Below are 57,671 nucleotides of genomic sequence, written 5' to 3'. Positions count from 1 at the left end.
TTGCCGCCGGCATTGATCGTCGCGCCCGAGGCCACGTTGGTCGTGGCCGTGCCGTCGATCTTGCCGACGACGACACCGGCCGCGACCGGCGTGAGGCTGCCGAGCAAGGTGGACGCGACGGCCGGATCCGACGCGGTCTCCGATGCATGCGCGGAAATGGTGACATCGCCGCGGCCGTTGATGTCGGCATGGCCGTTGATGGTGATGGTCGCCGTAGCGCTGGCCGCGACATAGCCGCCATTGAGGCCCAGCAGCGAGCCGGCCAGCGTCGAGCCGACGAGTGCCAAGGCCCCAACTGGCGAACCGTCGAGGAAACTGGATACAGCGGTCGAGGTCGCGGTGATCGAGACGGTGCCGCCGGTGATCTTGCCGTCGACGGTGATGGCCGTCGCCGCGGTGGCCTGGCCGGACAGCTTGATGTCGCTCGCCGTGGCCCGCAGCGTCACATTGCCGTCGGCATAGGTGGTCCCGCCGAAATTGACCGACTGGGCGAGAATCTGCGCGCCATTCGTGATCTCGATGTTCGGCGCGTCGATGATGACGTTGTTGGCGTTGCCGGTCGAATGGCCGGAGCCATCGAGACGGCGGGCATCGATCAGCGCATGCGCGGCGAGCGTGATGGAATGATCCGCCTGGATGAGATAGTCGGCGCCGGCGCTGAGCCCGGCGAGCGCAGCCGCGACAGAGCTGTTCGACAGCGTCACGCCGCTATCGCCCTGGGCTGCATCACCGACCACGAGGTCGGTCGGGTCGATCAGCAGCGTGCCCGCCCTGCCGTGGTCCGCACTGAGATTGACCTTGATGCCTTGGCCGATGTCGATGACGCCATTGGCGCTGAAATCGACGAGGCCCGCATTGCCGGTCTTCGCGCTGGCGTTGAACTTGGCTCCGCCCGCCACGGTGAGGTTCTGCGCCGCCTTCAGGCGGATCTCGCCGGCATCGCCGGTCCTGCTCGCGATATTGAGTCTGGCGTTCTTGCCGATCTCGATATTGTTGCCGACCTGCACGGTGATGTTGCTCGGCGTCGAGGTCGTGCTGCGCGCCGTCAGGCGTCCGTTGACCCTGGCATTGTTGACCGCGCCGATATGGATCGAGCCGTTGCGCACGGTGATGGCGCTGGCGCTGCGCAGGCCCTTGGAGTTGACGGACGCCGCGAACTTCGCGGCGTGGTCGAGATTGGCGATGTCGCGCTGGCTGGCGCCGCCGACATAGACGTTCTGCCCGGTCAGGCGCACGCCGTCCTGGGCGTTGACGCGGCCATAGATGCGGATGTTGCCATCAGGTGAGACCGGGAACGAGCCCGCCATCAGATTGCCGACGGCCGTGCCGTTGATCTGCCCCTGCGGGCCGATCAGGCTGTCGGTGAACTCGCGCGTCGGCGTCGAGACGTTGAGGCTGCCGACATTGACCACGCCGCTGCGGCCGACCACGAAGCCCTTGGGATCGGCGAAATAGACGTTACCGCCGATCGCGCCGTTCATGTAGGAGTTCAGCGTGCCGTTGACGTAGACCGGGGCGTCGCGAACGATGTTGACGAGGTTTTGCGTGCCGGTCGGCAGTTGCAGGTTGACGGTGTTGCCCTGCCCGACGCTGAACTGCGAGAACGAGTTGAAGGCATTGTTGCCCGAGACCGTCGACGTCGTGACGTTGGTGACGCTGCCGGAGGTCTGCAAGGAGGTCCCGGTGCGTCCATCGGGCACGATGACGTTCGCCGTCTGCGCCTGGACGCGGACGCTGTACACCGGCAGGAAGACCATCTGCATCGCGCAGAGCAGCGATATCGAACGGAAGCGTGCAAGCCCCCGCAGCGTCGTCAGCTCGCCATTGTCTCGCTTCGCAGATGGTCCGCGCATTTCAGATCCTCGTCATCGGCATTGGCGCCGATCCACAACCGGGTGGGAGAATGTCGTGCGATCCGGGCATCAGAACTGGCCGGGCGGCAGCTTGAAGATGTCGGGGCTCTTGGCGTCGGCGACGTAGAACAGCAGCAGGCTGGTGGGCGTCAGCACACGCTGGTTGTTCTCCTTGTTCTCGAATGTGCCCTGCAGCAGCAGGATCACCGAGCGATCCCTCGCGTCGCTGCCGCGGAACATGACGATGCCGCCGGCGACGGGCATGTTGACCGCGATGGAGTCGGGCTTGAAGCCTTCGCCCATGAAATGGGCGCGCAGGATGTTGGCGTTGGAGAACAGCTTCTCCGGCGTCATCGCAGTGTCGGTCCCCTTCGACCAGACCGCGCCGACCTGGATCAGCGACTTCGACTTGTAGCCGAACACGTAGGAGAGCTCGGCGGCGCCGCCGTTCGGCAGCAGCTCCGGCACCGAGAGGAGAATGCTGTGCGTCAGCTCCGACGCATTGTCCTGCGCCTTGATGGCATCGGGCTTGGCGTTGAAATCCTTGGCCATCGCCGCGCGCACGTCGGCCTCGTTCATGCCGAACTTGGCGGAGCGGAAGCCATCGATCGTCTTGATCTTGTCGTCGGCGGCTGGTGTCTCGGCTGCAGCCGCCGATGTCGCACCGGCAGCAACCGGCGTCCCGGCGGCACTGGCCTTGGGCGCCGGCGCAGCCTTCTGCTTCGGCACGGCGCCCTGGGCCGCGAGCGGCCCGACTGCAAGGGAGGTGAGCAGGCCGACGAGGGCCGGGACGAGATAGATTCTGCGCATCGAAAACCTTCGAAACAAACTTGAAACAACGCTTCAAAAATCAGCAGTACCGAAATCGGCTTCCCCGAACCGTCAGCTCAGCCGGACGGCAATTGTTGCGACGCCGCAAGGCGTTACAAAGCGTCGCGGAGAAGACAACGCTCGAGACAGCGACTCCCTGGCCGCAAAGGCATACGGTATCGGGCTGCCAAACGCTGCGAATGAACATTCACAAGCGTATTTTTTCATCAATTGTGGTCATCGGCCTTTCGCGTTATGCAGCGGCTCGGGGAAGTCTTGCGAAGCAATTCATGATCGAGCGGCGCGCTCCTGCCCACACTGTGCCGGCGGTTGCCCGCCGCGATGTCCTTCGCCTTGCAGGTGCATCGGCCGCGGGCTGGATCGCGCTCGGCGCAACGCCGGATCGCATGCGGATCGTCGCTTCGCTGACCGCGTTGCCGCTCGACGACGAGCTGACCAGACGGAGCATGACAGACAGCCCGACCTCCCGCCTGGGCGGCCTCATCGTCGGCTTGCGGCAACGCGGCTGGGTCGAAGGCGTCAACTTCCGCCTCGAGCTCCGTTCGACCTTCGGCGCACCGGACAGACTGACGACGGCCGTTCAGGAATTGCTCGATCTCAAGCCGGACGTGATCCTGACCGGATCGACCGTCGAGACCGCGGCTGTCCTCGCCGCTACCAAGACCGTTCCGGTCGTGTTTGCGACCGCGAACGATCCGGTCGGCAATGGCTTCGTCGAAAGCCTCGCGCATCCCGGCGGCAACGTGACCGGCTTCACCAACAGCACCGCCGAGATGGGCGGCAAATGGCTTCAGCTGATCCGCGAGGCGGTGCCTGATGTCGCGCGTGTCGGCGTCCTGTTCAACCCGGCGACCACTCCCCGCGGCGGACGCTTCTTCCTCGAATCGATCGAGCAGGAGGCCGCAGCGTGCGGCGTGTCCGCGGTCCCCGCGCCCGTCAACGTGCCGACGGAGATCGACGAAGCCATCAGGCGCTTCTCCGAACCGCCCAAGGCGGCGATGCTTGCGCTGGTCGACAGCTTTCTGGTGGTCAACCGGCAGGCGGTCGTCGCGGCAGCCGCCAAATACCGCGTGCCGACGATCTATCCGTTCCATTACTTCATGGATGTCGGCGGGCTGATGAGCTACGGGCCGACGCTCGAGGTGCGCTCGGCCGATTATGTCGATCTCATCCTGCGTGGCACCAAAGCTGGCGATCTGCCGGTGCAATCGCCGCGCAAATACGAGCTGCTGATCAACCGCACGGTCGCGCGCACGCTCGGCTTGACGATCCCGTTCACGCTGCTCGCGCGCGCCGACGAGATCCGCGAGTGAACGAGCCGGCCGACCAGGAACCTTTGCGGACGCCTCCCGGCCGGCTGTTCCGAAAATATCTCTACGCGATCGTCGCTCTCGTCTTCGCCGCCCTTGCGATCAGCACCGGCTTCGACGTCTGGTTCTCCTATCGCGAGCAGAAACAGCTGCTGGCGGCAACCCAGCGCGAGCAGGCCGCCTCCGCAGCCATCCAGATCGGCCAGTTCATCGGCCAGATCGAGAACCAGATCAGATGGCTCGCGCGGCTGCCGCCGGAGCTGTCGAGCAACGAGGACGAGCGGCTGAACGCCATCCGCCTCCTGCGCCTCTCGCCTGCGATCGCGGAGATCGCCCGGCTCGACGCGCAGGGCCGCGAGCAGGTGCGCGTGTCGCGCCGGGTCGCCGACAAGGTCGGCAGCAACGCCGACCTCTCCACCTCGCCCGCCTTCCGCGGCGCCAATGACAGCCGGGCCTATTACGGACCCGTCTACTTCTTCGGCGACACCGAGCCGTTCATGACGCTCGCCACGCGCGGCACCGGCCGCGCTCCCGATGTGATCGTCGCCGAGGTCAATCTGCGCTTCATCTGGGACCTGGTCGCCGGGATCAGGGTCGGCAACACCGGCAAGGCCTATGTGGTCAACCGCATGGGCGTGCTGATCGCCCATCCCGACCTGTGGCGGGCGTTACAGCGCAGCGATCTCTCCGGCCATGCCGATGTCCGCGCCGCGCTCGACGGCGTCGGGCCGCCTTCGGGTGGCCTCGTCAAGGAGGATCTGTCCGGCCAGCGCGTGCTGTCGACCTATGCGACGGTGCCTTCGCTCGGCTGGCTGGTGTTCGTCGAGTTGCCGCTCACCGAAGCCTACGCGCCGATCTATGCCTCGATCGGCCGCTCGACGTTTCTCCTCGTCATCCTGCTGGTCGGTGCGGTTCTGGTGTCGCTCGTTCTCAGCCGGCGCATGACCGTGCCGATCCAAGTGCTGACGCAAGGAGCCAAGCGGATCGGCAGCGGCGATCTCGGCCAGCGGCTCGCGATCAAGACCGGTGACGAGCTGGAGGCGCTCGGCGACCAGTTCAACCGCATGGCGGCGCATCTTCGCGAGTCCTATGCCACGCTCGAGCGCAAGGTGGTCGAGCGCACCTCGGAGCTCGAGAAGGCGCGCGACCAGGCGCTTGCCGAGCACGACGCCGCCGAGCGCGCGCGCAGCGCGGCGGTCGCGGCCAACGAGACCAAGTCGCGCTTTCTCGCCGTCGTCAGCCACGAGCTGCGCACGCCACTGAACGGCGTCATGGGCGTGCTGCAATTATTGGACGACGGCAGCCTCAGCGAGGCCCAGCGCCGCCATCTCGCCACCGCGGCGGCGTCGGGGGAAACGCTGATTGCGCTGGTCGATGCCGTGCTGGAATATGCGCGCCTCGAGGCCAGCACCGAAATGCTGGAGACGCGCGACTTCCGTCTCGACCAGCTCATCGAAGCGGCTGCCGACCTGATGCGCCCGCAGGCTCTGGACAAGGGCTTGACCTTCGGCCTCGCCGGCGATGCGACGGTCAACACCGCCGCGCATGGCGATCCCGTCCGGCTCAATCGCATCCTGCTCAATCTGATCGGCAACGCGATCAAGTTCACCCCGAACGGCGGGAGCGGCGTGAACGCGGCGGCCGAGCGGCGCGACGATCACGTCCTGCTGCGCATCACCGTTCGCGACACCGGCATCGGCATCGCGCCCGACCTGCACGAGCGGATCTTCGAGGATTTCGTCCAGGCCGACGACAGCATCGCGCGGCGCTTTGGCGGCACCGGCCTCGGCCTTGCGATCGCACGCCGCCTCACCCGCCTGATGCACGGCGAGCTGGCGGTTGAGAGCACTCCGGGCGCAGGCAGCACCTTCACGCTCGAAGTGCCGCTTGGCCTTGCCGGAAACGGCATCGCGCAAGGCGCGCTTGCGCCGCCGTCGCGACAGCTGCGTGTGCTGCTGGTCGACGACGATCCCGTCAATTGCGAAGTCGGCGAAGCGATCCTGAAGAGGCTCGGCCACCGCGCCACGGTCGCCAGGAACGGCACATCGGCCGTCGAGCTCGCCCGCGACCAGGCGTTCGACGTCATCCTGATGGATCTGCACATGCCCGACATGGACGGCGTGGAGGCGGCGTCGCGGATCGCCAAGCTCGGTCTGCCGAAGATGCCGCGCATCATCGCCGTGACCGCGGACGTGTCGCGCAGCGCCCGAGAACGGCTCGCAGGCGCCGGCATTGCCAAGGTCGTCAGCAAGCCGATCCTGATCAACGCGCTGCGCGAAGCGATCGAGGACGATCCCGCGCAGGAGACGACCGCAACACAGCTTGCGGCCGGCGCATTGATCGACCGCCACTTTCTCGAAGACCAGCGGGAGCTGCTCGGCGCCGCGCAGATCGACAAGCTCCACCATCTGCTGGACGAGACCGGCGAGAAGCTGATCGAGGACATCACCAAGGCTGCGGCGACTGGCGATCACGCGCGGCTGGCGCGATCCGCGCATCAGCTCGGCAGCGCGGCGAGTGCGCTCGGTCTCGTCCGCCTGTTCGAACGCTGCCGCGAGATCGAGCTGGCGGCGGCCGCGATGCCCCTGCTGGAATGCCCGAGTGCCGCCCGCGAACTCGCAGCGCTGCGGGTAGCGTCGATGAGCGCGCTCGACAATCTGCTCCGCCCCTCCGGGCAGCGCTCGCTCGACTAAATTCGCAGCGCAGCGTCTGACCCTACCTCAGTATGGTCATGTCATACCCCCGCACAATGGCGACGACCAGGTGCTCTTGCTATCTACGAGCGCAGAGTGAAACGCAACGGAACCGGCCCCGCGAGCCGGCAGTTGCAGGACAAGTCCGGCGGCGTAACGCCCGCCGGCCTTTCCCCTGAACGAGCGGCACGATGCCGCTTCAAGACCTGGTGTCGACCGCCACATTTGGCTGCTGAGAGTACGCCATGAGAAGCTTCGCCGATCTCCTCGTGCGGTTTTGGCAAGGGAACCCGCCCGCATCCGAAACTCAGGTTGCGACTGTCGCCGAACACGGAGATCGATCCAGCATGGCTGATTTTGTCCGCATCCTGCAGGCCTACGATCAAGACCAGTGGGGCGACCGCGTCCGTCCGTGAACGGTCGCCGCAGCTAATCAGCGCTCAGTCCGGGCTGCGGACCGTCTCCAGTCAGCTGGTCAACAGGATCAATCTTCCGACTCCAATCGTTCTTCAGCGGGTCGCCCGGCCGGCAATGTGCCGCCAGCCGGGCCAACACCCACACGAGGGATCAATCTCCTTCGTGCCGGAAACCTGTGACCATTGCGCGGTCATGAGCCGGGCGTTTTAACGACGAGCTTTATATTCAGCAGGTTGACGCCTTTGAACGGGTTCGGCGCGCTTTCGATTGTTCCCGTACCCGTGGCGTTCGCATAAGCACCTGTGCCCGATAGGATCGTGTATTGGCCCGTTGATTTGCCATCTTTGGCCGAACCAGCGTAGCGCGCCGTGATCGAGCCCTCCTCGAACGTGTAAGTGCTATAGCCGAAGAAGGGGCCAGATCCTTTAAGCAGGTCCGAAGTATTCACGAACTCTTTCACTCCGATACGGCCATCGCTGAAGACGGCGACCCCAAAGAATTTACCAGACACAACCGTCTGTCCTTCGACGTTTGCGGCCTCGATGACCTTGAGGTCGATCGGCTTCGTGATCAGCTTGAACTCGAGCACCCGCTCGCCGGCTCCGGCGGCTGACGCCGCGACGGCCAGGGTTAGGCCGGAAAGGAAAAGGGTGAGAGACTTCCGCATAGGCTCCTCCTGCGCTTGTTGAAATCAAGTCGAGAAGTGCCGGCGAGCTACACATCGTGCCGCCGCTTTTCGCTGCGGCATGGAAGAGAGCCCTCGGCGACGCCCCGGCAGCGGCTGAAGCTCTCTGGTTCTAAGGCGCGAAGCCGGGACGCAAGTATGAGTCCCGAGCGATCGGAAGAAAGTTCAGGTTTCCGTTGCGGTATAATAGTGTCCAGCCATCTGCCGATCTGATCGAGCTGACCAAAACCTGTTTCGAAGGCGCTCTTCCGCATCTGGCCCAAGGTCGACCTGTCTCGCGATCTCCGACAAGATCGCTGACCTCTTTCCTCTAGCGGGTCGTCGCCCTGCGCCCGCCGGCTTCGTCCACATCGCGGCCAAACCGCTCGACCAGAAAATCGATGAACAGCCGCACCTTCACCGACAGATGCCGCGTCGGCGGATAGACCGCATAGAGCGCGAGCGGCGGCGCAAAATAGCTATCCAGCACCGTGCGCAGCTCGCCTTTCCGCAAGGCATCGGCGGCGATGAACTCCGGCAGCAACGCCAGCCCCCTGCCCTTGATCGCGACGTCGCGCAGCACCTCGGCATTGTTGACGCAGAGCGACCAGGCCGGCTGGATCCAATGGTCGCCATCCGCGCCGGTGAGCTTCCACTGATTGCCCGTCAGCAGGAAGCCGTAGGTCAGCGCGGCATGCTCGCGCAGATCCTGCGGATGTTTTGGCGTGCCGTGGCGCGCCAGATAATCCGGCGAGGCGCAGATCATGCGCGCCACCGGCATGATTTTTCGCGCGATCAGGCTGGAGGATTCCAGCTCCGCGATCCGCAACGTCACGTCAAAACCGTCCTGGACCGGATCGAGCAGATCGTCGCTGAGCACGATCTGGAGCTGAAGCTCACTATAACGCGCCATGAAATCGGCCAGCACCGGCCCGAGCCGCATCGTGCCGAACGACATCGGCGCGTTGACGCGAAGCAGCCCGCGCGGCGCCGATTGGGCCTGCGTCACAGCCTGGTCGGCGGCCTCGATCTCCGAGAGGATCACGACCGCGCGCTCGAAATAGCGCTGGCCGTTCTCGGTCGGGCTGGCGTGCCGGGTGGTGCGGTTCAGGAGCTGGACGCCGAGGCTCTCCTCGAGGTCGGCGATGTACTTGCTGATCGCCGAGCGCGACAGCCGCAGCTGCCGGCCTGCCTCGGCAAAGCTGCCGCTTTCGACCACCTTCACGAAGGCCCGAAGGCTGCTGAGCTTATCCAACGGCCGGGCCCCGCCAATTGTTTCCAAATCGTAGACATAGCCGTCATATTTGCATGGATTGTCTCCAATCCAAAGCGGAACGATATTTCCGGCCAGAGCAAGACCGCTCCCCGAATCTGGAGGACGACGATGTCTGGACTGCACCATGTCACCGCGATTGCCGGCGACCCCATCCGCAATTTCGGCTTCTACACCCGGGATCTCGGCCTGCGCTTCGTCAAGAAGACCGTCAATTTCGATGATCCCGGCACCTATCACTTCTATTACGGCGACGAGACCGGCCGCCCCGGCACCATCCTGACTTTCTTCCCCTGGGCCGGCGTCGCGGCCGGGCGCCGCGGCGTCGGCGAGACCCATCAGACCGCCTTCCGCGTGCCGCAACGCTCGCTCGGTTACTGGACGCAGCGCTTCACCGAGAAGGGCATCGCTTACGAGGCGCTGGAGAAGCGCTTTGGCGAGTCCGTGCTGCCGTTCACCGATCCCGACGGTATGGCACTCGCCTTGATCGGCATTCCCGGTGCCGAGAACGAGCCGGGCTGGAGCAATGGCGACGTGCCGGCCGAGCATGCGATCCGCGGCTTCCACGGCGTGACCCTGCTGCTCGACAGCGCGGCGAAGACGGCTGCCATTCTCACCGATGTGTTCGGCTTCGAGGAGACGGGACGCGAGGGTTCGGTGATCCGCTTCAAGGCCGCGGGCGATGTCGAAGGCAGCGTCGTCGACATCTACGAGGCCAAGGGTTTCCTGCGGGGACATCAGGGCGGCGGCTCGGTGCATCACATCGCCTTCCGTGCGGCTGACGATGCCGAGCAGGGCAAGATGGCGCAAAAGCTCGTGAGCAATCACGGCCTGCACCCGACCGAGCAGCGCGACCGCAACTACTTCCGCTCGATCTACTTCCGCGAGCCCGGCGGCGTGCTGTTCGAGATCGCAACCGATATCCCCGGCTTCGCGGTCGACGAGCCCGTTGCGACGCTGGGACGCGACCTGAAGCTACCGAGCTTCCTCGAGCCGCATCGCAAGCAGATCGAGGGGGTCTTGCCGAGCCTGGAAGAGACCGTGTCATGACCGAAACCGCATTCATCCATCGCTTCGAGCCCGCGACCAGCGCGGGCTCCCCTCCTCTGCTTCTGCTGCACGGCACCGGCGGCGACGAGAACGACCTGCTCGGACTCGGCAAGTTGATCTCGCCGGGATCCGCCCTGCTCGCGCCGCGCGGCCGCGTGCTCGAGCACGGCATGCCGCGCTTCTTCCGCCGCCTCGCCGAGGGCGTGTTCGACGAGGACGACGTACGCCGCCGCGCGCGCGAGCTCGGTGACTTCGTCGCGGAGGCGCGGCAGCGCTACGGCCTCGCCGCGCCGATCGCGGTCGGTTTCTCCAACGGCGCCAACATCGCGGCGGCGCTGTTGCTGCAGAGGCCGGAGGCGTTGTCCGGTGCGATCCTGCTGCGCGCCATGGTGCCGCTGTCGGATCCACCGAACGCCGATATTGCAGGCAAGCCCGTTCTGCTCCTCTCAGGTCAGGGCGACCCGATCGTGCCGGCAAGCAATTCGGCACGGCTAGCGGCTCTGCTCTCGCAAGCAGGAGCGAGCGTGACCCACAGGGTCCTGCCGGCAGGCCACCAATTGTCGCAAGCCGACGTGACGCTGGCCCGCGACTGGATCGGCAACGTCGACGCCAAGGCCGCATGATCAGACAGCGGCGCATCGTTGTCGAACGGTGCGCCGCGATGCAACGATTCAAATCAGCAAGTCATGAGACGCAGGTACAATGCCGTGATGCGGAGCATTATTGCCGTGGTTGGCCGCGTGGTCGTCCAGTGCATGAGGGACCATTTTGACGATCATCTCGAGGTCCTCTTCGTGACCCAGCGGAATGTGCGGATCGAGAGGATCACTAAGTTCTTTGAGATCGACGACCGTCACGAGCGCGGACGGAGCTGTCTCGGTATCGAAGCGGAACACCGGTTCTTGATCGGCACCGCCGATCTCGGATGGAGCTTTGGTCGGATGTGCGGCTTCTGATGCTGTTGCAGCAGATTGCGCAGCCCGCTGCGGGTTTCCGCCTCCAGCGTCACCGCCGGCTGCAACGCTCGGTTCGACAATCTCGCCTCCTTCCGGCGTGTTTGCGGAAGTTGAGTGCCCGGAGTCGCCGTGTTCCGCGACGGCCGGTTCTGCCGTACTCTCCGGCGCCCCCGCCCCGTCCGAAGCCGCGGCGTGATGCGCGGCGCCATTGCCGACGCCGTTGCCTGGGACGACGTCAGCTTCAGTTATCTCCGTGGCTACCGCCTTTGCAGATCCAGGCTCCCAAGCGTGCTCCGAGTTTCCGCGGCCAGCGCTATCAGTCGTTGCGACGCTCTCGGCTGCTTCCGGTGAGTTTGCAGGGGTTGAGTGTAAACCGTGCTGCGAGTTACCGTGCTCCACAACGGTCGCTTCTGCCGTCTTCTCTGCCGCTGACGCCCTCGCCCCGTCCGAAGCCGGCGCGTGATGCTCGGCGCCATTGCCGATGCCGTTGCCCGGTATGAAGTCGGCTTCAGTCACCTCCGTAGCTGTCACCTTTGCAGACCCTAGCTCCAAAGCGTGCTGCGAGTTACTGCGGCCGGCGCCGTCGGCGATTGCGACGCTCGGGTCGACGATCTCGGCTGCTGCCGGTGCGTTTGCAGAGCTTGGGTGGAGATCGTGGCCCGAGCTGCCATGTTCGACGCCGTCGCCTGGTTCTGCCTTCTTCGCTGCCCCTCGCGAACCGTCCGAAGCCGAGGAGTGATGCTCGTTGTCATTGCCGACGCCGTTGTCCGGTGTGGACCTCGCTTCGGCCATCTCTATGGCCGCCGCCTTCGCAGAGCTCGGCTCCGCAGCGTGCTGCGAGTTGCCGCGGTCCGCGCTGTCGGCCGTTGCGACGCTAGGTTCGACGATCTCGGCTGCTGCCGGTGCGTTTGCAGCGGTTGAGTGTGAATCGTGCTCCGATTTACCGTGTTCCGCGCCGCCTGGTTCTGCCTTCTTCGCCGACCCCGGCGTAGCCTTCGAAGCCGGAGCGTGATGCTCGGCGTCATTGCCGACGTCGTTGCCCGGTTTGGAGCCGGCGTTAGCCGAGTCCGTGGCTGCTGGCTTTGCAGGCTCTGGCTCCGAGGCGGGCTGCGAGTTGCCGCGGTCCGCGCTATCGGCCGCTGCCACGCTCGGTCCGACCATCTCGTACGGCCCAGTCGACAACATGCCGGTGTCCGTCTTGATCGGCTCACTCTTGAAGGTGAGGTTTGCAAATGTCGCAGCCGTCGCGCCATGAGCAGGCTCGATTGATGATGCGCGGACCGACACGCGAGAGGCACCATCGCTCTCTTCCGTTGCATCCGCCGAATCGCTCGCGAAGGTTCCGAACCTCGTCGATGCCCCTGAGCCGGCCCGAGTCTGCCCGAATTGAAAGCTCAAGCCGTCGTCGGCCAGTCTGGTCCAGCCTCCCTCCGTCCCGATCGTGTTCTCGCTCGCCCCGACATGGACATTGTCCGCACTCAGAACAGTCTCATCGGTTGCGGCCACCGATATCAGCGCTCCTTCCAGCTCTTCCAAGGTGATCGCGACAGCCGCGCCTTCTGGCGGGCCGACGAAATCCGACTCCGCAATGGATACGATCCCCTGCAGATGGATTTCCACGAGGCCGCGATCCCCGATATCGAGACTACGATCGGTCGGATTCACATAGACGATCGTTTCATTGCTTGCGGAGTTGTAGATCCAGGCAAGTGTATGTGGCGGTATGGACTTGCTTGCTGCGGTCATGTGCAGCCACGCAAGCGCTCCGAAAGCCGCAAGATTGATCCTGCTCGATCCGGATCCGAAATCAAAGGCCGCGCTGGAAGAGGTAGAACTGGAATCGATCGGGGAGCGATGAACAACGTTTTCAACGTTGCCGCCCATCAGTTGATCGCGGCTGTATCCGCCAATGCCGGCATCGTGACCAAAGTCCAACAAGCCAATAGGCTTTTGGAGGTCGCCACCCACGGCGTCGCTCACAGCGCCATGGCTGACTTGGCCCTGAGCATCAGCAACGCCGTCGTTTGCGGTGATCACAAACGCGGAAGGCGGCTGGTACCCGTGCGAAGGGAAAGCCGGGGCTGAGTTGTCTCCATGATGAGCGCCAGCATCGGTGATCGCGGCCACTTTTGTGGGCGCATTCTCTCCGGTGACGGCCACGAAGCTGTCGATCGACCCTTTACCCGAGTCATGCGACTGTACGCCGAGATGCGGTTCGTGCAGTGCATAGATCAACGCACCGGCGAGAGTGGCGAAGGTGCCATACCCTCCCTGAAGCGACATCGGATTGGAAGCAAGCCGCGGGAATAGATGCTCCAGGGTCGGGTCACCTCCAATCTGTGTGTCGTTCATTCCTCGCAGCAAAGGCGTAGCAGGATTGGGCGTGCTCGACCCAACGGAACCGTGGTCTTTCCACGGTCTCGAGCCTGCAGATTGCTCGGCCGCGTGCAGCGCCTCCATTGCCGCCGCCGGGCTCGTGATTTGGCTCGGCTTGGCAAAAAGGTCTCTCTGGGTGAGCGGAGGCGTCTCGGCGGTTTCCCAGACGACGAGGTGCCGGAGAATGGCTTTTTTCCAAGGCTCAAATTCGGCGTGCTCTCCCGCGTGGCCAATGCTGTCGTCATTCGGAAGCAAGTCGTTCGCTTCCGACGCCTTGAGTTCGTCCGCAATGGCGATCGCCAGAAACGCCAGCGCGAGCGTGCCGAAGCCGGAGGGGCGCTGCAGCAACGCGAGGGTAGCGAGCACAGTTCTGTTGGTGATCTCAAGCTTCTGAAAAATATTGTACAGGTGTACTTTGACTGTCCCTGGGGACAGGTTCAGCTGGCGCGCGATCTCCTTGTTCGACATTCCTTCTGATACTAGTCGGACAATTTGACGTTCCCGATGCGTCAATAGTCTCAGCATCTTTTCAATTTTGCCGCCGCCGTCAGTGTCCGTGCCGGTTGACGGGAGATCGAACTGCTCGGGCGACATACTGCACTTCGTCGTCAGTCGCAGTGATCGCAGCATGATGTCGGGAGGGGCGGACTTCGAAATTGCGCTGCAGGCGCCGGCAGCAATCGCTGCGGTTAGATCGTAGTTGGATTCGGAGTCGGTAAAGAACACCAGGCGCGTGGGGAGATTCTCGGCTTTCGCAATCGCGAGGATCTCGGTTACCGTCAGATCTGGCAGCGTGTCAGCAAGAAGCGCGACGTCGGGTGTCAAATTCCGGATTGCCTCGAGGCAGTTCGTCCCATCGCTGGACGATGCGACAACGTCGAAGTCATCCTGTGCCCCGAGTACCGATTTCAGCCCCTGTAGCACGATCGGCTGTCGATCTCCGATCACGAGCCGGATGCGCGCGGATATCCCCTGCTTGGCAGTCACATCTAACATGGACTCTGCCTCGGCCCGGCAACTATGTGCTTCGGCATATGGCCGGGGCCGGGTGAGGGTATTAAAAAACAATTAATCGATTGGATAAAGAGGCTTAGCGGGATTAACCCTACCTAAAATAGTAAATTTTGACGGCTTATAGGTGAGAAATATGTCATTTGACCCGATGGCCGTTGCGATTGACTGGCTGGATGCCTACCGCGCGGGCGATATCGAGGCGATCTTGGAAATGTATGCCGAAGATGCCGTGGTGCACTGCGGCTGCAGCGGCGTCAAAACCATTACCGGCCGCGAGGCACTTCGTGCCTATTGGTTCGATCGTCTCCGAGACTATCCGGCAGGCCAGTTGGACGATCTCAATCCCTCGCACGACGGGATCATTATCACGTACAGCACCAGTACTGGTGTCATGACTGCGCATTTTGCGTTTGACGGCGCCGGGAGGATCAAAGATCTGAACTGCGGTCCCTCACACTAGACCGGCGGCGAAATCCAGGCCCGCGGTGGCTCACATGCTCGCCTTGCGGTGCAGGGCTGCCAACGTCCGCAATGGGTCCTGAGCTGCCGATCGCAGCCGCTTTTCGCAACGTCCTCTCCACACTCCTGACGCGCGACGTCTCGGGCTTGTTGGTACCGTGAAAGCTCCACCCTATAAGCAGGGGCGTTTCGGGCCGCAACTTTGAATGGTTGCGATTGACAGCAATAGTTGTTTTATCTCAAGATTACTATCTGCTGACCTCGAGGGCGATCATGACGAGCACGCTCTTACGCACACCATCTTGCTGTATCTTTGACCGGTGCGAGCAAGCTCTCGCCGCCACGATCAAAGCGGGCGTGTGAAGACCCCCGGTGCGAAATAGGAGCCTCGATGAGCTCGCCAGCGCCGGTCGAATCGTCCTTCGCCCATGACATGTTCATCAGCTACTCGCGGAAGGATCTGCAATTTGCGCAGCTGCTCGAGCGCGCGTTGGCAGCTTACGCGCCACCGAAGGGTCTGGGCGTGCCCGCTCGCCGACTGCGGGTCTTTCGCGATCAAAGTGACCTGACCGGCGTCGAATATCATCAATCGATCGCGCGTCACCTGCGCGATTCGCGCAAACTCATCCTGCTCTGCTCACCGCACGCGCGCGCGAGCGCGTTCGTCAACGACGAGGTCAAACAGTTCGCCGCGGCGCGCGGCGCGGAGAACATCATTCCGCTTCTCATCGGTGGGCTTCCCAACAACGAGGCCTCGCCTGATCAGGAGGCACTGAAAGCCTTCCCAGACGCGCTCTGCGAAGCGATGCAAATGCCGCTGGCCGGCGACTATCGCAATTTCGACGCGCGCAGGGACAAGCCCGACAAGGGCACGTTCCATGGCTCCTGGTACACGCTGCTCGCAAACCTGCTTGAACTGAGCCGCAGCGAAATCGAACAACGGGACCGCAAGCGCGCGACAAGGCGGCGGGCCGTCGCGATCGGGACCGTCTCCGGCGTCATCGCGCTGCTGTCGATTGCTTTCGTCGTCACACTTTTCTCACAACGTGAAGCCGTGAGACAGCGTGACCAGGCCGAGCACAGACGTATCGTCGCGCTGGTCAAGCTGGCGGCAGGCCACGCAATCGAGCAGGCGGAGCGCGGCACCGCAAAATGGGGCAAGCTGCTCGCCCGACAGGCATTCCTCTTCAACGAGCGCGTCAACGGCGAAGCGCTCGCGGAAGTGGACGCGGCTCTCCGCATCAACACCAAGACCCCGGCAACGACGACGGTGGAGATGCGCGCCGACAGGCCAACCCACGTTACCGCAGTGAACCGGCAGGGAACGCTTCTCGCATCGGGCACAGATGACGTGATCAACCTCTGGAGTCTTACGGAGGCAGATGCGCCCCCGCGCCTTCTGAAGGGTCACATGACCAATGTCGTCGCTCTCGCGTTCAGTCCGGACGGCACAACACTGGCCTCCGGGAGTTGGGACCATACCGTGCGAGTCTGGAACCTGTCGCAAGGCGAGCCCACGTCGCGGGTGCTCCGCAGCCATATCCAATACGTTCGTGCCGTTGCCTTCAGCCCTGACGGAAAGTCCCTGGCCTCGGGCGGCGACGATGCCACGGTGCGCATCTGGAATCTGTCTGACGCCGCCGCGGAACCGCAGCTCATGCGTGCCCCGAGCGGATCGATACTTTCGCTGGCTTTCAGCCCGGACGGGAAGACAGTCGCAGCCGGAACGTCGACCGGCAGAGTTCTGCTTTGGGATCGCACCGCGCCGATCGACGCAGCGCCGAAAATGCTCGTAGGTCCCGAGAATGTGGTCAAGTCGTCGCTTGCGTTCACGCGCGACGGTCAAGAGCTCGCTGCGGGCATCGGTCGAACCGTCGCGATCTGGCGGCTGAGCGGCCAAGTCATGGAGCCCAGAACCGTCGCCCACGCCGAGCCAGCGTCGGGCGTAGCGTTCAGCCCGGACGGAAGCATGCTCGCCATCGGCACAGTCACCCCGGACGTTCAACTGCGCCAGCTCGCCAATCTCGATGCGCCGCCGATCGTTCTTACGCGGGCCGCCACCACGGAGTCCATCGCATACAGCGACGATGGCTCGCGTCTCGTCGCGACCGGCACCGCCGGCGAGAGCGGCGACCATCGCGTCAGCCTACAGACATGGCGCGTTCCGACGGGCTTGCTGGCCGACGACATATGCAAGGATGTTCCCGACAATCTACCCGCGCGGGCGTGGGAGCAATTCGTCGGCGCAGACATTCCATACGAACGCACGTGCCCCCGGCACTCGGTGCACCCCGACTATTATCTCATGGTGGAACAGCTCGCGCGTGCCGGCAAAATCGATCGCGCCAGTGTTTTGTACCGGCGGGCGGACGAACTAACCTATCCCGGCGAGAAACCGCGCGATCGTCGGGCGGAACTGAATCGCTTCGCTGCGGATGGTCTCGTCTACCGCGGCACGGCGGCGGCAGAGGACGGCGATATCGACGGCGGAGTAGCCTTGCTTCGCAAAGCGATCGTGCTCGATCCATCGCGGAAACTCGATGCTGATGCCCTCGCGAGAAAAGCCAGTGCTGCGCATTTTCGTCGTGAAGGCGAACGACGAGCCTTGGAAGGCGATTTCGAAGCAGCGCTGCCGCTCTACACAAAAGCCAAAGAGCTTGACGCGACTCTCGACTTCGATCCGCGACAGGTCGCGCAGCGCGCGGCGGGTGGCCTCATCAATAGAGGGATGACCCTGTCCTATCGCGGTGACATCAAGCAGGCTCTCGCGACGCTGGAGCGCGCATTGGAGCTCGATCCGAAGCGAGAGATGACGAGCGAGCAGTGGAACCAGCTTTGCTGGAACGGCAGCGTATGGGGGCACGCAGCCGATGTGTTGTTCGCTTGCGGGCGTGCCGTCGAGATGACCGAAGGTTTCAATCGTATGGGTAGCGTCGATAGCCGCGGTCTCGCGCGGGCGGCGGTTGGCAACCTCCGGGGGGCGCTGGCAGATTTTCGCGATTTTCTCGATCTTTCGTCGCTAGCAGATGGGATCGACGACGTCATCGCGCAAAGAAAATCGTGGATTGCGCAGCTGGAGCGCGGCGAGAACCCCGTGACACCTGAAGTGCTCGCGGAGCTCCAGCGCAAGCTATAGAGCCGCCCTTCAGGGCAACGGACGAAGAGGTTGCATCATCGGCAGCCTCTTCGCAGGACAGCGATTTCGTCGTGGACAAGCAGCAGCTGTATCCTTGAGGAAGGCCTACGGGCTGCCAACCGCTGGTCAGTGTGGGGTCTCGACGAACACTCTAAGCTCGCCGTGACGCCCTGCTTCGTCCGTTCGCAAGCTAAGAAGAGTCTGCGTGCCTCCAATCAATCCCGAGTAGTACTCGATCTGCTCGTTCGGCTTTCGCGGCAGGTTCCGATAGCGGGCGTCCGCGTGGACAAGCGCAAAGCTGCGGATCAATCGCTCCATCGGCACAGCCGCACGAAGGTCGAAGTGAAGCGCGCATGATTTGAATCCGTTCAAGCGTATCAGTTCGAGAGCGTACGGCCCCATCTCGTCAAATGGGTCCCACAAGCTCCATTCGTTGTGATATGGCTGCGTCTGCAGTGCTGACTGTGACTTCCAGCCCAAGTCGTGCACTGCATATTCCCCGATGCTTTCGATGTCGGGGAAGCGCGCCAGACACGCGGTGACGAAGAGCCGGTAGCTGCGTTCCTGAGTAGCAAAGGATCTCGGGACGGTGGTGTTGGACGGACGTAGAGGCCCGAAAGCTGTCAGGAAAATGTGCGGCTTGTCTTGATCGTTCTTACGTCCATCGAAATAGCCATAAAGAACTTTTTCATCGATGAAGGTATAGGCTGTTGAGCCCGGACCCGCCCCCGGTTGCAACTGCTGCGCGTTGGGATGACGCTTCATCTCCTCCAGAAAGAATGCCTCTACTTGTTTCCTGCTGTCGCGCTGTTCGCTAAAATACACTGAGCAGTGCAGATGTCCCGGACTGTTGATGTAAGCCTGCAGCAACACCGTCGCATCACCTGACCTAGCGACTTCCCATGTGAGCTGTTTCCCTCCGGCGCGCTCCGGCCCTTGCCCCTGGACGATCTTCAGGTCCTTGTCTGCCGCCCACTGGTAAATCGTTTCCGAGCGCACGTCCGGCCTCAGGCAGGTATCGCGGAAGGCTTCGATTCCACGCGCGGTGATGTCGTCCTGTGCCAACGTGATCGTTCCGGCGCACAGGAGGCCGACGAACAAGACGAGCAGGGAATTTCTGACGATAGGTTGCATCATTCCATTAGGTGTATCAGAAGGCGTGGCGCGCGTCTCGAACCGGCCCGGTCGATGCCTCGAAAGTTGAAAATCTCCCTAACGGGCCAATAACCTTCAAGGTGGGAAAGGACGGGTTGGCTGGCCCGCGTCGGCTCACAAGGCGACCTCCCGCGGGCAGGACCGTGTGTCCGCTTTAGCCGTGAAAGCAGACATCCGATTTGCCAGTGTATGCCATCCGCACAGACAAGCATGCGAGCTGTGAAGCCTAAAGCCCGGGCCACCCCGGCGGCGGCTTGCGCATGTCGGAGGCCTGCTCATAGGCGTAGGCGAGACGCAGCAGCATGTGCTCGCTCCAGGCGCGGCCTGCGAAGGTGACGCCGAGCGGATAGTCGGGCGTGTCCTTGCCGTCGGTCGTCCCCGCGATGAGACCCCCGGGCACCATGACGCTGGGATAGCCCGCCTTGGCGGCGATCGAGGCGCCCATGGCGCCGGCGAACAGCACCGCATCAAGCTTGTGCTGGTTCATGTAGGCGTCCATGCCGCGCGTCTTGGCGGAGAGCAGATCCATCGCACGCGCCGACTTGTATTCGCGCTCGCTCAAATCGCCTCTGGTCATGCTCGCGGCGAGGAAGTGATCCTGGCCGAAACGCAGCGCCCTGTCCGCATGCGCCTCGTTGAAAGCCACGATATCGGCGATGCTTCTGATCTCGGTGTCGGTTGCCCAGTCCCTCAGGTAGAGGTCGAGATCGCGCTTCAGCTCGTAGATGAAGACGACCGGCGGTCTTGCGACAGTGCCTTTGTGCTCGCTCAGCGGATTGCGGTTCAGCACGGCCATGGTCGTGCCTGGCCCGCCGATCCAGCCAAGCGTCGGCATGCTGGCGCGCACGATGACTGCGCCCAAATCTTCCAGCACCTCGATCGCCTCAGTCATCAGCTTGATCCAGTCGGGTCGCAGCTTGCCGTAATAGCAATCGTTCAGCGGGTCGGCCGGGTCGCTCGGAACGCCGATGCGCACGCCCTTCATGGCATCGCGCGTGAGGCCGGCGGTGAAATCGACCGGCCGTCGCTGCCGCTCCGTCACTGGGTCGAGCGGGTCCTTCGCCGCCAGCACATTCAGCAGCATGGCCGCGTCGCGCACGGTGCGCGTCATCGGTCCTGCAGTGTCCTGGCTGTGCGCGATCGGCACGATGCCGGCACGGCTGATCAGCCCGACCGTCGGCTTCACGGTGACGAGGCCATTCTGGCTGGCGGGGAACAGCAGCGAGCCCGAGGTCTCCGTGCCGATCGAGGCCGCACACAGGCCGGCCGCCACCGCGACCGCCGAACCCGCGCTCGAGCCCCCGGAGGTTACGAGCGGGAAGCCGTGATCGTCGACCAGCGCCGGCGCGTAGGGGTTCTTCACCTGCCCGCCCAGCGACGAGTAGCCGTGGGGCATGTCGATCGCGAGCATGTTGGAAAACTCGGTCAGGTTGGCCTTGCCGAGGATCACCGCGCCGGCGTGCCGCAACAGCTTGACGATTGTGGCGTCGGCCCGCGCGTGCGCGCCTTCCAGCGCAAGCGAGCCCGCCGTGGTCGGCTGCTCGTCGCCCGTCGCGATGTTGTCCTTCACCAGGATCGGGATGCCCGCCAGCGGCCGCTCGGCCGAGGGCTTGGTGCTGTCGAGCTTGCCCGCGATCGCAAGCGCATCGGGATTGAGCGCGCGCACCGCGTTGAGCTTGGGCCCATCGCGGTCGTAGTCCTCAATGCGCGCGAGATAGGCTTTGACCAGCGCTGTGGCAGTAACGCGCCCACCGGCCAAGGCATGAGCGATATCGCTCATCGACGCATGATCGAGCTCTAGAGAGATCGGCGCCTCGGCGCTGACGGCCGCCGCCGCGGTGCCGGCATCGCGGCGGGATGGCTTCTGCACGGCTGCCTCGCCTGACGGCGCGTCTCTGACCATGAGACCGCGACGATGGCATCATGCCAGTGTTTTGCCCGACGGGTCAACGTCTCGGCGCATCGCCCCGACCATCAATCGCGCGACGCGCAAGCCATTGAAATGACTACGCCCGGCTACTGTGCATGGGGTTGTTTTTCCATTTTTTGTTTGCAGCGGCCCTCTCCCGCAAGGGGAGAGGGCACAGCAACGGACGCCGCCCCTACTCCCAATGCCACGTCGAGAAATCGTTCTCGTATTGCGGAACGTCCTTCCAGACGCCCTTCAGCTTCTTGCTGGTGATGGTGATGAGTTGCGGCTGGTACAGGTAGGCGGAGACGGCATCGGTCGCGAGCATGCGCTGGGCGTCGCCGAGCAGCTTGGCGCGGGCGGCCTCGTCCGGCGTCGAGACGATCTGCTTGTAGAGCGCATTGAACTTCTCGTTGTTGTAACCGAGGTAGTAGTCCGGCTCGGTGATCTTGACGAGGTCGAACGGCTCGACATGGCTGACGATGGTCAGATCGAAATTGTGTGGACCATTGCCGGCGAACACCTGCGACAGCCATTGCGCCCATTCGACGTTCTCGATTTTGGCGACGATGCCGACCTTGGCGAGCTGGGCTGCGGCGATCTCGCCGCCCTGCCGCGCATAGGATGGCGGCGGCAGCTTCAGCGACAATTCGAGCGGCGTGGTGATGCCGGCTTCAGTGAGCAGCTTCTTGGCCTTCTCGGGGTCGTAGGGGTTGATGCCGGTGGTCTCGACATAGCCGAGTGCGCCCGGCACGTAGAAGCTGCCGATCGGCGTGCCGAAGCCGTCGACGGCGCCGTCGATCATGGCCTTGCGGTCGATCGCGGCAAGGATGGCGCGGCGGACGCGGACGTCGTCCAGCGGCTTCTTGCGGTGGTTGATCGCGACGATGGTCTTGGCCCGGGAGCCGCCGACCAGCACCGTGAAGCGCGGATCGGCCTTGAACTGCGCGATGGTGCGCTGCGCCGAGACGCGCGGGAACGCATCGACGTCGCCCGAGAGCAGCGCGGCGGTCTGCGCCGCCGGATCCGAGATGAAGCGGATGGTCACCTTCGACAGCTTGACCGCGGAAGCGTTGCGGTAGTCGGCCCATTTGGTCAGCGTGATCGAGGAGCCCTTGGCCCAGGCGCCAAGCTGATAAGGCCCGGTGCCGACCGGCTGCGTGACATTGGTGGCCGCGCTCTTCGGCTCGACGATCGAGCCGCCTGCCTGCCCGAGCAGGAACGGCAGGTTCGGCTCGCCATATTTCACGGTGATCACGACGGTGTCGGCGTCGGGCGCCTCGACCTTCTCGAACGCCTGGTACAGGCTCTTGTCCTTGTTCGTGCTGGTCGGCGCGGCGTTGCGCTCGAACGAGAACTTCACCGCGGCGGAATTGAACGGCTCGCCATTGTGGAATTTGACGCCCTTGCGCAGCTTGAACGTATAGGTCTTCAGATCGGGCGAAGCGGTCCAGCTCTCGGCCAGCAGCGGCGAGACCGAGCCGTCCTCGTTGATCTTGGTCAGCGTCTCATAGATGTTGTAGAGCGTGACCTCGGCGATCGCGGCCGCGGCGGCATTGGTGGGATCGAGCCCCGGCGGCTCCAGCGCCATCGCCATGACGACGCTGTCCTTCTTGCCCTGCGCCAGCACCGGCAAAGGCGCCGCGACGAGCGCAGCAACAAATGCGACGATCGATAGTTTCCTGAACATGCGTAACTCCCCGGCCTGCTGTTGTCTTCAGCCTACGCCAATCCTGGTCCGGACACTAACCTTCCATCACCGTCTGCGGCAATGCCATCACGGCCTCGGCCTTGTGGCAGGCGGCAAGGTGCCCCTCACCCATCCTGCGTAACTCAGGCAACGCGTCGCGGCAATGCTGGTCGGCAAGCGGGCAGCGCGCGGCATAGGGGCATCCGGTCGCCGCGGCCGATTGCGAGGCGATGGCCTGGGCCCCGCGCCGCCGCCGGCCGCCGCCTGCGCGCGTCCGCGGCACGGCATCCAGGAGCGCCCGCGTATAGGGATGGGCGTAGCGCTCGAACAGATCCTCCGGCCGGGCCTGCTCGACGATGCGGCCGAGGTACATCACGGCGACCTCGTCGCAGAGATAGTCGACGACGGCGAGGTCGTGGCTGATCAGGATGTAGCTGAGGCCGAACTGCTCCTGGAGGTCCTGCATCAGGTTCAGCACCTGCCCCTGCACGGAGACGTCGAGCGCGGAGACCGGCTCGTCGGCGACGATCAGCTTCGGCTGCGTGATCAGCGCGCGCGCAATGGCGATGCGCTGGCGCTGGCCGCCGGAGAATTCGTGCGGATACTTGTCCATGTCCGCATCGCGCAAGCCCACCTGCCGCAGCACGGCGGCGACTCGGTCGCGGAAGGTGGTGCGGTCGGCGCCTTCCAGGACGGTCAGCGGCTCCGCCACGATGCGGGCGATGGTCTGGCGCGGGTCGAGCGAGCCGTAGGGGTCCTGGAACACCATCTGGAAATCGCGCCGGGCGCGGCGCAACTCGTCAGGCGGGAGGCGATTGAGATCGCGGCCGAGCAGCGCGACCTGCCCCGAGGTCGGCCGCTCCAGCGCCATCACCACGCGCGCGAAGGTGGACTTGCCGGAGCCGGATTCGCCGACGATGCCGAGGCTCTCGCCGGCCTGCACTTGCACGCTGACGCCGTTGAGCGCGCGCACCTGCCCGGGCGGACGAAACAGGCTCTCGCGCGGCAGCGTGTAGCGCTGCTCGAGATCCCTGACGTCGAGAAGCGGCGCGGTGCTCATGCGCTCAGCGCTCCGACGCGTTCGGCCATCGAGACATCCGTTCGGATGCATCGCACGAAATGGCCGGGACCGACATTCACCATCGGCGGCAGCGCGGCGCGACATTGATCGATCACGAGCGGACAGCGATCGGAGAAGGTGCAACCGGAAGGCAGATCGGCGAGCTCAGGCACCGTGCCCGAGATCGTCTTCAGCCGCGTTCCCTTGCGCGCGCCGAGCTTCGGCCGGGCGCGGAACAGGCCCTGCGTGTAGGGATGGCCCATGCGACGGAACACCTCGTCGGTCGGCCCGCTCTCGACGACGGTGCCGCCATACATCACCATCATGCGCTGCACGTTCTCGGCGATGACGCCGAGATCGTGCGAGATCAGGATCATCGACATGCCGCGCTCCTCGACGAGATCGGCGATGAGGTCGAGGATCTGGCCCTGGATGGTGACGTCGAGCGCGGTGGTCGGCTCGTCCGCGATCAAGAGGTCCGGCTCGCAGGCGAGCGCCATCGCGATGGTGATGCGCTGGCGCTGGCCGCCGGAGAACTGGTGCGGATAGGCGTCGACGCGACGCGCGGGGTCGGGCAGTCCGACGCGGTCGAGCAAGGCGATCGCCTCTTTGCGCGCCTGCGCCGCCGAGTATTTCTTGTGACGGCGCAGCGGCTCGGCGACCTGATTGCCGATCGTGTGCATCGGGTTGAGTGCGGTCATCGGCTCCTGGAAGATCATGCTGATGCGGTTGCCACGCAGGCGGCAGTATTCGGCATCCGAGAGCCCGACGAGCTCGTTGCCATCGAGCTTGATGCTGCCGGTCACGCCCGCGCTGTCCGGCAACAAGCCCATCAGCGACAACGCCGTGACCGACTTGCCGCAGCCGGATTCGCCGACGAGCCCGAGCGTCTCGCCCCGCTTGAGGGCGAAGCTGACGCCGCGCACCGCCTGGGCCGGCCCGCGGCTGGTGTTGAGGCGGACGCCGAGATTGGCGACCTCGATCAGCGGCATGGTTGCGGGATCAGCCATCGTCACCGCTCCCGCGCCAGTCTGGGATCGAGCAAGTCGCGCAATCCGTCACCAAGAAGATTGAGACCGAGCACCGCGATGGCGATCGCAGCGCCCGGATAGACCGCGAGCATCGGCGACTGGAACAGCAGCGTCTGCGCATCGTTCAGCATGCGGCCCCAGGACGGCTGCGGCGGCTGCGTGCCGAGGCCGAGATAGGACAGGGCGGCCTCGGCGAGGATGGCGAGCGCGAACTGGATGGTGACCTGCACGATCAGGATCGACAGGATATTCGGCAGCACGTGCTCGATGGTGATGCGGAAGCGCCCCTTGCCCGCCGCGCGCGCGGCCAGCACGAATTCGCGCGCCCAGATCGCATTGGCGGAGCCGCGCGTCAGCCGCGTCAGCGTCGGGATCTGGAAGATGCCGATTGCGACGATCGAGGTCACCATGCCCGGCCCCACCGCCGCCGCGAGCATGATCGCGGACAGCACCGCCGGAAAGGCGAAAGTGAAGTCGGAAAAGCGCATGATGATCTCCTCCGTCCAGCCGCGCCGCGCCGAGGCGATCAGGCCCAGCGTGACGCCGAAGGTGAGACCGATGCTGACGGCGATGACACCGACCATGATGGTCGAGCGGGCGCCGGCGAGCAGCAGCGAGACGATGTCGCGGCCGAAGGAATCCGTGCCGAGCCAATGCGCCGCCGAGGGCGGCCGGAGCTTCGATGCGATGTCGATCTCGTACGGCGACCACGGCGTCCACACCAGCGACAGCAGCGCGGAGGCGAGCACAAGGAGACTGAGAACACCGCCCAGGACGAAACTGCGGTGGCGCAGCGCGCGGCGCCAGAAGGTGCGGGCCGGCAGCGGGCGTGTTGCGAGCGGCGCATCGATGGTGAGGGGCTCGCTCACAGGTCGTGAACCTTGATACGGGGATCGATGAAGGCGTAGAGCACATCGACCACGAAGTTGACGATGACGACCATGGCAGCGAGCAGCATCACGCAGTTGCGCACCACGATGAGGTCGCGGTTGGCGATCGACTGGAAGATCAGCCGGCCGAGGCCGGGCAGGTAGAACACGTTCTCGATCACGATGGTGCCGGCGAGCAGATTGGCGAATTGCAGCCCCATCACCGTCATCACGGGGATCATGGCGTTGCGCAGCACGTGGCTCCACAGTACCTCGCGCTTGCCGAGGCCCTTTGCGCGGGCGGTGCGGACGAAGTCCTCGCGCAGCACTTCGAGCACGGCCGATCGCGTGACGCGCGCGAGGATCGCGGCCTGCACCACCGCGAGCGAGATCGCCGGCAGCAGCAGCGACTTGACGCCGAGCCAGATGCCATCCTCCCAGCCGGCGAAGCCGCCGGCCGAGAGCCATTGCAGCCGCACCGCGAACAGCAGCACCAGGAGGATCGCGAACCAGAAATTTGGCAGCGCGATGCCGACCTGGGTCAGCGACATCACGCCGACGTCGCCAAGCTTGTTGTGGTTGGCGGCGGTGTAGATGCCGGCGGAGAGCGCCAGCGTCACCGTGATCGTCATCGCCATGATCGCGAGCGGAATGGTCAGCACCAGCCGCTCCGCGATCAGGCTGGCGACCGGGGTGCCGTAGACATAGGAGTTGCCGAGATCGCCGACGACGAGCCCCTTGATCCATTGCAGATAGCGAACCGCCAGCGGCTGGTCGAGCCCGAGCTTGACGGTGAGCGCGCGGACAGCGTCCGGCGAGGCGTCGGCTCCCATCAGCATCTGCGCGGCATTGCCGGGAAGAGCATCGAGCACCAGGAAGATGATCAGCGATGCGCCGACCAGCGTCGCCAGCAAGGTCAACAGACGTCGGAGGACAAAGACGCTCATGCGTGCTCGGCTTCAGGGCTCACCCGTGGCACGATCAACATGTCTGGACGCCGGAGGCAAGTCCTTTGCACACACGCCCCTTGCGGCATGCCCATCTCCTCAAGCCGGCCAGCGGGACAGAAGATCGCTTGAAGCCTCGAACAATGCGCTCACGCGCAGCAATTCCGCGTCGCTGCGGAAGCGGCCGACGAGCTGAAGCCCGATCGGCAGGCCGTCGCGGGCAAAGCCGGAGGGAAGGCTGATCGCGGGATGGCCGGTCATGTTGGAGGGCATGGTCCAGGGGAACCAGTGCGGCCGGACGCTGTCGTAATGCCCACCGTCGATCTCGATGCTGCCGAACAGGTCTTGGCTGATCGGCAGCGCGGTGCGCGTCAGGGTCGGCATCGCCAAAAAGTGCCCACGCGCAAGCAGCAATTGCACGCGACGGAACAGCGCGGTGCGCGCGAACATCGCCTCCTGATAATCGACGCCGCTGACTTCGCTGGCGAGCGCAAGCTGCTTGAGGAAGGCCTCGCTCAGCCCGTTCTTGTGTTCAGTCGCGAGCTTTGCAAAGCGCGTGCGCCAGACCGTGTGGTTGATGGCGCGCCAGATCGGCTCGATGTCGAAACCATCGCCGGAGAATTCCTCGAGCTCGGCCCCTAACCCGGCCAGCCGGTCGAGACTCGCCTTGAAATTGGCGGCGACTTCCGCGGAGACCGGACGGCCCGGCGGCGTCAGGCAGTACAGGATCCTCAGCCCGCGCAGATCGCCGCGCGGGGCAGCGGTGCCGATGAAGTCAGGCACGGGCACGCCGATCGACCAGGGATCGCAAGGATCCTCTCCAGCCATCGCCTGCATCATCAGCGCCGTATCGGCCACGGTGCGGGTGGTCGGCGTGACGTAGGTCTGATTGCCGAACGCATCCAGCGCCTGGCTGTGCGGGATCACGCCATTGCTCTGCTTCAGGCCGACCACGCCGTTGCAGGCGGCGGGAATACGGGTCGAGCCGCCGCCGTCGGTCGCAATCGCCAGCGGCGCAATGCCGCTCGCCACCGCCACCGCCGCCCCGCCGCTGGAGCCGCCGGAGGAACGGCAGGCGTCCCACGCATTGCGGGTACGACCGAACAGGGGTGAATCGGTGAGGCACTTGCTGCCGAACTCTGGTGTCGTGGTCTTGCCGATCAGGATCGCACCTTCACTGCGCAACCGTGCGACGGCGACGGCATCCTCGGTCGGCACATTGTCCTTGTAAGGAACGGCGCCGAAGGTGGTCTTGACGCCCTTGGTATTGACGATGTCCTTGACGGTGACGGGGATGCCGTGCAGCAGGCCAAGCGGTTCGCCGGCCATCACCTTGCGCTCGGCTTCGCGCGCCGCTGCGATCGCCTCATCGCCGCACAGAGTGATGAAGCAATTCAATTCCGGCTGGAGCGCCTCGGCGCGGGCGAGCACGGCGCGGGTGAGCTCGACTGGCGAAATCCGCTTTGCCGCGATGAGACCGCGCAGCTCGGCTGCGGACAAGAGACAGGGATCGCCGTTCATCGTCACATCACGCTCCGAAGCGGGCCGCCATTGGCCCGAAGACATTGACAGCGAGAATGACAGTTTTGTTAACTCGCCGTCCAATACGATTTTAGTCGCAAACCCATACACTCTCGGTATGCCAATGGATCTTCGCCGGCTCCGCTATTTCGTCGCCGTCGCCGAGGCGCGCAGCATCGGCAAGGCCGCCGAGCGGCTCCGGATGGCGCAGCCGCCGCTCTCGGTCCAGATCCGCAAGCTCGAGGCCGAGATCGGCGCGCCGCTGTTCCGCCGCGGCACGCGCGGCATGGACCTGACCGAGGCCGGCCAGGCGCTGCTGGCGCGCGCCAGCGAAGCGCTCGCCCTTGCGGCTGACGGCGCCGAAGCCGCGCGCGCGGTTGCTTCGGGACGGCGCGGGCGGCTCTCGGTGGGTTACATGTTCGTGCTGGCGAATGCGATGCTGCCGCGGCTCATCCCCGAACTGCGCCGCGCGGTTCCCGGCGTCGACCTCGGCTTCGCCGAGCTCAGCGCCTCGACGCGCGAGGCCCGGGTGCTCGACCGCAGCGTCACGGTCGCGCTGTGCATGCCTGCAATCAACCATCCCGAAATCCAGGTGGCGCGGATCGGTGCGCAGCCCTTCATGCTGGCCATGCCGATCCGCTCGCCGCTCGCCCGCCTGAGCTCCGTGCCGATGGCCCGGCTGCAGGGCCGTCCGCTGATCGCACTGCCGCATCCGGACCATGGGCCCGCCTCCTCCGCCGTCGTCCCCTTATTGCGTCGGCACCAGGTGGTGATGCCGATCGCCAGCCGGGTGGAGACGGTGCATTCGGCGATGAGCCTGGTTCTGGCCGGCGAAGGTCTCGCCATCCTGCCGGCCTGCGCACAGCTCGGCGCGCCACGCGGGATCGTGTTCAGACCCCTGCGTGACGTCAACGACTCCCTCGACATCGCAGTCTGTTGGCGGCGGGACTCCCAAAGTCCGCTGATCGGAACCTTCCTCAAATGCGCCGAAAAGGCCGTCGCGCGGATATGACGCGAGGGAGTTTTCCCCTCTCCCCTTGTGGGAGAGGGTGGATCGCCGCGAAGCGGCGAGACGGGTGAGGGGTCTCTCTCCGCAAACGCGATAGAGATTGCTTCGCGGAGATAACCCCTCATCCGGCGCTTCGCGCCACCTTCTCCCACAAGGGGAGAAGGGAAGCGCGGCCTACCAGCCCCACTTGACCTCATAGCTCCAGGGCGGATCGGCACCCGGACGGGTGCAGGTCAGGCCGGCGCAATTGGCGGCAAAGGACAGTGCGCGGCGGAGCTCGTCCGCGCGGATGTCCTTCAATCGCGGTCGGGCGATGCGTCCCTGCTTGTGCAGAGCGAACAGCAGCGCCGCCTGAAAGCTGTCGCCTGCGCCGATGGTGTCGGCCACCTCGACCTTTGGTGCTTGCACCTCGATCTGCCCTGCGGCCGCGTGCCAGGCGATCGCGCCGTTGTTGCCACGGGTGATGACGACGAGGCTCGTGCCCTGCCCCAGCAGCGCGCTCGCGCGCTGCTGATAAGGCTCCTCGCCGAAGAGATAGGCGAAGTCGACGTCCGACATCTTGATGAGATCGGCGCTCCCCGCGAACTCGGCCATGCGCGCGAGATAGACCGGCTTGTCCTTGACGAGGTTCGGTCGGCAATTCGGATCGAACGAGATCGTGGACGACGCCCGCGCGTCAGCGATCAGCGCCTTGGTTTCGGCCGCGCCATGGTCGTTGACGAGCGTGGTCGAGCCGACATGGAGAGCTTCGCCCCTGTCGAGCGGAATTGTCCCGCGCCGGTAAGTCCAATTCCGCGTCGCGGTCTCGGCATCGTAGAACGCGTAATGCGACTCGCCCGCGACGATGCGGACGAAGGCGAGCGTAGTCTGGTGATCGCTGCGGGTGGCGAGACTGAGGTCGACGTTGGAGGCGGTTGCGTGGTCGACGATCATCTGCCCGAACAAGTCGGTCGAGATGCCGCCGACGAAACCGGTCGGCGCGCCCAGCCGCGCCATGCCGATCGCGACGTTCAGGCAGGAGCCGCCGACCGCGGGCATCACCGCCTCGCGCCCTTCCGTGTTTTGCGTCGGCACGAAATCGATCAGCGCATCGCCGCAGGCAATCAGCATTGGTTTCAACCTCTCGCGATGCCGCGCATCGCGGCACGACTGCGACGATCGACCTCGCGCAGCAGCTTGTAGACCTCACGCTTCTTCGTGTGAAATGCGGCCATGTCGGGTGCGGTCGGCTCGCTCTTGCGTCCCAGCGCCGACATCCCGGCCATGGTCTCGCCGATCGAGGCATAGGCGCCGCCGGCGACGGCACCGAGCATCGCGGCGCCCAGCAGCACCGGCTCCTTCGTCTGCGGCAGCGCGACCGTGAGGCCAGTGGTGTCGGCCATGATCTGACGCACCAAAGGGCTCCGGCTGGCGCCGCCACCCATGACCATGATGTTTGAGCGCACCCCATGCGCCGCAAAGGCTTCGATCACCTCGGCGAGCCCGTAGGCAAGACCGCAGAGGCCGGCGACGAACAGCCGCTCCATCGAGGCGATGTCGGTGTCGAGATCGAGGCCGGCGATCACCGCGCGCGTGTCGGGGTCGGCATAAGGCGAGCGGTTGCCGATGAATTCCGGAAGCACGTGGACGTCGCGCGCCAGCAGCGCGGCGCAGCTGGCATCGCCCGCGCGCGCGATGATGCGGCGCTCGAGGAACTCGATGAGGTCGACGCCCTCGCTCCGCGCCGCCGCGCTCGCCTCGGCATGGCCGGGATGCGACTTGAGCAGATGGTCGATCGCAGCGCCTGCCGCCGACTGTCCGCCTTCGTTCAGCCAGAACTCCGGCACCATGCCGGAATAGTATGGCCCCCACACGCCGGGGACGAAGCACGGCTCCTTCGTCGTTGCCATGATGCAGGCCGACGTTCCCATGATGTAGGCGAGACGGTCGCTGACGTCGCTCGCCCCGCCCGCCCCATCCCGCCCGCCGATCGCGCCGATGCCGCCGGCATGGGCATCGATCAGGGACGCGCCGACCGGGGTGCCCGCTGACAGGCCGAGTTCAGCCGCGGCAGTGCCGGTGAGACCTGCACCGAGGCGGGTACCGGGTGCGACGATCTCGGTGCCGATCCTGGCATATTTCTCAGCGACGAAATCCGATAATCCAATGCGCTTGAAGAACGGCGCGCTCCAGCCGCCGCCGTCATGGGCGAGATAGTTCCATTTGCAGGTGACGGTGCAGGTCGAGCGCTGCAGCGCGCCGGTCGCGCGCCAGGTCAGATAGTCGGCCAGATCGAAGAAGTGACCTGCGGCGTCGAAACTCGCGCGCAGATGCCGCTTCAGCCAGAGCAGCTTCGGCATCTCCATCTCTGGCGAGATCGAGCCGCCGACATAGCGCAGCACGGCATCCTCGGTCTCGTTGATCAGCCGCGCTTCAGCCGTGGCGCGGTGGTCCATCCAGACGATGACGTTGCGCTGCGCCTCGCCGGAGGTGCTGACGGTGAGCGGCTCGCCTTGCGGATCAAGCACCACGAGGGAACAGGTGGCGTCAAAACCGATGCCGCCGATGCTGTCGGGCGCGATCGCTGCTTCCGCCATCGCCGCGCGCACCGATGTGACGCAGGCCTCCCAGATGTCCTGCGAGGACTGCTCGACGATGTCGCCGGCCTCATGCCAGATCCTGATCGGGTGCCGGGCGGTCGCCAGCAAGGTGCCGACCTCGTCAAACACCCCTGCCCGCGTGCTCGTGGTCCCAACGTCGACGCCGATATACGCTCGCGGCATTGTCGCTCCCGGAAGCTCTCGTCAGTTTTGACGATAAGCCTACCAGCAAGTGTAGCCGCCATCCACCAGCACGATGCTGCCGGTCATCAGGCTCGCGGCCTCCGAGGAGAGGAACAGCACGACCGAGGCAATCTCCTCGACCTGCCCCATCCGCGCCATCGGAGTTCCACCGATCCAGGCATCGTACATTTTCGGGTTGCTCTTCACGAAGGCATTGAGCGGCGTTTCGATATAGGTCGGCGCCACCGCGTTGACGCGGATGCCGCGCGCACCCCATTCGGCGGCCAGCGACTTGGTCAGATGGTGCACGCCGGCCTTGGAGGCGTTGTAGAAGCACTGCTCCTGCGGCTTGTTGACGATGAAGCCCGACATCGAGCCGACATTGACGATGGCACCGCTCTTGGCCTTCAGCATGTGCTTGCCGAACTCGCGGCAGCACCAAAAGGTGCCGTTGAGATTGACGTCGATGACGTTGAGCCAGTGCTCGTCGGTGACGGTCTCCGCCGGCGTCTCGCTGCGCGCGATGCCGGCATTGTTGACGAGGATATCGACCTTGCCGTGGCGGGCGACGAGGGCGTTGGCGACCTCGGCCACGCGTTTGGTGTCTGTGACGTCCATGATCGCGGTCTCGACGTCAAAGCCCTTCGCTTTCAGGCTGGCTTTGGCGCTGTCGGCGATCTTGCTGTCACGGTCGCCGATGATGACCCGGGCGCCGGCCTCGGCCAACGCCTCGGCGCAGCCAAGGCCGATGCCCTGCCCGCCGCCGGTGATGAACGCGGTCTTGCCGTTCAGCTTGAACTTTTCCAGGTACATGGTCGTCTTTCCGTTGTCTTGCCGTTTCTTGTCAGCCCCGAAGAGCGTTTCCGCTCTCGTCGAAGCGGTGAATGCGCGCAGGGTCCGGCACCAGCGACACGCGGTCGCCGGCATGCAGGCTCAATTCGCCGATATAGCGTGCCGTCAGCATGCCGAGCGGGCCGGCATCGACGTAAAGGAAGGTATCGCTGCCGAGATGCTCGGCCACCGCAATGGTGCCCTGCCAGCCGCCGGCGCCGTCGCGCTCGATCTTCAGGTGCTCCGGCCGCACGCCGATCGTCGCTGCTGCCTTCTGCAAAGCGGGCTCACCAGTGACGAAGTTCATTCTTGGCGAGCCGATGAAACCGGCGACGAAGAGATTGGCGGGCCGTTCATAGAGCTCCAGCGGCGAGCCATATTGTTCGATCTTGCCGCCGTTGAGCACGACGATCTTGTCGGCCATGGTCATGGCCTCGACCTGGTCGTGGGTGACGTAGATCGCGGTGGTGCCGAGCTGCTTCTGCAGCCGCGTCACCTCGATGCGCATCTGCACGCGCAGCGCCGCATCGAGGTTTGAAAGAGGTTCGTCGAACAGGAATGCCTTGGGCTCGCGCACGATCGCACGGCCGATCGCGACGCGCTGGCGCTGGCCACCGGAAAGCTCGCGCGGCTTGCGGTCGAGATAAGGTGTGAGATTCAGCGTCGCCGCCGCTGCTTCGACCTTGCGGTTGATCTCGTCCTTCGGCAGCCCCGCCATCTTCAGGCCGAAGCCGATATTACCGCGCACGCTCATATGCGGGTAGAGCGCGTAGGACTGGAACACCATCGACAGCCCGCGCTTGGCCGGCGGCGTGTCGACGACGTTCTTGCCGTCGATCAGGATCTTGCCGCCAGAGACGTCCTCAAGGCCCGCGATCAATCGCAACAGCGTGGTCTTGCCACAGCCCGAGGGGCCGACGAACACCACGAAGGAGCCGTCGGCGATGTCCAAATCGGCGCCCTTGATGATGTGCACCGGGCCGAAGGATTTCTGCACGCCCTGAAGTGTGATCTGACCCATGATCCGGCAGCCCCCTACTTCACCGCACCGAAGGTGAGCCCGCGCACGAGCTGCTTCTGGCTGAACCAACCGAGGACGAGAATGGGCGCGATCGCCAGCGTGGACGCCGCCGACAGCTTTGCCCAGAACAGCCCTTCCGGGCTCGAATAGGAGGCGATGAACGTGGTGAGCGGCGCCGCGTTCGAGGTCGACAGGTTCAGCGTCCAGAACGCCTCGTTCCAGGCGAGGATCAAATTGAGCAGCAGCGTGGACGCCAGCCCGGGGATCGCCATCGGCGTCAGCACGTAGACGAGCTCGCGGCCGATCGTTGCGCCGTCCATGCGCGCGGCTTCGAGAATGTCGCGCGGGATCTCCTTGAAATAGGTGAACAGCATCCAAATCACGATCGGCAAGTTGCCGAGGCAGAGGATGAAGACGAGGCCGATGCGGGAATCGAGCAGGCCGAAACTCTTGTAGATCAGGTAGATCGGCACCAGCACGCCGACAGGCGGCATCATCTTGGTCGAGAGCATCCAGAGCAGGATGTCCTTGGTGCGCTTGGTCGGCGAGAACGCCATCGACCAGGCCGCGGGAATGGCGATCAAGAGCGCAATGAGCGTCGAGCCGCCCGCGATGATGATCGAGTTCATCGCGTGGTGCAGATAGTCGCTGCGCTCCTGCACGGTCGCGTAGTTTTCCGTGGTCCAGTGGAAGAACAGGAAGGATGGCGGGACCGCGAAGGCCTCGAGCTCGGTCTTGAAGCTCGCCAGCCCCATCCAGAGGATCGGGAAGAAGATCAGCAACCCGAACAACCAGGCTACCGCCGTCGATATCGCCACCCGCCGCGTCGTCGCCATCCGTGCCATGTCAGGCCTCCAGGTTGCGGCCGACGATGCGGACCAGGAAGAAGGCGACGATATTGGCGATCACCACAGCGACGAGGCCGCCCGCCGACGCACTGCCGACGTCGAACTGGATCAGCGCCTGCGAATAGATCAGGAACGCGATGTTCGTCGTTTGCAGGCCCGGCCCGCCGCCGGTGGTGACGAAGATCTCGGCGAACACGGTGAGCAGGAAGATGGTCTCGATCAGGATCACCACCGTGATGGGACGCGCGAGGTGCGGCAGGGTGATGTAGATGAAGGTCGAGACGGCGCTGGCGCCATCCATCTCGGCGGCTTCCTTCTGCTCCTCGTCGAGCGATTGCAGCGCTGTGAGCAGGATCAGCGTCGCGAACGGCAGCCATTGCCACGTTACGATCAGGATCACCGCAAACAGCGGTACATCGTTGAACCAATCGATCGGCGTCAGGCCGAACAGAGAGGCGAGCCAGGCGAACAATCCCGACACCGGATGCATCAGCAGATTCTTCCAGACCAGCGCGCTCACTGTCGGCATCACGAAGAACGGGGCGATCACCATCAGGCGGACGAAGTTGCGCCCGATCACGGGCTGGTCCATCAGCAGCGCCAGGGGAATGCCGAGCAGGATGGTCAGCGCCAGCACGGAGCCAACGAGCACCAGCGTATTCTGGAGCGAGGCTAGGAAAGCGGGATCGGTGAGGAAGTAGCGGAAGTTCTCCAGGCCGACGAACGATTCAGAGCCGGGGTCGAGCAGACTGTAATGCAGCGTCGAGAAGTAGATCGTCAGCGCCAGCGGGACGATCATCCAGATGAACAGCAGCCCGACGGCCGGGCTCAAGAGCGACCGTGCGAGGAATTGCGTCTGCCGGGTTGCCACTGGCTTCTCCTCTGCCGGGAAGAAGAAGGCGGCCATCCATCCGGGGATGGGCGGATGGCCGCGAGTCTGAGCTCAGGAGGAAGAGCTCGGGTTCATTTGATGTAGCCGGCGCGCTTCATCTCGCGCTCGGTTGCGGATTGCGCGGCGGAAAGCGCCGCATCGACGGTGGCGGAGCCCGCAAGCGCTGCGGAGAATTGCTGGCCCACCTGGGTGCCGATGCCCTGGAATTCAGGGATCGCGGCGTATTGCACGCCGACGTAAGGAACGGGCTTCACCGTCGGCTTGTTGGGATCAGCGGCATCGATCGAGGCCAGCGTCAGCTTGGCGAACGGCGCCACCTTCAGATAGTCAGGGTTCTGGTAGAGCGAGGTGCGCGTGCCCGGCGGCACGTTGGCCCAGCCCTCCTTCGATGCGACAAGCTTGGTGTAGTCCTTGCTCGTCGCCCAGGCGATGAACTTCTCGGCAGCTTCCGTCTTCTTCGACCCGGCGGGGATCGCCAGATTCCAGGCCCACAGCCAGTTGGCGTTCTTGCCGAGCCCGGTGTTGGGCGCGAGCGCGAAGCCGACCTTGTCGGCAACCTTGGAGTCCTTGGGATTGGTGACGAAGGACGCCGCGACCGTCGCGTCGATCCACATCGCGCATTTGCCGGCGTTGAACAGCGCCAGATTCTCATTGAAGCCGTTGGAGCTCGCGCCGGGAGGGCCGGCTTCCTTCATCAGATTGACATAGGTGGTGAGCGTCGTCTTCCACTCCGGTGTGTTGAACTGCGGCTGCCATTTCTCGTCGAACCAGCGCGCGCCGTAGGAATTGGCCATGGCCGAGAGGAAGGCCATGTTCTCGCCCCACCCGGCCTTGCCGCGCAGGCAGATGCCGTAGGTGCCGCCGCTCTTGTCAGTGAGCTTCTTGGCCGCGTCGATCACGAAGTCCCAGCTCGGCTTTTCCGGCATCTTCAGGCCGGCCTTCTCGAACAGATCGGTGCGATACATCACCATCGAGCTCTCACCGTAGAACGGCGCGGCGTAGAGCTTGCCATCAGCGGAGACCGCGTCCTTGATCTTGGGCAGGAGGTCGGCGACGTCGTAATCGGCACCGAGATTGGCCAGCGGCACCAGCCAGCCCTTCTTGGCCCAGATCGGCACCTCATAGGTGCCGATGGTGAGGACGTCGAACTGGCCGCCCTTGGTGGCGATGTCGGTGGTGACGCGCTGGCGCAGCACGTTCTCCTCCAGCGTCACCCATTTCACGGTGATGTCGGGGTTCTTCTTGGTGAATTCACCCGTCAGCCCCTGCATGCGGATCATGTCGCCATTGTTGACGGTGGCGATCGTCAGGGTCGTTTCCGCCATCGCAGGAACGGCCAGCAGCAGGCAAGACGCGCCGCAGACGGCGCCCAGGACATGTTTCACGGTGACCTCCCTTGGACTCGCGCTTTTGAGCATATGCCCACGCGTTGGGCGTATGTTCAACGCAAGGAAGGACGGTTGTCAAGCAGGCGCACGGGTGTTCCAGCAACTTATGAGTGCTGCGGTGCGGGAGGGGATGCCGCCCCCAACCTCGGCGTCATGCCCCGCGAAGGCGGGGCATCCAGTACTCCGTGTCGTCTATTGGTTTGCCCCAAGCTTGGCCGCGGCGTACTGGATCGCCCGCCTGCGCGGGCGATGACAGCGGTGTGGGTGGAAAGGTCGCCCGCCTCGCGAGCAAATGGCGAGGTCGCGCCCTACCGTTCCAGAATCGCCCTTGCGGTCGCCTCGTCCGTGATCAACCCGTTGATCAGGCCGCCGCTCAGCGCGGCCGCAATCGCCGGGACCTTGGCGGCGCCGACGGCGGCGCCGATCGTCGTGGTCCTCGCCGGCACTTCCGGAGGGATGCTGGTGAGGCGCTTGTTGGTGCCGGCCTTGAGCAGGCGGCCTTTCGCGTCATAGGCCCAGCCGGTGATCTCGCCTATGGCCCCCAGGCGCATCATCTCGAACAGTTCGTCGCGCGTGACGAAGCCGTCGATGTGAACCTGCGCCTTCTGGTCCATCTGGCCGATGCCGACGAGGCGCAAATCCGCCTTGGCCGCGACCGCTTTCACCTTCGCGATCGGCTCGATGCGCACCATCTTGTTGCGTTCGTCCTCCGACGACATCAGGAACGGCAGCGGCATCGGATAGTGCCGCGCGCCGGTGCGGTCGGCGAGCCGGCCGACGGTGTCGTAGAAGCTCGCCGAACCGTCGGCGGAAATGTTGCCGACCAGCGAGACGATCTGGTGATTGGGCCGGTCGATCGGCGTGACGCGCTCGACCGCGGCACGCACTGCCCGGCCCGTGCCGAGCGCGACGATGACCGGCGTCTCCGAGCGGAGCGTGGAATCGAGCAAATTGGCGCAGCGCTCGGCAATTCCAGCCACCGCCTGCGGCGCGGCGGGATCGGCCGGCACCACCTCGCAATGGACGAGCTCGAACCGCTCCTTCAGACGCGCCGCCAGTTCCATGCACGCGGCGATGGGATGTTCGAGCCGGAAGGTGATGAGCCGCTCGGCGAGGCACAGCGAGACCAGCCGCTGCGCCGAGGCGCGCGAGACCTGGAGCATCTTCGCGATCTCGTCCTGGGTGTGGCCGGCAATGAAATAGAGCCAACCGGCGCGCGCGGCGTCGTCGAGTCTCGACTTGTCGTTCTCGGCGGCCATGCGGGCTCACACCTCCCAGAAATCGCTCATGCGCGCGAAGACCCGATCGGCCCCGGCGGCGGACAATATAGCGCGGCCGTCACGGGTGCGATAATGGCCGCCGCCGACAAATCCCCAGACGGTCATGCCGGCCGCCTTGCCCGCCTGCACGCCGCTGACGCTGTCCTCGATCACCAGCGTACGTGAGGGCGATGTACGCATGTTCTCGGCGGCATGGAGAAAGAGATCGGGCGCCGGCTTACCGTGCCTGACCATCTGCGCGGTGTAGAGCCGATCGCCGAAATGTGCCCGAAGACCGGTGACGCCGAGCGAGAGCGACACGCGGTCGATGTCGCTGGACGAGGCCACGCAGAATGGCACGGTCAACCCTGAGATGACTGCCTCTACTCCAGGAATCGGCTCGAGCGAGGCAGCGAACGTCTCCAGCACGCGCGACTTCAATCGCGGCAGGAATCCATCCGGCACGACCTGACCGAGATCGCGATAGTGCTGCTCGATCGCCTTGGTGCTGCGTCCGAGAAACAGCTCGAGCGCCTGCTCCTCGCTGAGCACGAGACCGAATTCGGCCAGCACCTCGGACAGGCAGCGACAGCTCAAGAGCTCGCTGTCGACGAGCACGCCGTCGCAGTCGAAGATGATCAGATCGGGTTTTGGCCGGCCCTGGTCCATCCGGCCATTCGATCATATACCCATACGATGAGCAATAGCTCAGAAAACCAACACTGTGCCGTATCAGTGCGCCACCTGCCGGTAGATCGCCGGCAGCGCCGCGGGCAATCGCCTGATGTTGCCGACGATGGCATAGCCGCTGCGCCCGAACAGGGTCGGAAAATAGGATTGCGCCGCTGCGTCGATCGTCACGCCGAAGACCGCGATACCGAGCCGGCGCGCTTCCTGCACGGACTTCCTGGTGTCTTCGACCGCAAAGCGCCCCTCATAGTGGTCGACGTCGTTCGGCTTGCCATCGGTGAGAACGAGCAGCAGCTTCTTGCGCTGCGGCTGGCGCGCGAGCTCGGCCGAGCCGTGGCGGACCGCCGCGCCGATCCGCGTGTAATAGCCGGGCTTGAGCGCGCCGATGCGGCGCTCGACCACTGCGCTCATCGGCTCCCCGAACGCCTTGACCGTTTCGAGCCGCACCCAGGACCGCCGGCGCGAGGTGAAGGTCAGGATGCTGTGGTGATCGCCGCAGGCGGATAGGCCATGGGCAAGCACGAGCAGCGCTTCCTTCTCGACATCAAGCACGCGGTAGCCGTCGACCCAGGCATCCGTCGAAAGCGAGACGTCGACCAGCAGCGTGACGGCGAGATCGTGCCCCTGCGGGCGCATCGCCACGTGAACGCGATCAAGGCCCGCGCCGTTGCCGCCGGCGTGGAGATCGCAGCGCGCGCGCACCAGCGCATCGAGATCGAGGTCGTGTCCGTCGGCCTGGGCGCGCAACAATTCGTGACGCGGCCGCAACACCTCGAAGCGGCGGCGCACTTGGCGGATGTGCCGGCGCATGGTGTCATCAGGCGTCCAGCTCTCACCGACCTCGGAGGCCGCGCCCGCGAGCACGCGGCAATGATCGGGCAGATAGGAGCTGCTGCGATAATCCCATTCGGGATAGGTCAGGTCCGCGTTCAGGCGCGAGGCATCGAGGGCCTCCGGCGGCAGATCGAGATCGAACTTGAACCGGCTCGCCGGCTTGCCGCTACGGCGGCTGAGCGTGATCTCCTCGAGATCGTCGGCTGCCTTCTGCGCATCCTCATCCTCGCTGTCGTCCGCGGGACGATCGACATTGACCATCTCGGCCGTAGCCAGGATCTTCTCGAAGCGATTGAGCACGAAGGGATCGCGGCGATTGGCATTGTCCTCGCGCACCGCGAAGCGCTTGCGATTGTCCTCGGCCGGTGGCGCCGCACCGTCAGCGCATTCGTCCTCACCCGCATGCGCTGGCGAGAGCTCGCGCGTCCAGCAATCGCCCCAGAGCGGACACGGCAGGATCGAGCGATAGCCCGGCGGCGCCTTGTCCGGCAGCGGACCCGTTCCCATCATCGCCGGCCACAACTTTCCCGCGGGCGCAGGTCCGCCGCCGAGCAGGGCGAGAACGATCTGCTCGATCTCCTGCTCGATGCGAGGCAGAGGGCGCCGCGGCCGGGCCTCGGCGGTCGCCGCGGCAAGCTGCGCGTAGTCGGCGGCCAGCCCGGGAAACTGCGTGAGCACAAAGACCGCGGTTTCGGCTGCGCGGCGCAGCACGAGCAGATCGCGCCGGAGCGGATCGGTCTCGGTGATCGCCTCGATCGGCGCGACCGCGAACCATGCCGCGAGCCAGCGATAGAGGCATGCATTAAGCTCGCGGTCGGTGAAGATCGCAATGCGATCCGGCAGGAAGATGGTTGCGCTGTCGCGGCCCGGCTGCTCGCGGCGTTCGTCGCCGAGTCCGATGCGCTGCCGCCAGCCGAGCCGGTGCCCGGACTGGCGCGCGCCGACGCGCGCGATCTGCACGCCCGTCTCGCCGCCAAGCGCGCGGAACATCACCCCGAGGCGGCTCCTCACCTCCGCAAGCGAGACCGCGTGATCGGCATGAACCGGGTAGCTCGCGGTGACGCCGACCATTTTGTGCCAGGCGCGGCCGACCGTCTCCTCCAGTTCGAGGAAGTCGAGCATCGGACCCGCCTCACCCGATCACGGCGCGTGCGACGTCGAGCAGCGCCGCCTTGACGTCGGCATCGTCGGTCAGCGGCTCGATCATGCCGGCCAGCACGGCATCGGCGGTTGGCGTGCCCGCGGCGATCAGGGTCGCGCAATAGACCACGAGCCGGGTCGAGACGCCCTCCTCCAGGTCGTGGCCCCTCAGCGCACGCAGCCGGCCAGCCAACCCGACCAGCGGCCGCACGCGTTCCGGCGACAGTCCGCTTTCGGCGGCCACGACGGCGATCTCCTGCTCGGGTGGCAGGAAGCCGAACTCGATCGCGACGAAGCGCTGCCGCGTCGACGGCTTCAACGCCTTGAGCAGCGTCTGGTAGCCGGGATTGTAGGACACGACGAGCATGAAGCTCTTCGGCGCCGCGAGCTCCTCGCCGGTGCGCTCCAGCGGCAGGATGCGGCGGTCGTCGGTCAGGGGATGCAGCACCACCGTGACGTCCTTGCGCGCCTCCACGACCTCGTCGAGATAGCAGATGCCGCCGTCGCGCACCGCCCGCGTCAGCGGACCATCGGTCCATACGGTGTCGCCACCCCGCAGCAGATAGCGGCCGGTGAGATCGGCCGCGGTGAGATCGTCATGGCAGGCGACGGTGTGAAGCGGCAATCCCAGCCGAGCCGCCATATGCGCGACGAAGCGGGTCTTGCCGCATCCGGTCGGCCCCTTCAGCAACACCGGCAGCTGGTGCCGCCAGGCGTGCTCGAACAACGCGCATTCATTGCCGCTGGCGACGTAGGCCGGCAGCACTGGCGCAGTGACGGCGTGAAGGGCAGCTTTCATGGTCATTCTCCGCAATTCACATTGAGAAGACGGCCGCGGCGAACCGCGGCCGCCCTAACGCTCATTCCGCCGGCTGCAAGGCGCCGGGGATGACCGGCTGCCTGGCGCGGCCGGGCACCAGCACGGCCCAAACGAACATCAGCGCAGAGATCGCGACGAACACGCCGGAGCCGAGCCGGACCCAGTAGAACATCGCGAGCTGGTCCTGCACGTCCATGTAGCCCTGGCCGAGCACGCGCTGGAGGTGAACCTGGACCACCCCGGCGAAGGTCAGCGCGAAGGTCATCACCATCATCGCCGTGCACATGATCCAGAAGCTCGCCATGGAGAGCCACTGGTTGTAGGGCGCCCGTCCCCTGATCTGCGGGATCGCATAGGCCATCACCGACAGGTTCAGCATCACATAGGCGCCGAAGAAGGCGAGATGGCCGTGCGCGGCGGTGACCTGGGTGCCGTGGGTGTAGTAGTTCACCGAGGACAGCGTGTGCAGGAAGCCCCACACGCCGGCGCCGAGGAACGCCATCACCGAGCAGCCGACCGACCACAACAGCGCAGCGCGGTTCGGGTGCTTGCGGCCGGCCTTCCAGGTCATCTGCACCGTGAAGATCACCATCGTGAAGAACGGCGCGACCTCCAGCGTGGAGAACAGCGAGCCGATCCACTGCCAGTAACCGGGCGCGCCGATCCAGTAGAAATGGTGACCGGTGCCGAGAATGCCGGAGAACAGCGCAAGGCCGATGATGACGTAGAGCCACTTCTCCACGACCTCACGGTCGATGCCGTTGAGCTTGATCATGAGATAGGCGAGCACGGAGGCCATGATCAGCTCCCAGACGCCCTCGACCCAGAGATGGACGACGTACCACCAGTACATCTTGTCGACCGCGAGGTTCGCCGGGTTGTAGAAGGCGAACAGGAAGAAGATCGCAACGCCCCACAGACCGAACAAGAGGATGTTCGTGATCGTGGTCTTGCGGCCCTTCAGGGCCGTCATGGTGACGTTGAACAGGAACATCAGGCAGACGACGACGATGCCGACCTTGATGATGAAGGGCTGCTCGAGGAATTCGCGACCCTCGTGGTAGTGGAAGAGATAGCCGACCACGGCCACACCCGCGGCGCCGAAGAACATCCAGAACTGGATCTTTGCGAGCAACGGGCTGTACAGCTCTGTCTCGGTTTCCTCAGGCAACAGGAAGTAGGTCGCGCCCATGAAGCCGATCAGCGACCACACGATCAGCGCGTTGGTATGGATCATCCTGACGATGTTGAACGGCAGGAGGGTCGACAGCGTGTTGGGCAGGACGTAGATGGTTCCGGCGATAAGGCCGAACAGGACCTGCGCGAGGAACAGGGTCAGCGCGCCGTAGAAATACAGCATCGCGACTTTCTGGGTTTGATATTTCATCTCGGATTCTCTCTGTCTTGAAAGAGGAAAGCAGCGGGCCTTGTTTATTTTTTGAGCATGATCTGTTCGGAAAACCGCTTCACACTTTTCCGAATCATGCTCAGCCGGCCTTGTTCGGCGGCCACTCCTGGCGCTTGATCTTGCTGGTCCATTGCAGGAAGTCGGCGAGATCGTCGAGCTCCTGGTCGGTGAGGTTGAACTGCGGCATCTGCCGCCGGCCCGGTGCGCCCGAGGGCTGCGATTGCATCCAGGCCTTCAACGTCTCGCGCGCGGCGGCCGGATCCTCGTTGCCGCCCCAGCGATCCCAGACATTGCCGACTTCCGGGGCGAAATACGCGCCCTCGCCCAGCAGCGTGTGGCAGTTGATGCAGGAGTTCTTTTCCCAGACATGCTTGCCGCGGGCGACCGACGACGTCAGCGTCGAAGCGTCCGTGGAGGTCGTGGCCATGTAGTAATGGCTGTGCGCCGTCAGCCCTATGAAGATGGCGAAGAAGAAGGCCGAGCCGCCGTAGAAGACATTTCGAGCGGCCGACTTGGTCAGGCGTTCAGCCATTGCCAATCCTTTCCGGTTGATTCCTGAAGAAATGCGATGGTGTGATTTATTGCCGATGGATGCCGATCACTCTTTGACGAAGCGCAACGAGCGCAACGATACGCCCCGCCGCAGTCAGAGCAGGGCGACGATGGCGGAAGCGAGCCAGGCAAACAGCGCCACGATGACGACCCAGGCGCTGACGAGGCCACGCCAAAGCGCCGGCGCGGCGCGAAGATCGAGGAAATCGAGCACGATGCGGCGGCCCTTCAGGGCGGCGAAGGTCAGCAGCAAGGCATTGGCGAACAGGGGGCGCCACACCAATGGCGGGACCAGAATGGTCGCCAGCGCAAGGCCGATCAACATGATCCAGGCGATGTCGAGACGATCCGGAATCACGGGTGCACCAGATAGATGATCGGGAACATCACGATCCAGAGCAGATCGACCATGTGCCAGAAGGCGGTTCCGGTCTCGACGCCTGCAGCGTTGGCACCCCGGGAAACTACGGCCAGGATCACGACGCCGAGGCCGACATGCAGGAGATGGAATCCGGTGAGCAAGAAGTACAGTGTGAAGAATGCGCTGGTCTCCAGGCCGTTGCCTAGCGCGATCTCACCGGCATATTCGAACAGTTTGATCGCGATGAAGAGCGTGCCGAGCGCCATCGCTCCGAACAGCCAGCCGCGCGCGGCCGGCCTGCGGCCCGCACGGGCCGCGGCCGTCGCGCGGGCCGCGGCCCAGCCGCTGGTCACCAGCACAATGGTGTTGATTCCTGCCAGATGCGTTTCGAGGGTGGCCTGACCGGCTGCGAAGACAGCCGGATGAACCGCGCGAGCGACGACGAAAGCGCCGAGAAATAGGCCGAAAGCGGCAAGCTCGCTGAAAATCAGCACCCAGATCATGGGATCGCCGGGCAGATCCTCGAGGATTCCCCAGCTGGTCTCTCGTTGCTCGCAATCTGTCGCGGACATCTGATTTCCGAATCAAGACGCCCGATAAATATCTCACCGGCGCGGTTCCGACTTTGTCGCCGCACAAATAGTGCAACCGGCCAGAGCTGCGTTTGCGCTATCGCAACGTCCCGTCCGCACCGCCCCCATAGGGTGGCGCATCCGGCGGTTTCCGCAAAACGGCGAGCTATGAGATGAGCGATGCACAAATCGGGCTGATGACCGCGACACCCATCATCATCGCGTTCGCGATCGCGCTTCGGCGAATGGGTGTGCTGTCGACCGTGGCAACCGTATCGGCGGTGAGCCTCTCCGTCGCGATCGCGGCGGTGCTGTTCACGACGCAGTAGCGGCTTCGATTGGGATCGTAGCCTGATGGAGCGTGCGCTCCATCCGGGCTACGAAGCGTCATCTCCGCTGGTTATACACGTCGATGCAGACGGCACCGAGCAGCACCAGGCCTTTGATCACCTGCTGATAGTCGATGCCGATGCCGAGGATGGACATGCCGTTGTTCATCACGCCCATGATCATGGCGCCGACCACGGCGCCGCCGACGCGGCCGACACCGCCATAGGCCGAGGCGCCGCCGATGAAGCAGGCGGCGATGACGTCGAGCTCGAAGCCGAGACCGGCCTTCGGGGTGGCGGTGTTGAGGCGAGCGGCGAAGACGAGGCCGGCGAGCGCGGCGAGCGCGCCCATGTTGACGAAGGTCAGGAAGGTCAGCCGCTCGGTCTTGATGCCCGACAGGCTTGCCGCCTTGGCGTTGCCGCCGACCGCGTAGATCTGCCGGCCGATCACAGTACGGCGGGTGACGAAGCCGTAGAGCGCGATCAGCGCGGTCATGATCACCAGCACGTTGGGCAGGCCGCGATGCGAGGCGATCAGATAGGTGAAATAGAGCACGGCGCAGGCCAGCAAAATGCTCTTGCCGAGAAAGAACGCGTAGGGCTCGACCTCGATGCCGTGCGATTGCTCGCGCGACCGCCCCTTGGCGCTGGCGTAGACGAGGCCGAGCGCGAGCACGGCGCCGATCAGCATGGACGTCGGGTGCAGCGTGCCGGCCTCGGGCAGCAACTCCGGAATAAAGCCCGATGACAGCTTCTGGAAGGTCGGCGGGAACGGACCGAGCGACTGGCCCTGCAACACCGCAAGCGCCAGCCCCTTGAACACCAGCATCCCCGCCAGGGTGACGATGAAGGACGGGATCTTGAAATAGGCCACCCAATAGCCCTGTGCTGCGCCAATGGCGGCACCGACCAGCAGGCAGGCGATGAAGGCAAGCGTGTAATCGACCTTATAGGTCACCATGAGAACAGCGGCGACAGCGCCGATGAAGCCCGCGACCGAACCGACCGAGAGGTCGATATGGCCGGTGACGATCACCAGCAGCATGCCGAGCGCCATGATGACGATATAGCTGTTCTGCAGCACCAGATTGGTGAGGTTGAGCGGCTGCAGCAGCGTGCCGCCGGTCACCACCTGGAAGAACAGCATGATCGCGACCAGCGACATCAGCATGCCGTAATTGCGCAAATTATTCTTGATGAAGCTGCCGTGACGGCGCTCCTCGGGCAGCGACACCGTCTTGTCGGTCATGGCTGCGATCCTCCCATCTCCGCGGCCGCGGGCGCGGCGTTCCCAATGCTTCGTTCGTTGCGCATGATGGCGCGCATGATCTTTTCCTGTGTCGCCTCTGCGCCCTTGAACTCGCCGACGAAGGCGCCGTCGTTCATGACGCAGATGCGGTCGCAGATGCCGAGCAGCTCGGGCATTTCCGAGGAGATCACCACGACGCCGCGGCCGGCTTCCGCGAGCTCATTGATGATACAGTAAATCTCGTATTTGGCACCGACGTCGATACCCCTTGTCGGCTCATCCAGGATGAGAACCTTGGGGTCGGTCATCAGCCATTTCGACAGCACGACCTTCTGCTGGTTGCCGCCGGAAAGCTGGCCGGTCTCCTGGTAGACGTCGGAGCAGCGGATCCGCATCCTGCTGCGGTAATCGCTGGCAACCTTCAGCTCGGCGATGTCGTCGATCACGCGGCCGGGCGCGACCTGGTCGAGGCTCGCCAGCGTGATGTTCTTGCGGACGTCATCGGCGAGGATCAGGCCGAGCTGCTTGCGGTCCTCGGTGACATAGGCGAGCCCGGCGTCGATCGCGGCCGCGACGCTCGGCAGCGCCATCTCCCTGCCCTCGAGGCGGAGGCTGCCGCTGATATTGGTGCCCCAGGAGCGGCCGAACAGGCTCATCGCGAATTCGGTACGGCCGGCGCCCATCAGGCCGGCGATGCCGACGACCTCGCCGCGCCTGACGCCGAAATTGACGTTCTTGATGACCTGCCGCTCGGGGTGGACGGGGTGATAGACCGACCAATTCGCGACGTCGAGCACGGGCTCGCCGATCTTGACGCTGCGCTCCGGGAACCGGTGCGCCATATCGCGATTCACCATGCTGCGGATGATGCGGTCTTCCTGGATCGGCTCGGCATGGCAATCGATGCTGTCGACGGTGCGGCCGTCGCGCAGCACGGTGATATGGTCGGCGACCTTGGCGACCTCGTTGAGCTTGTGCGAGATCAGAATCGAGCCGATGCCCTGCTCGCGGAACACCATCAGGCGTTCGAGCAGCGCGGCGCTGTCGGCCTCGTTGAGGCTGGCGGTCGGCTCGTCCAGGATCAGCATCCGCACCCGCTTGGACAGCGCCTTCGCAATCTCGACGAGCTGCTGCTTGCCGACGCCAAGATCGGTGATCAGCGTATCCGGGGATTCCTTCAGGCCGACCTGCGCCAGCAGCTCGCGCGTACGCCGGTACACTTCGTCACGATCGATCACCCCTAACTTCGACGGCGGATGCGACAGGAAGATGTTTTCCGCGATCGACATCAGCGGGATCAGCGCCAGCTCCTGGTGGATGATGATGATGCCGAGCGCCTCGGAATCGTTGATGTCGCGGAAGCGCCGCTCCTCGCCCTCGAAGATGATGGTGCCTTCATAGCTGCCGTGCGGATAGACCCCGCTCAGCACCTTCATCAGCGTCGACTTGCCGGCGCCGTTCTCGCCGACGAGCGCGTGGATTTGGCCTGCGTGAACCGAGAAGTTGACGTCGCGCAGCGCCTGCACACCGGCGAAGCTCTTGCTGACGTTGCGCATCTCCAGCATGGCGGTCATAGCTTTGGTGTCCTCGGAACGTTTGCCTCTCCTCCGTCATTCCGGGGCGATGCAAAGCATCGAACCCGGAATCTCGAGGTTCCGGGTTCGCCCTTCGGGCGCCCCGGAACGACGGAGCACTCAACTCACTGGAACTGCGACTTCTTGTAGTAGCCGCTGTCGACCAGCACCTTCTCCCAATTGTCCTTGTAGACCACCACCGGCTTGAGCAGATAGGACGGCACGGTCTTGACGCCGTTCTCATAGGTCTTGGTGTCGTTGACGGTGACCTCCTTGCCGGCGAGCGCGGCGTCGACCATGTCGGCCGTGACCTTGGCGAGGTCGCGGGTATCCTTGAAGATGGTCGAATACTGGTCGCCGCGCAGCATGGCCTTGATCGAGGGCACCTCGGCGTCCTGGCCCGAGATAACAGGCATCGGCTGGTCGGCGCTGCCATAGCCGACGCCCTTCAGCGAGGAGATGATGCCAATCGAGATGCCGTCATAGGGCGACAGCACGGCGTTGATCTTCTTGTTGCCATAGTAGGCGCTGAGCAGATTGTCCATGCGGGCTTGGGCGGTGGCGCCGTCCCAGCGCAGGGTCGCGACCTTGTCCATGCCCATCTGGCCCGACGCTACGACGAGCTTGCCGCTGTCGATATACGGCTTCAGCACACTCATCGCGCCGTTGTAGAAGAAGTAGGCGTTGTTGTCGTCGGGCGAGCCGCCGAACAGCTCGATGTTGAAGGGACCCTTGCCCTCCTTGAGGCCGAGCCCCTTTTCGATCGACTGCGCCTGGAGCACGCCGACCTGGAAATTGTCGAAGGTCGCATAATAGTCGACATTCGGCGTGCCGCGGATCAGGCGGTCATAGGCGATCACTGTGATGCCTTTTGCTTTCGCCTGCTTGAGCACGTCGGACAGCGTGGTGCCATCGATCGCAGCGATCACCAGCGCCTTGGCACCTTTGGTCACCATGTTCTCGACCTGCGAGAGCTGGTTCGGAATGTCGTCCTCGGCATATTGCAGGTCGGTGTTGTAGCCGCGCTCTTTCAGCACCTTGACCATGTTGTTGCCGTCGTCGATCCAGCGCGCCGACGATTTGGTCGGCATGGCGATGCCGACTGTCGCCTTCTGGGCGGAGGCGGTGACGCCTGCGGCCATCGTGGCAGCGCCGGCCAGCGCCAGCGCGAGAAATGTCGTCTTCAGTTTCAGCATGTTTCACTCCCTTGGGTGTCAGACTGTTTTCTTCGTAGCGTCGAGAACGTGGTCGTGGGCTGCCTCTGGTCTCCTATGCGAGCTTGACGTCGGGTTCCGCGCGGCCGCGCGCAGATGTCTCCAGTAGAAAAGTGCAACCGGCGTGCGGATCGGCGGCGCGTGCGGCCGCGTCCATGTCCTGCCAGGCCGAGGTGACGAGGAGGCGCGACAGATCGGGACCGACGAAGGCGGGACAGCTCGCCTGCTTTGCCGGCACGCTCAGTGAGCGCAGGCGCTCGCCTCGCGGAGAATAGACGTCGATCCGGCTCGCGCCCCAGCACGCATTCCAGATGTTTCCATCGGCATCGCATACTGAGCCATCAAGGCCGCCGATGCCGGTGTGGCGCAACAGCACCTCCGGCTCGCCGCGCGGCAGGCCCGTCGCCGGATTGAGCGGCACCGCATAGAGCACCGCGCGCGCGGTGTCGGCGAAGTAGGCGGTAGCGCCATCCGGCGAGAAGCAGATCGAATTGGGAATGCTGATGCGGGGGAACAGCAGCGAGATCTTGCCGCGGTGGAAGGCGTAGATCGCGCCTGCCCCTGCTTCAGCCTTGCGTCCCATGGTGCCGACCCAGAACGTACCGGATTGATGCACGCGGCAATCGTTTGAGCGCGTCGCCGGATTGTCTGCTTCGAGCGGACAGACCAGCGTCATCGCGCCGTCGGCGAGCGTGCGGATGTAGAGCCCGTCTTCCGCCACGATCAACTGCCGCTCGGCATCGATGCGTCCAAGCGCGCTCGCCATCCGGCCGAGTGCGTGGACGCGAATGCCGCCGCTGCCGAGCTGCGCCTCGAACAGCCGTCCCTCGCGAATGTCGAACCACCAGGCTGTGTCGGTGGTCACGTCATAGGTCGGACCTTCGCCGAGATGGCAAGGATGGTCCGAGAGGACAGTCGTTGGCACCTGCTCCATCATGGCGACCTCACCGAAAAGCGATAGACGGTCTGATGGCGATACACCTCGCCGGGATCAAGGCGCGGGCTCGGGAAGTCCGGCCGGTTCGGCGCATCAGGCCAGATGTGCGGCTCCAGGCACATGGCGTCCGATTGACGGATGAGCCTGCCGCCCTTGCCCGAAATGGTGCCGTCGAGATAGTTGCCGGAATAGACCTGGAGTCCGGGCTGATCGGTGAACAGCTCCATGATACGCCCGGAGCGCGGCGCCTCGAGCCGCGCCGCGAGCGCAAGCTTGCCGTCACGGGCGAGGCAGTAGGTGTGATCGTAGCCCCTGCCATTTCGCAATTGCTGATCGCTCTCACGGATCCGCTCGCCGACCGGCCGGGCCCTGCGGAAGTCGAACGGCGTGCCGGCAACCGCGCGCGGCGGCTCCGGCAGCGGAATGGCCGTGGCATCAATGGCCAGGAAATGGTCTGCGGCGACCGTCAGCTTGTGATCGAGAATGGACGTACCCGACGTCGCGCCCTCGAGGTTGAAGAAGCTGTGGTTGGTCAGGTTGACGATGGTCGTCCGGTCCGTCCGCGCTTCCATGACGAGCGACAGTTCGGCCGGACCGGTGACGCGATAGGTCACGCGCACGTCGAGCTTGCCGGGATAATTCTCCTCGCCATGCGGGCTGATATAGGTGAGCACCACCGCGGGCTCGGCGCCCTCCTCGATCTCCGCAATCTCCCAGAGCTTGCGGTCGAAACCATCCAGGCCGCCATGCAGCGCGTTCGGGCCGTTGTTGACGGGAAGCTGCACCGTTTCGCCATGAAGCGGAAACTGTCCCTTGGCGATGCGGTTGGCGTAGCGGCCGACCGTGGCGCCGAAGAACTTTCGTTCGGCGAGGTAGCCGGCGAACGCGTCATGGCCGAGGACGACGTCGTCGTATCCGCCTTTGGCGTCCGGCGCGATCAACGCCTGGAGCACTGCGCCATGGCTGATGATGCGGGCCTCGAAGCCGCCCTCCCCGCGCAGCACGACGCGCTCGACCTTGCGGCCATCCGGCAGCGTTCCGAAAACGTCTCTTGTGATTCTTGATGCGGCCATGCTCAATCCACAAACGGTTCGACGATCGTGCGCTTGCCCAGCAGGAAGGCGTCGGCGACGAGGCGAAGCGGCGTCAGGTCGACGTCACTTGCGCCGGTCGCCGCGAGCTCGACGAAGCGCCGGTAGAGTCCGCGATATTCCTCATCCGGCGCTTCGGCAAGCACCTTGCCGTCGATTGCCATGCGCGCGCCACCATTGGACAGAGTCAGCCGGCCCTGATCGGTCTCGACAAGGATGTCCCAGCTCTGCGGCCCGGTCTGGCGGAAATCAAATTCGGCGGTCACAGGCAGACCGCTGATATCCGTCAGTGTCAGGTTCGCCGCGATCGGCGCCTGGCGGTTGGCTGGAAAGCCAAGCTCAGCCGCGGTGACGAACACTGGCTTCGGCAGAATCCTGGTCAGGATCGACAGCGCATTGATGCCGGGATCGAACACGCCGAGACCGCCTGGCTCAAAGATCCAGCCCTGCCCGGGATGCCAGACACGGACGTCTTCATTCCAGCTGATGTGCACGGAGGAGATGCGGCGCTCGGCGAGCCATTGCCGCGCGGGCTCGACCGCCGGCGCATAGCGCGAATGCCAGGTCGCAAACAGTGTCCGCTTCGCACCCGCCGCCATCGCGATCAGCGGATCGAGCTCGGCGACGCCGGCGCCCGGCGGCTTCTCCAGCATGACATGCTTGCCGGCGGCGAGCGCGGCTGCGGCCTGGGCCCGGCGCACCTGCGGCGGCGTGCAGAGCGACACCGCGTCGATCGGTGGCCCCTGCTCCAGCAATTCCTCAATTGTGGCGAAATGCGGCAATTCCGGCAGCGAAGCGTTGCGGCTCGCCACCGCCGCCAACGTCGCCCCCGGCACCGCGGCGATCGCGCCGACATGCTGGTCGCGCGCGATCTTGCCGAATCCGACGATGGCGATGCGAAGCTCGGTCACGATCTTTCTCCAGATTTCGCGGGTGGCAGCGCCTCGCCCGGCGCAGTCTCGATCGCGGCGTCCTCATGGCGATGCATACCGTTGTGAATGACGAAGATCATCGCTTCGGAGGCGGCGTCGGCGTCGCCGCCGGCAATGGCATCGACGATCTTCTGATGCCAGAGCAGCACGGTGTCGCGGTCCTCCGCCTCAACCGGGGCGCTGAGCAGGAACGAGGCGCGCAGCGCGGCCTCGATGACATGCCCGATCGAACGCATGAACAGATTGCCGGAGGCACGCGCCACGGCCACATGAAGCGCAAGATCGGCATCGGCAAAGCCCACCGAGTCGGACGCTTCATGCCGCATGCGCTCCATGCTGCGGCGGAGCTCGACCAGGTCCTCCTCGGACCGCTGCGCCGCTGCAAGCATCGCCGCACGCGGCTCGACCGCGAGGCGGATCTCGGCAAGGTCGTTGAGGAAGCGCTTGTCGATGCCGGCGTCCAGGTGCCAGGCCAGCACGTCCGCATCGAACATGTTCCAGGCGCCGCGCTCGCGCACGACGGTGCCGACCCGCGCCTTGGTGGTGAGCAGCCCCTTGGCAACCAGCGTCTTCACGCTCTCACGCAGCACCGGCCGCGACACCCCGAACATCGCGATCATCTCGGCATCACCCGGCAAGCGCGTGCCTTCCGCATAGCGGCCGGCGATGATGTCGACGCCGATCGAGCGAGCCACCTCCGCATGGTTGGAGTGGGCCCGCCGCGTCGGGATGACGACGATGCGCGAGGTCATGTGGTTGCTCCTGCACTCTTCCTCACCGGCCGGCGTGCAAGCGCAACCAGCCCCTGCTGCAAGGCGATGAAAGCGAACAGCAGCACGCCGGTCGCAATTTTGGTCCACCAGCTCGACAGCGTCCCGTCGAAATTGATGTAGGTCTGGATCAGGCCCTGGATCAGCACGCCGAGGAAGGTGCCGATCACCGATCCCTGCCCGCCCGTGAGCAGCGTGCCGCCGATCACGACGGCGGCGATGCTGTCGAGCTCGACGCCGACGGCGGAGAGCGAGTAGCCGGCGCTGGTGTAAAAGGAGAAGACGATGCCGGCGATCCCCGCGAGCAGGCTCGACAGCATGTAGATCTTGATCGTCATCTTGCCGACGGCAACGCCCATCAGGCTCGCCGTGGTCCGGCTGCCGCCGAGCGCATAGACGTTGGCGCCGAACCTCGTGAGATGTAGCAGCAAGGCGCCGCCGATCACGATCACAAGCATGATGATTGCGATGGCGGTCAGTCGCCCACCACCGGGCATCCGCAAGGCGAAGTCCGACACGGTGGAATAGACCGGCGCGGTGATCGGCACCGATTCCGTCGACAGCAGGAAGCTCGCGCCGCGCGCCAGGAACATGCCGGCCAGCGTCACGATGAACGGCGGCAGGTCGAAGATATGGATCACCGCGCCCATCGCGGCACCAAAAGCTGCCGACAGTACGAGGATGGCGACGAAGGCGACCAGCGGTGGCACGCCCCAGCGCTCGATCGCCAGCGCGACGAACACGGTGGTGAAGCCGATCACCGAGCCGACCGACAGATCGATGCCGCCGGAGATGATGACGAACGCCATACCGGTCGCGACGATACCGAGAAAGGCATTGTCGGTGAGGAGATTGCCGACCACGCGGGTGGAGGCAATGTTGGGGAATTGCATGGCGCAAGCTGCGAAGCCCGCGACGAGCACGATGGCGGTGATGAGGGCGGGCGGCAGGCCTTTCATGCCTTGGTCCTCCGCAGCCGCGCGGCGATCCCGGCGAAACCAGAGAATTTCGGCGATTGTAGCAGCAGCACCGCGAGCACCACCACCGCCTTGACCAGCAGGTTGAACTCCGGCGGATAGCCGGACAACAAAATGCCGGTGTTCATGGTCTGGATGATCAGAGCGCCCAGCACGGCCAGCACGAGGCTGAAGCGGCCGCCGAACAGTGAGGTGCCGCCGATCACCACGGCCAGGATGGCATCGAGCTCGAGCCAGAGGCCGGCATTGTTGGCATCAGCTCCCATGATATCGGCCGCTGCGATCACGCCGGCGAGCGCGGCGCAGACGCCGCACCACACATAAACAGCCAGGATCATGGCGCGGGTGCCAACGCCAGCCAGCTCGCTCGCCCGCGCATTACCGCCGGTCGCCTCGATCAGCAGCCCGAGCGCGGAGCCGCGCACGACCGCACCGGTGAGGATAAGCATGCCCAAGGCAATCACGACCGGCACCGGTAAGCCGAGCACCGAGCCGTTGCCGAGCCAGACCAGATCCGGCGATGAGAAGGTCACGATCCGCCCCTCGGTGATGAGCTGGGCGATACCGCGCCCGGCGACCATCAGGATCAGCGTCGCCACGATCGGCTGCATGCCGAGCACGGCAACGAGAAAGCCGTTCCAGAGACCGCAGACGAGGCCGGCCCCAAGCGCGGCTGCCAGCACCACCGGCAGGCCGTGACTGTCGGCAAGGCTCGCCGCGATCGCACCGCAGATCGCCATGACGGCGCCGACCGACAGATCGATGCCGCGCGTCGCGATCACCAGCACCATGCCGAGCGAGAGCAGCGCCACCGGCGTGCCGCGGTTGAGCACGTCGATCAGGCTGCCGAACAGCCGGCCGTCCTGGAGGCGCAGGTCGAAGAATTGCGGCGAGACCACGCGATCGACCGCGAGGATGACGATCAGCGCCAGGATCTGGGCAAGGCCGCGGCGCGGTAGCAGCGCTGTCATGCCCGACCCTCATGCGCAGTCGCGGCGCCATCGGCGGCGATCGCCGCGAGAATGTTGCCGACGTCGATCGCCCCTCCGGCAAGCTCTTCGACATGGGCGCGGTCGCGCAGCACCACGACGCGGTCGGAATAGGTCACGATCTCATCCAGCTCGGAGGAGATCACGAGCAGCGAAAGCCCGTTGTCGCAGAGCTCGCGGATCAGGCGGATGATTTCGGCATGCGCGCCGACGTCGATGCCGCGGGTTGGCTCGTCGAGCACGAGGAGGCGCGGCGAAGTCGCGAGCCAGCGCGCCAGCAGGACTTTCTGCTGATTGCCGCCGGACAACAGGCCAACCGGACGCTCTGGATCGGACGGGCGGATGTCGAGCATCTTGACGTACCGGCGCGCGATCTCGTCCTGCTCGCGGCGCGACAGCGGGCGATGCAGGCCGCGCTTGGCCTGGAGGGCGAGCACGATGTTCTCACGCACACTGAGTTCGGCAACGATGCCGTCGGTCTTGCGCTCCTCCGGGCAATAGCCAAAGCCATGGCGCACACCATCGCGCGGCGACTGCAGCCGCACGGCTGCGCCCTCCACCCGCGCCTGCCCGCGATCGGCGCGCTCGGCGCCGAACACCAGCCGCGCCGTCTCGGTCCGGCCCGAGCCGAGCAGGCCGGCCAGGCCGACGACCTCGCCATGGCGCAGTTCGAGATCGAACGGGGCGACATAGCCGGCCTTGCCGTAGGCCTCAAAGCTCGCGCAGATCTCGCGCGCCTTGTGCTCGGTGGCAGAAGCCCGCGCGCTGGTGGTCTCGGCCAGCTCGCGACCAAGCATCATCCGGATCAACTCCAGGCGCGGCAGCGAGGCGGTCTCGCGCTCGCCGACGAGGCGGCCGTTGCGCAGCACCGTGATGCGGTTCGATATCTCGTAGACCTGGTCGAGGAAGTGGCTGACGAAGACGATGCCGATCCCTCGCCCGGCGAGCTTGCGCATGATGCCGAAGAGAATCTCGACCTCGTGTCGGTCGAGGCTCGCGGTCGGCTCGTCCAGGATCAGCACGCGCGCGGAGAGGTCCACCGCGCGGGCAATCGCGGTGACGTGCTGAATCGCGACGGAATAGTTGCCGAGCGGCGCGGCGACGTCGATATCGAGGCCGAAATCCGCAAGCAATGCCTTGGCGCGGCGGCGCATCTCGCCTTCTCGCACGATGCCGAAGCGCATCGGCTGGCGATCAAGGAACAGATTCTGCGCCACCGAGAGGTTCGGCAGCAGGTTGACCTCCTGGTAGACGGTGGCAATGCCGGCGCCAAGCGCAGCCTTGGCCGAGCGCGGCGCGACCTCTTCGCCACCGAGCCGGACAATGCCGGCATCGCGCGGGAATACGCCGGTGACGACCTTGATCAGCGTGGACTTGCCGGCGCCGTTCTCGCCGAGCAGGGCATGGATCTCACCGGCACGCAGCGTGAAGTCGACCTCCTGTAACGCTCGCACCGCACCAAAACTCTTGCTGATCCCGCGCACCTCCAGCAGCGGCGAAGCAGGATCGGAACTGTTTTCCATCGCGACGTCACTCCCACCGGCGCCCGCGGATGATGCGGACGCCCAGCCTATTCGTTCGCGCAGCGGCTTCGAAGGGGGGCCGGACCGCTGGATGCAGTCCGGCCTTATGCCCGCCTCAGTAACCGAGGCCCTTCTTGCTGTCGTAGATCTTCTGCGGATCGTCGGCGGCAGTATAGAGCTTGGACTCGGTCTGGATCCATTTCGGCGGAACCGTGCCCTTGTCCTTGAAGGCCGCGATGGCATCGAGCGCGGGCCCGGCCATGTTCGGCGTCAGCTCGACGGTGGCGTTGGCTTCGCCGGCGGCCATCGCCTTGAAGATGTCGGGCACCGCGTCGATCGAGACGGTGAGGATTTCCTTGCCGGGCTTGAGGCCGGCCTCCTTCATCGCCTGGATCGCGCCGACCATCATGTCGTCGTTGTGGGCATAGACCGCGCAGATCGACTTGCCGCCGCCTTCGGCCTTGATAAAGCTCTCCATCACCTCCTTGCCCTTGGCGCGGGTGAAGTCGCCGGTCTGGCTGCGCACCACCTTCAGATTCGCGTGCTTGGCAATCGCAGTGTCAAAGCCCTTCTTGCGATTGGCGGCGACGCTGGCGCCGACCGTGCCCTGCAATTCGACGACGTTGCAGGCCTTGTTGCCGACCGTCTTCGCGAGCCAGTCGCCGGCGACCTCGCCTTCGTGCACGCTGTCAGAGGTGACGGCGGTGAGATAGAGGTCCTTGCCGGAGGGATCGATGTCGCGGTCGAGCAGCACGACCGGGATCTTGGCCTCCTTGGCTTCCTTCAGCACCGAATCCCACCCCGTCGAGACGACGGGGGCGAGGAAGATCGCATCGACGTTCTGCGCAATGAAGGAGCGGATCGCCTTGATCTGGTTCTCCTGCTTCTGCTGTGCGTCGGCGATCTTGAGATTGACCTGGCGCTTGGCGGCTTCCTGCTTGGAGACCGAAGTCTCAGCGGCCCGCCAGCCGGATTCCGATCCGATCTGCGAGAAGCCGATGGTGAGCTGGCCGGCACTGGCCGGCAACGCGAGCAGCAAGGCGGCCATGGCGCTGGCCGCAAAGAGGGCTTTAGGGGTCATCAGGCGTGTCTCCCAAGAAGTCGTCTTGTGTTATCCCAGGCGCCTATTGGTAACATGGCACCTGAAGGCCGGCCTTCGAGGCGGCGGGAGGCACTATTTCACGGAAGTTTGGTTCCGACTAGTCATATTATTTGACTATTTGTAGAAAGCGCAGCTTGCGCGAGGTTGGCGGTCCGACGACACGCCAAACGCGATTTTGTTCCACGGACACAACGCGAAGATGAAGGAAAATTTGTGGGTCGACGCGCGCAGCAACGCGTCATGCCCGGGCTCGTCCCACGGCTGTCCGGTTCGATTGTTATGGACAGGGTGCATGACGTGGATTCTTCTGTGTTTCGAGCGCTTCGCACACGTTCGAGACACGGAAGGAGGTCCCCGCCATGCGGCACCAGAATAGCGTATTT

The 57,671-nt window shown here is 64.8% G+C and carries 47 protein-coding genes (1 of these 47 running past the window's edge); 8 read left to right on the top strand and 39 right to left on the bottom strand.

All coding sequences use genetic code 11. The features are described 5' to 3' along the window. Nucleotides 1–1,853 carry the start of a leukotoxin LktA family filamentous adhesin gene (locus CVM73_RS04740; RefSeq protein WP_100230858.1) on the bottom strand. Its footprint begins 14,752 nt before the window's first position, so the window shows 1,853 of its 16,605 coding nt (coding positions 1–1,853); it begins with the start codon at nt 1,851–1,853; its stop codon lies beyond the left edge, outside the window. Between the two features lie 69 nt (nt 1,854–1,922). Beyond that, complete coding sequence (locus CVM73_RS04735) at nt 1,923–2,663, bottom strand: hypothetical protein (RefSeq protein WP_100230857.1); 741 nt, start codon at nt 2,661–2,663, stop codon at nt 1,923–1,925. Between the two features lie 290 nt (nt 2,664–2,953). Here CVM73_RS04735 and CVM73_RS04730 point away from each other — a divergent pair, with 290 nt between their 5' ends. Both CVM73_RS04730 and CVM73_RS04725 read left to right on the top strand, forming a co-directional pair. Then, on the top strand, nt 2,954–3,997 hold the full coding sequence (locus CVM73_RS04730) for an ABC transporter substrate-binding protein (protein WP_100231115.1): 1,044 nt from the start codon (nt 2,954–2,956) through the stop codon (nt 3,995–3,997). Beyond that, nucleotides 3,994–6,687 (top strand): hybrid sensor histidine kinase/response regulator, encoded by a 2,694-nt coding sequence (locus tag CVM73_RS04725; protein ID WP_100230856.1) that lies wholly within the window; start codon nt 3,994–3,996, stop codon nt 6,685–6,687. The genes CVM73_RS04730 and CVM73_RS04725 overlap by 4 nt, the downstream gene beginning before the upstream one ends. Nucleotides 6,688–7,294: 607 nt before the next feature. Here CVM73_RS04725 and CVM73_RS04720 read toward each other — a convergent pair. Together CVM73_RS04720 and CVM73_RS04715 are read right to left on the bottom strand one after the other, a co-directional pair. Then, on the bottom strand, nt 7,295–7,771 hold the full coding sequence (locus CVM73_RS04720; protein ID WP_100230855.1) for a hypothetical protein: 477 nt from the start codon (nt 7,769–7,771) through the stop codon (nt 7,295–7,297). 328 nt (nt 7,772–8,099) lie between these two features. Then, nucleotides 8,100–9,023, bottom strand: a complete 924-nt coding sequence (locus CVM73_RS04715; RefSeq protein ID WP_100230854.1) for a LysR family transcriptional regulator — start codon at nt 9,021–9,023, stop codon at nt 8,100–8,102. Nucleotides 9,024–9,152: 129 nt separating this feature from the next. Here CVM73_RS04715 and CVM73_RS04710 point away from each other — a divergent pair, with 129 nt between their 5' ends. Together CVM73_RS04710 and CVM73_RS04705 are read left to right on the top strand one after the other, a co-directional pair. Then, on the top strand, nt 9,153–10,091 hold the full coding sequence (locus CVM73_RS04710) for a ring-cleaving dioxygenase (protein WP_100230853.1): 939 nt from the start codon (nt 9,153–9,155) through the stop codon (nt 10,089–10,091). After that, entirely contained in the window at nt 10,088–10,714 is a 627-nt protein-coding gene (locus CVM73_RS04705) for an alpha/beta hydrolase (RefSeq protein WP_100230852.1), read from the top strand. The genes CVM73_RS04710 and CVM73_RS04705 overlap by 4 nt, the downstream gene beginning before the upstream one ends. Before the next feature lie 48 nt (nt 10,715–10,762). Here CVM73_RS04705 and CVM73_RS04700 read toward each other — a convergent pair whose 3' ends face one another. Continuing rightward, the gene (locus CVM73_RS04700) at nt 10,763–14,419 is read right to left on the bottom strand and encodes a LuxR C-terminal-related transcriptional regulator (RefSeq protein ID WP_100230851.1); all 3,657 of its coding nucleotides are present in this window, start codon (nt 14,417–14,419) and stop codon (nt 10,763–10,765) included. A gap of 151 nt (nt 14,420–14,570) precedes the next feature. Between CVM73_RS04700 and CVM73_RS04695 the strand changes: the two genes are divergently transcribed. Then, nucleotides 14,571–14,897: a nuclear transport factor 2 family protein gene (locus CVM73_RS04695; RefSeq protein ID WP_100230850.1), complete on the top strand. Its 327-nt coding sequence runs from the start codon at nt 14,571–14,573 to the stop codon at nt 14,895–14,897. Between the two features lie 390 nt (nt 14,898–15,287). Further along, on the top strand, nt 15,288–18,032 hold the full coding sequence (locus tag CVM73_RS04690; RefSeq protein WP_100230849.1) for a TIR domain-containing protein: 2,745 nt from the start codon (nt 15,288–15,290) through the stop codon (nt 18,030–18,032). Nucleotides 18,033–18,158: 126 nt separating this feature from the next. On the opposite strand, the gene CVM73_RS04685 is transcribed toward CVM73_RS04690, so the two are convergent. The 8 genes from CVM73_RS04685 to CVM73_RS04650 form a co-directional block, all read right to left on the bottom strand. Then, entirely contained in the window at nt 18,159–19,169 is a 1,011-nt protein-coding gene (locus CVM73_RS04685) for a hypothetical protein (RefSeq protein WP_100230848.1), read from the bottom strand. Nucleotides 19,170–19,413: 244 nt separating this feature from the next. Then, nucleotides 19,414–21,057 carry an amidase family protein gene (locus tag CVM73_RS04680; protein ID WP_100231114.1) on the bottom strand — a complete coding sequence of 548 codons (1,644 nt, stop codon included), beginning with the start codon at nt 21,055–21,057 and terminating at the stop codon, nt 19,414–19,416. Nucleotides 21,058–21,289: 232 nt separating this feature from the next. Further along, nucleotides 21,290–22,786 carry an ABC transporter substrate-binding protein gene (locus CVM73_RS04675; protein ID WP_100230847.1) on the bottom strand — a complete coding sequence of 499 codons (1,497 nt, stop codon included), beginning with the start codon at nt 22,784–22,786 and terminating at the stop codon, nt 21,290–21,292. Nucleotides 22,787–22,841: 55 nt separating this feature from the next. After that, on the bottom strand, nt 22,842–23,846 hold the full coding sequence (locus CVM73_RS04670; protein ID WP_100230846.1) for an ABC transporter ATP-binding protein: 1,005 nt from the start codon (nt 23,844–23,846) through the stop codon (nt 22,842–22,844). Further along, complete coding sequence (locus tag CVM73_RS04665; RefSeq protein WP_167406632.1) at nt 23,843–24,856, bottom strand: ABC transporter ATP-binding protein; 1,014 nt, start codon at nt 24,854–24,856, stop codon at nt 23,843–23,845. Before CVM73_RS04665 ends, CVM73_RS04670 begins: the two co-directional genes overlap by 4 nt. Nucleotides 24,857–24,858: 2 nt before the next feature. Then, nucleotides 24,859–25,746: an ABC transporter permease gene (locus CVM73_RS04660; RefSeq protein WP_100230844.1), complete on the bottom strand. Its 888-nt coding sequence runs from the start codon at nt 25,744–25,746 to the stop codon at nt 24,859–24,861. Beyond that, nucleotides 25,743–26,693, bottom strand: coding sequence for an ABC transporter permease (locus CVM73_RS04655; protein ID WP_100230843.1), 951 nt, complete (start codon nt 26,691–26,693; stop codon nt 25,743–25,745). Before CVM73_RS04655 ends, CVM73_RS04660 begins: the two co-directional genes overlap by 4 nt. Nucleotides 26,694–26,792: 99 nt before the next feature. Next, nucleotides 26,793–28,214 (bottom strand): amidase, encoded by a 1,422-nt coding sequence (locus tag CVM73_RS04650; RefSeq protein WP_167406661.1) that lies wholly within the window; start codon nt 28,212–28,214, stop codon nt 26,793–26,795. A gap of 124 nt (nt 28,215–28,338) precedes the next feature. Between CVM73_RS04650 and CVM73_RS04645 the strand changes: the two genes are divergently transcribed. Next, entirely contained in the window at nt 28,339–29,226 is an 888-nt protein-coding gene (locus CVM73_RS04645) for a LysR family transcriptional regulator (RefSeq protein ID WP_100230841.1), read from the top strand. Between the two features lie 171 nt (nt 29,227–29,397). Here CVM73_RS04645 and CVM73_RS04640 read toward each other — a convergent pair whose 3' ends face one another. The 15 genes from CVM73_RS04640 to CVM73_RS04570 form a co-directional block, all read right to left on the bottom strand. Then, the gene (locus CVM73_RS04640) at nt 29,398–30,333 is read right to left on the bottom strand and encodes a carbohydrate kinase family protein (protein ID WP_100230840.1); all 936 of its coding nucleotides are present in this window, start codon (nt 30,331–30,333) and stop codon (nt 29,398–29,400) included. Between the two features lie 5 nt (nt 30,334–30,338). After that, nucleotides 30,339–31,985, bottom strand: coding sequence for an FGGY-family carbohydrate kinase (locus tag CVM73_RS04635; RefSeq protein ID WP_100230839.1), 1,647 nt, complete (start codon nt 31,983–31,985; stop codon nt 30,339–30,341). Between the two features lie 39 nt (nt 31,986–32,024). Further along, nucleotides 32,025–32,798 carry an SDR family NAD(P)-dependent oxidoreductase gene (locus CVM73_RS04630; protein ID WP_100230838.1) on the bottom strand — a complete coding sequence of 258 codons (774 nt, stop codon included), beginning with the start codon at nt 32,796–32,798 and terminating at the stop codon, nt 32,025–32,027. A 31-nt stretch (nt 32,799–32,829) separates the two neighbouring features. Next, entirely contained in the window at nt 32,830–33,837 is a 1,008-nt protein-coding gene (locus tag CVM73_RS04625) for an ABC transporter ATP-binding protein (RefSeq protein WP_100230837.1), read from the bottom strand. Between the two features lie 14 nt (nt 33,838–33,851). Then, entirely contained in the window at nt 33,852–34,682 is an 831-nt protein-coding gene (locus tag CVM73_RS04620) for a carbohydrate ABC transporter permease (RefSeq protein WP_100230836.1), read from the bottom strand. A 1-nt stretch (nt 34,683) separates the two neighbouring features. Beyond that, nucleotides 34,684–35,556, bottom strand: a complete 873-nt coding sequence (locus CVM73_RS04615) for a carbohydrate ABC transporter permease (protein ID WP_167406631.1) — start codon at nt 35,554–35,556, stop codon at nt 34,684–34,686. Between the two features lie 92 nt (nt 35,557–35,648). Then, nucleotides 35,649–36,962, bottom strand: coding sequence for an ABC transporter substrate-binding protein (locus tag CVM73_RS04610; RefSeq protein ID WP_100231113.1), 1,314 nt, complete (start codon nt 36,960–36,962; stop codon nt 35,649–35,651). A gap of 311 nt (nt 36,963–37,273) precedes the next feature. Continuing rightward, entirely contained in the window at nt 37,274–38,224 is a 951-nt protein-coding gene (locus tag CVM73_RS04605) for a sugar-binding transcriptional regulator (RefSeq protein ID WP_100230834.1), read from the bottom strand. A 6-nt stretch (nt 38,225–38,230) separates the two neighbouring features. After that, a complete protein-coding gene (locus CVM73_RS04600; RefSeq protein WP_100230833.1) occupies nt 38,231–38,893 on the bottom strand; it encodes an HAD family hydrolase in 663 nt (220 codons plus the stop codon). 63 nt (nt 38,894–38,956) lie between these two features. Beyond that, nucleotides 38,957–40,870, bottom strand: a complete 1,914-nt coding sequence (locus CVM73_RS04595; protein WP_100230832.1) for a nitric oxide reductase activation protein NorD — start codon at nt 40,868–40,870, stop codon at nt 38,957–38,959. Between the two features lie 10 nt (nt 40,871–40,880). After that, nucleotides 40,881–41,687, bottom strand: a complete 807-nt coding sequence (locus tag CVM73_RS04590) for a CbbQ/NirQ/NorQ/GpvN family protein (RefSeq protein WP_100231112.1) — start codon at nt 41,685–41,687, stop codon at nt 40,881–40,883. Between the two features lie 61 nt (nt 41,688–41,748). Then, on the bottom strand, nt 41,749–43,095 hold the full coding sequence (locus CVM73_RS04585) for a cbb3-type cytochrome c oxidase subunit I (RefSeq protein ID WP_100230831.1): 1,347 nt from the start codon (nt 43,093–43,095) through the stop codon (nt 41,749–41,751). 100 nt (nt 43,096–43,195) lie between these two features. Further along, on the bottom strand, nt 43,196–43,648 hold the full coding sequence (locus tag CVM73_RS04580) for a c-type cytochrome (protein ID WP_100230830.1): 453 nt from the start codon (nt 43,646–43,648) through the stop codon (nt 43,196–43,198). A gap of 114 nt (nt 43,649–43,762) precedes the next feature. Next, a complete protein-coding gene (locus CVM73_RS04575; protein WP_430641287.1) occupies nt 43,763–44,023 on the bottom strand; it encodes a cytochrome C oxidase subunit IV family protein in 261 nt (86 codons plus the stop codon). Further along, the gene (locus CVM73_RS04570; protein WP_100230828.1) at nt 44,023–44,601 is read right to left on the bottom strand and encodes a cytochrome c oxidase subunit 3 family protein; all 579 of its coding nucleotides are present in this window, start codon (nt 44,599–44,601) and stop codon (nt 44,023–44,025) included. Before CVM73_RS04570 ends, CVM73_RS04575 begins: the two co-directional genes overlap by 1 nt. 173 nt (nt 44,602–44,774) lie before the next feature. Between CVM73_RS04570 and CVM73_RS40015 the strand changes: the two genes are divergently transcribed. Then, nucleotides 44,775–44,930, top strand: coding sequence for a hypothetical protein (locus tag CVM73_RS40015; RefSeq protein ID WP_091892367.1), 156 nt, complete (start codon nt 44,775–44,777; stop codon nt 44,928–44,930). 58 nt (nt 44,931–44,988) lie between these two features. Here CVM73_RS40015 and mmsB read toward each other — a convergent pair whose 3' ends face one another. The 11 genes from mmsB to ytfQ all read right to left on the bottom strand — a co-directional run bounded on the left by mmsB (nt 44,989) and on the right by ytfQ (nt 57,267). After that, nucleotides 44,989–46,179: a multiple monosaccharide ABC transporter permease gene (gene mmsB / locus CVM73_RS04565; RefSeq protein ID WP_100230827.1), complete on the bottom strand. Its 1,191-nt coding sequence runs from the start codon at nt 46,177–46,179 to the stop codon at nt 44,989–44,991. Further along, a complete protein-coding gene (mmsA, locus tag CVM73_RS04560) occupies nt 46,176–47,753 on the bottom strand; it encodes a multiple monosaccharide ABC transporter ATP-binding protein (RefSeq protein WP_100230826.1) in 1,578 nt (525 codons plus the stop codon). The genes mmsB and mmsA overlap by 4 nt, the downstream gene beginning before the upstream one ends. Before the next feature lie 125 nt (nt 47,754–47,878). Next, the gene (gene chvE, locus CVM73_RS04555; protein WP_100230825.1) at nt 47,879–48,949 is read right to left on the bottom strand and encodes a multiple monosaccharide ABC transporter substrate-binding protein; all 1,071 of its coding nucleotides are present in this window, start codon (nt 48,947–48,949) and stop codon (nt 47,879–47,881) included. Nucleotides 48,950–49,022: 73 nt separating this feature from the next. After that, nucleotides 49,023–49,901, bottom strand: a complete 879-nt coding sequence (locus tag CVM73_RS04550) for an SMP-30/gluconolactonase/LRE family protein (protein WP_167406660.1) — start codon at nt 49,899–49,901, stop codon at nt 49,023–49,025. Beyond that, nucleotides 49,901–50,977 (bottom strand): aldose epimerase family protein, encoded by a 1,077-nt coding sequence (locus CVM73_RS04545; RefSeq protein ID WP_100230823.1) that lies wholly within the window; start codon nt 50,975–50,977, stop codon nt 49,901–49,903. The genes CVM73_RS04550 and CVM73_RS04545 overlap by 1 nt, the downstream gene beginning before the upstream one ends. A gap of 2 nt (nt 50,978–50,979) precedes the next feature. Next, nucleotides 50,980–51,906, bottom strand: coding sequence for a Gfo/Idh/MocA family protein (locus CVM73_RS04540; RefSeq protein ID WP_100230822.1), 927 nt, complete (start codon nt 51,904–51,906; stop codon nt 50,980–50,982). Further along, a complete protein-coding gene (locus CVM73_RS04535; RefSeq protein ID WP_100230821.1) occupies nt 51,903–52,679 on the bottom strand; it encodes a FadR/GntR family transcriptional regulator in 777 nt (258 codons plus the stop codon). The genes CVM73_RS04540 and CVM73_RS04535 overlap by 4 nt, the downstream gene beginning before the upstream one ends. Then, nucleotides 52,676–53,656: a galactofuranose ABC transporter, permease protein YjfF gene (yjfF, locus tag CVM73_RS04530; protein WP_100230820.1), complete on the bottom strand. Its 981-nt coding sequence runs from the start codon at nt 53,654–53,656 to the stop codon at nt 52,676–52,678. Before yjfF ends, CVM73_RS04535 begins: the two co-directional genes overlap by 4 nt. Then, nucleotides 53,653–54,645 (bottom strand): ABC transporter permease, encoded by a 993-nt coding sequence (locus CVM73_RS04525; protein WP_100230819.1) that lies wholly within the window; start codon nt 54,643–54,645, stop codon nt 53,653–53,655. Before CVM73_RS04525 ends, yjfF begins: the two co-directional genes overlap by 4 nt. After that, a complete protein-coding gene (locus CVM73_RS04520) occupies nt 54,642–56,186 on the bottom strand; it encodes a sugar ABC transporter ATP-binding protein (protein ID WP_100230818.1) in 1,545 nt (514 codons plus the stop codon). Before CVM73_RS04520 ends, CVM73_RS04525 begins: the two co-directional genes overlap by 4 nt. Nucleotides 56,187–56,301: 115 nt before the next feature. Continuing rightward, a complete protein-coding gene (gene ytfQ / locus CVM73_RS04515; RefSeq protein ID WP_100230817.1) occupies nt 56,302–57,267 on the bottom strand; it encodes a galactofuranose ABC transporter, galactofuranose-binding protein YtfQ in 966 nt (321 codons plus the stop codon). Between the last annotated feature and the right edge of the window lie 404 nt (nt 57,268–57,671).

This window comes from Bradyrhizobium forestalis, assembly GCF_002795245.1.
Taxonomy (GTDB): domain Bacteria; phylum Pseudomonadota; class Alphaproteobacteria; order Rhizobiales; family Xanthobacteraceae; genus Bradyrhizobium; species Bradyrhizobium forestalis.
The sequence above is the reverse complement of the archived record's forward strand: the minus strand, read 5'-3'. Positions and strand labels throughout refer to the sequence as shown.

What these genes read in the sequence shown, in the direction of transcription:
- CVM73_RS40015 (WP_091892367.1), top strand. Translation starts at nt 44,775, where the DNA reads ATGAGCGATGCACAAATCGGGCTGATGACCGCGACACCCATCATCATC.
- CVM73_RS04650 (WP_167406661.1), bottom strand. Translation starts at nt 28,214, where the DNA reads ATGAACGGCGATCCCTGTCTCTTGTCCGCAGCCGAGCTGCGCGGTCTC.
- CVM73_RS04665 (WP_167406632.1), bottom strand. Translation starts at nt 24,856, where the DNA reads ATGGCTGATCCCGCAACCATGCCGCTGATCGAGGTCGCCAATCTCGGC.
- CVM73_RS04580 (WP_100230830.1), bottom strand. Translation starts at nt 43,648, where the DNA reads ATGGCTGAACGCCTGACCAAGTCGGCCGCTCGAAATGTCTTCTACGGC.
- chvE (WP_100230825.1), bottom strand. Translation starts at nt 48,949, where the DNA reads ATGCTGAAACTGAAGACGACATTTCTCGCGCTGGCGCTGGCCGGCGCT.
- CVM73_RS04675 (WP_100230847.1), bottom strand. Translation starts at nt 22,786, where the DNA reads ATGTTCAGGAAACTATCGATCGTCGCATTTGTTGCTGCGCTCGTCGCG.
- CVM73_RS04620 (WP_100230836.1), bottom strand. Translation starts at nt 34,682, where the DNA reads ATGGCACGGATGGCGACGACGCGGCGGGTGGCGATATCGACGGCGGTA.
- CVM73_RS04695 (WP_100230850.1), top strand. Translation starts at nt 14,571, where the DNA reads ATGTCATTTGACCCGATGGCCGTTGCGATTGACTGGCTGGATGCCTAC.
- CVM73_RS04590 (WP_100231112.1), bottom strand. Translation starts at nt 41,687, where the DNA reads ATGAAAGCTGCCCTTCACGCCGTCACTGCGCCAGTGCTGCCGGCCTAC.
- CVM73_RS04685 (WP_100230848.1), bottom strand. Translation starts at nt 19,169, where the DNA reads ATGATGCAACCTATCGTCAGAAATTCCCTGCTCGTCTTGTTCGTCGGC.
- CVM73_RS04545 (WP_100230823.1), bottom strand. Translation starts at nt 50,977, where the DNA reads ATGGCCGCATCAAGAATCACAAGAGACGTTTTCGGAACGCTGCCGGAT.
- CVM73_RS04670 (WP_100230846.1), bottom strand. Translation starts at nt 23,846, where the DNA reads ATGAGCACCGCGCCGCTTCTCGACGTCAGGGATCTCGAGCAGCGCTAC.
- CVM73_RS04525 (WP_100230819.1), bottom strand. Translation starts at nt 54,645, where the DNA reads ATGACAGCGCTGCTACCGCGCCGCGGCCTTGCCCAGATCCTGGCGCTG.
- CVM73_RS04720 (WP_100230855.1), bottom strand. Translation starts at nt 7,771, where the DNA reads ATGCGGAAGTCTCTCACCCTTTTCCTTTCCGGCCTAACCCTGGCCGTC.
- CVM73_RS04535 (WP_100230821.1), bottom strand. Translation starts at nt 52,679, where the DNA reads ATGACCTCGCGCATCGTCGTCATCCCGACGCGGCGGGCCCACTCCAAC.
- CVM73_RS04700 (WP_100230851.1), bottom strand. Translation starts at nt 14,419, where the DNA reads ATGTTAGATGTGACTGCCAAGCAGGGGATATCCGCGCGCATCCGGCTC.
- CVM73_RS04625 (WP_100230837.1), bottom strand. Translation starts at nt 33,837, where the DNA reads ATGGGTCAGATCACACTTCAGGGCGTGCAGAAATCCTTCGGCCCGGTG.
- CVM73_RS04735 (WP_100230857.1), bottom strand. Translation starts at nt 2,663, where the DNA reads ATGCGCAGAATCTATCTCGTCCCGGCCCTCGTCGGCCTGCTCACCTCC.
- CVM73_RS04605 (WP_100230834.1), bottom strand. Translation starts at nt 38,224, where the DNA reads ATGGCCGCCGAGAACGACAAGTCGAGACTCGACGACGCCGCGCGCGCC.
- CVM73_RS04690 (WP_100230849.1), top strand. Translation starts at nt 15,288, where the DNA reads ATGAGCTCGCCAGCGCCGGTCGAATCGTCCTTCGCCCATGACATGTTC.
- CVM73_RS04570 (WP_100230828.1), bottom strand. Translation starts at nt 44,601, where the DNA reads ATGTCCGCGACAGATTGCGAGCAACGAGAGACCAGCTGGGGAATCCTC.
- yjfF (WP_100230820.1), bottom strand. Translation starts at nt 53,656, where the DNA reads ATGAAAGGCCTGCCGCCCGCCCTCATCACCGCCATCGTGCTCGTCGCG.
- CVM73_RS04640 (WP_100230840.1), bottom strand. Translation starts at nt 30,333, where the DNA reads ATGCTGATTGCCTGCGGCGATGCGCTGATCGATTTCGTGCCGACGCAA.
- CVM73_RS04520 (WP_100230818.1), bottom strand. Translation starts at nt 56,186, where the DNA reads ATGGAAAACAGTTCCGATCCTGCTTCGCCGCTGCTGGAGGTGCGCGGG.
- CVM73_RS04600 (WP_100230833.1), bottom strand. Translation starts at nt 38,893, where the DNA reads ATGGACCAGGGCCGGCCAAAACCCGATCTGATCATCTTCGACTGCGAC.
- CVM73_RS04630 (WP_100230838.1), bottom strand. Translation starts at nt 32,798, where the DNA reads ATGTACCTGGAAAAGTTCAAGCTGAACGGCAAGACCGCGTTCATCACC.
- mmsB (WP_100230827.1), bottom strand. Translation starts at nt 46,179, where the DNA reads ATGACCGACAAGACGGTGTCGCTGCCCGAGGAGCGCCGTCACGGCAGC.
- mmsA (WP_100230826.1), bottom strand. Translation starts at nt 47,753, where the DNA reads ATGACCGCCATGCTGGAGATGCGCAACGTCAGCAAGAGCTTCGCCGGT.
- CVM73_RS04550 (WP_167406660.1), bottom strand. Translation starts at nt 49,901, where the DNA reads ATGGAGCAGGTGCCAACGACTGTCCTCTCGGACCATCCTTGCCATCTC.
- CVM73_RS04595 (WP_100230832.1), bottom strand. Translation starts at nt 40,870, where the DNA reads ATGCTCGACTTCCTCGAACTGGAGGAGACGGTCGGCCGCGCCTGGCAC.
- CVM73_RS04635 (WP_100230839.1), bottom strand. Translation starts at nt 31,985, where the DNA reads ATGCCGCGAGCGTATATCGGCGTCGACGTTGGGACCACGAGCACGCGG.
- CVM73_RS04655 (WP_100230843.1), bottom strand. Translation starts at nt 26,693, where the DNA reads ATGAGCGTCTTTGTCCTCCGACGTCTGTTGACCTTGCTGGCGACGCTG.
- ytfQ (WP_100230817.1), bottom strand. Translation starts at nt 57,267, where the DNA reads ATGACCCCTAAAGCCCTCTTTGCGGCCAGCGCCATGGCCGCCTTGCTG.
- CVM73_RS04730 (WP_100231115.1), top strand. Translation starts at nt 2,954, where the DNA reads ATGATCGAGCGGCGCGCTCCTGCCCACACTGTGCCGGCGGTTGCCCGC.
- CVM73_RS04710 (WP_100230853.1), top strand. Translation starts at nt 9,153, where the DNA reads ATGTCTGGACTGCACCATGTCACCGCGATTGCCGGCGACCCCATCCGC.
- CVM73_RS04645 (WP_100230841.1), top strand. Translation starts at nt 28,339, where the DNA reads ATGGATCTTCGCCGGCTCCGCTATTTCGTCGCCGTCGCCGAGGCGCGC.
- CVM73_RS04585 (WP_100230831.1), bottom strand. Translation starts at nt 43,095, where the DNA reads ATGAAATATCAAACCCAGAAAGTCGCGATGCTGTATTTCTACGGCGCG.
- CVM73_RS04705 (WP_100230852.1), top strand. Translation starts at nt 10,088, where the DNA reads ATGACCGAAACCGCATTCATCCATCGCTTCGAGCCCGCGACCAGCGCG.